At 47.5% G+C, this 57,671-nt stretch carries 45 protein-coding genes and 1 pseudogene (2 of these 46 running past the window's edge); 30 read left to right on the top strand and 16 right to left on the bottom strand.

All coding sequences use genetic code 11. The features are described from left to right. The 8 genes from H3H32_RS12995 to H3H32_RS12960 form a co-directional block, all read left to right on the top strand. A protein-coding gene (locus H3H32_RS12995) for an RES family NAD+ phosphorylase (protein ID WP_182463112.1) crosses the window boundary here: on the top strand, positions 1–39 show its 3' end. The gene continues 417 nt to the left of window position 1, outside the view; 39 of the gene's 456 nt are visible here — the last part of the coding sequence; the start codon falls outside the window, past its left edge; it ends in the stop codon at positions 37–39. After that, a complete protein-coding gene (gene hisC / locus H3H32_RS12990; protein WP_182463111.1) occupies positions 39–1,172 on the top strand; it encodes a histidinol-phosphate transaminase in 1,134 nt (377 codons plus the stop codon). Before H3H32_RS12995 ends, hisC begins: the two co-directional genes overlap by 1 nt. Positions 1,173–1,254: 82 nt before the next feature. Continuing rightward, a complete protein-coding gene (locus tag H3H32_RS12985; protein ID WP_182463110.1) occupies positions 1,255–1,797 on the top strand; it encodes a hypothetical protein in 543 nt (180 codons plus the stop codon). Positions 1,798–1,931: 134 nt separating this feature from the next. After that, positions 1,932–5,261: a UvrD-helicase domain-containing protein gene (locus H3H32_RS12980; RefSeq protein WP_182463109.1), complete on the top strand. Its 3,330-nt coding sequence runs from the start codon at positions 1,932–1,934 to the stop codon at positions 5,259–5,261. Positions 5,262–5,336: 75 nt separating this feature from the next. Then, positions 5,337–6,158: a phosphatase PAP2 family protein gene (locus H3H32_RS12975; RefSeq protein WP_240543759.1), complete on the top strand. Its 822-nt coding sequence runs from the start codon at positions 5,337–5,339 to the stop codon at positions 6,156–6,158. Between the two features lie 15 nt (positions 6,159–6,173). Beyond that, on the top strand, positions 6,174–6,476 hold the full coding sequence (locus H3H32_RS12970; RefSeq protein WP_182463107.1) for a hypothetical protein: 303 nt from the start codon (positions 6,174–6,176) through the stop codon (positions 6,474–6,476). An 18-nt stretch (positions 6,477–6,494) separates the two neighbouring features. Beyond that, positions 6,495–7,454 carry a methylenetetrahydrofolate reductase [NAD(P)H] gene (gene metF, locus H3H32_RS12965; protein ID WP_182463106.1) on the top strand — a complete coding sequence of 320 codons (960 nt, stop codon included), beginning with the start codon at positions 6,495–6,497 and terminating at the stop codon, positions 7,452–7,454. Positions 7,455–7,788: 334 nt separating this feature from the next. Beyond that, positions 7,789–8,790, top strand: a complete 1,002-nt coding sequence (locus tag H3H32_RS12960) for an IS110 family RNA-guided transposase (RefSeq protein WP_182457633.1) — start codon at positions 7,789–7,791, stop codon at positions 8,788–8,790. A gap of 153 nt (positions 8,791–8,943) precedes the next feature. On the opposite strand, the gene H3H32_RS12955 is transcribed toward H3H32_RS12960, so the two are convergent. Further along, the gene (locus H3H32_RS12955; protein WP_182463105.1) at positions 8,944–9,570 is read right to left on the bottom strand and encodes a carbonic anhydrase; all 627 of its coding nucleotides are present in this window, start codon (positions 9,568–9,570) and stop codon (positions 8,944–8,946) included. Positions 9,571–9,823: 253 nt separating this feature from the next. Then, a complete protein-coding gene (gene rhaT, locus H3H32_RS12950) occupies positions 9,824–10,876 on the bottom strand; it encodes an L-rhamnose/proton symporter RhaT (protein WP_182463104.1) in 1,053 nt (350 codons plus the stop codon). Between the two features lie 354 nt (positions 10,877–11,230). Between rhaT and H3H32_RS12945 the strand changes: the two genes are divergently transcribed. The 8 genes and pseudogenes from H3H32_RS12945 to H3H32_RS12910 all read left to right on the top strand — a co-directional run bounded on the left by H3H32_RS12945 (position 11,231) and on the right by H3H32_RS12910 (position 21,779). Continuing rightward, positions 11,231–13,336, top strand: coding sequence for a bifunctional aldolase/short-chain dehydrogenase (locus H3H32_RS12945; RefSeq protein ID WP_182463103.1), 2,106 nt, complete (start codon positions 11,231–11,233; stop codon positions 13,334–13,336). Positions 13,337–13,453: 117 nt separating this feature from the next. Further along, a pseudogene (locus H3H32_RS12940) lies at positions 13,454–14,729 on the top strand (sugar isomerase). Between the two features lie 91 nt (positions 14,730–14,820). Next, complete coding sequence (locus H3H32_RS12935; protein WP_182463102.1) at positions 14,821–16,221, top strand: FGGY-family carbohydrate kinase; 1,401 nt, start codon at positions 14,821–14,823, stop codon at positions 16,219–16,221. A 106-nt stretch (positions 16,222–16,327) separates the two neighbouring features. Further along, the gene (locus tag H3H32_RS12930; RefSeq protein WP_182463101.1) at positions 16,328–17,464 is read left to right on the top strand and encodes a glycoside hydrolase family 88/105 protein; all 1,137 of its coding nucleotides are present in this window, start codon (positions 16,328–16,330) and stop codon (positions 17,462–17,464) included. 104 nt (positions 17,465–17,568) lie between these two features. After that, complete coding sequence (rhaM, locus tag H3H32_RS12925) at positions 17,569–17,883, top strand: L-rhamnose mutarotase (protein WP_182463100.1); 315 nt, start codon at positions 17,569–17,571, stop codon at positions 17,881–17,883. A 100-nt stretch (positions 17,884–17,983) separates the two neighbouring features. Continuing rightward, positions 17,984–18,529, top strand: a complete 546-nt coding sequence (locus H3H32_RS12920) for a (2Fe-2S)-binding protein (RefSeq protein ID WP_182463099.1) — start codon at positions 17,984–17,986, stop codon at positions 18,527–18,529. Beyond that, on the top strand, positions 18,526–19,536 hold the full coding sequence (locus H3H32_RS12915) for an FAD binding domain-containing protein (RefSeq protein WP_182463098.1): 1,011 nt from the start codon (positions 18,526–18,528) through the stop codon (positions 19,534–19,536). Before H3H32_RS12920 ends, H3H32_RS12915 begins: the two co-directional genes overlap by 4 nt. After that, positions 19,533–21,779: a xanthine dehydrogenase family protein molybdopterin-binding subunit gene (locus tag H3H32_RS12910; protein ID WP_182463097.1), complete on the top strand. Its 2,247-nt coding sequence runs from the start codon at positions 19,533–19,535 to the stop codon at positions 21,777–21,779. Before H3H32_RS12915 ends, H3H32_RS12910 begins: the two co-directional genes overlap by 4 nt. A 62-nt stretch (positions 21,780–21,841) precedes the next feature. Here the strand turns inward: H3H32_RS12910 and H3H32_RS12905 are convergent, their stop codons facing one another. Next, a complete protein-coding gene (locus H3H32_RS12905) occupies positions 21,842–23,434 on the bottom strand; it encodes a serine hydrolase domain-containing protein (RefSeq protein WP_182463096.1) in 1,593 nt (530 codons plus the stop codon). Between the two features lie 343 nt (positions 23,435–23,777). Here H3H32_RS12905 and H3H32_RS12900 point away from each other — a divergent pair, with 343 nt between their 5' ends. From H3H32_RS12900 to H3H32_RS12890, 3 genes are all read left to right on the top strand, one after another. Further along, positions 23,778–25,355 carry an amidase family protein gene (locus H3H32_RS12900; protein ID WP_182463095.1) on the top strand — a complete coding sequence of 526 codons (1,578 nt, stop codon included), beginning with the start codon at positions 23,778–23,780 and terminating at the stop codon, positions 25,353–25,355. 264 nt (positions 25,356–25,619) lie between these two features. After that, positions 25,620–27,374 carry a M14 family metallopeptidase gene (locus H3H32_RS12895; protein ID WP_182463094.1) on the top strand — a complete coding sequence of 585 codons (1,755 nt, stop codon included), beginning with the start codon at positions 25,620–25,622 and terminating at the stop codon, positions 27,372–27,374. Between the two features lie 156 nt (positions 27,375–27,530). Continuing rightward, positions 27,531–28,025 (top strand): YybH family protein, encoded by a 495-nt coding sequence (locus H3H32_RS12890; RefSeq protein WP_182463093.1) that lies wholly within the window; start codon positions 27,531–27,533, stop codon positions 28,023–28,025. Between the two features lie 62 nt (positions 28,026–28,087). On the opposite strand, the gene H3H32_RS12885 is transcribed toward H3H32_RS12890, so the two are convergent. Continuing rightward, the gene (locus tag H3H32_RS12885) at positions 28,088–29,113 is read right to left on the bottom strand and encodes a Gfo/Idh/MocA family protein (protein ID WP_182463092.1); all 1,026 of its coding nucleotides are present in this window, start codon (positions 29,111–29,113) and stop codon (positions 28,088–28,090) included. 72 nt (positions 29,114–29,185) lie between these two features. Between H3H32_RS12885 and H3H32_RS12880 the strand changes: the two genes are divergently transcribed. Beyond that, positions 29,186–30,301 (top strand): glycerate kinase, encoded by a 1,116-nt coding sequence (locus H3H32_RS12880; RefSeq protein WP_182463091.1) that lies wholly within the window; start codon positions 29,186–29,188, stop codon positions 30,299–30,301. Between the two features lie 7 nt (positions 30,302–30,308). Here the strand turns inward: H3H32_RS12880 and H3H32_RS12875 are convergent, their stop codons facing one another. Next, a complete protein-coding gene (locus H3H32_RS12875; protein WP_220472640.1) occupies positions 30,309–30,710 on the bottom strand; it encodes a hypothetical protein in 402 nt (133 codons plus the stop codon). 167 nt (positions 30,711–30,877) lie between these two features. Between H3H32_RS12875 and H3H32_RS12870 the strand changes: the two genes are divergently transcribed. Then, positions 30,878–31,138 carry a hypothetical protein gene (locus H3H32_RS12870; RefSeq protein WP_182463090.1) on the top strand — a complete coding sequence of 87 codons (261 nt, stop codon included), beginning with the start codon at positions 30,878–30,880 and terminating at the stop codon, positions 31,136–31,138. Between the two features lie 79 nt (positions 31,139–31,217). Here the strand turns inward: H3H32_RS12870 and H3H32_RS12865 are convergent, their stop codons facing one another. Beyond that, on the bottom strand, positions 31,218–32,219 hold the full coding sequence (locus H3H32_RS12865; protein ID WP_182457633.1) for an IS110 family RNA-guided transposase: 1,002 nt from the start codon (positions 32,217–32,219) through the stop codon (positions 31,218–31,220). A gap of 470 nt (positions 32,220–32,689) precedes the next feature. On the opposite strand from H3H32_RS12865, the gene H3H32_RS12860 reads away from it, so the two are divergent. From H3H32_RS12860 to H3H32_RS12850, 3 genes are all read left to right on the top strand, one after another. Then, entirely contained in the window at positions 32,690–32,875 is a 186-nt protein-coding gene (locus H3H32_RS12860; protein WP_182463089.1) for a hypothetical protein, read from the top strand. A 7-nt stretch (positions 32,876–32,882) separates the two neighbouring features. Beyond that, the gene (locus H3H32_RS12855; protein WP_182463088.1) at positions 32,883–33,716 is read left to right on the top strand and encodes an SPFH domain-containing protein; all 834 of its coding nucleotides are present in this window, start codon (positions 32,883–32,885) and stop codon (positions 33,714–33,716) included. A gap of 412 nt (positions 33,717–34,128) precedes the next feature. After that, positions 34,129–34,443 carry a hypothetical protein gene (locus tag H3H32_RS12850; protein WP_182463087.1) on the top strand — a complete coding sequence of 105 codons (315 nt, stop codon included), beginning with the start codon at positions 34,129–34,131 and terminating at the stop codon, positions 34,441–34,443. A 71-nt stretch (positions 34,444–34,514) separates the two neighbouring features. On the opposite strand, the gene H3H32_RS12845 is transcribed toward H3H32_RS12850, so the two are convergent. Then, entirely contained in the window at positions 34,515–35,198 is a 684-nt protein-coding gene (locus H3H32_RS12845; RefSeq protein WP_182463086.1) for a hypothetical protein, read from the bottom strand. Between the two features lie 44 nt (positions 35,199–35,242). Further along, the gene (locus H3H32_RS12840; RefSeq protein WP_182463085.1) at positions 35,243–36,487 is read right to left on the bottom strand and encodes a THUMP-like domain-containing protein; all 1,245 of its coding nucleotides are present in this window, start codon (positions 36,485–36,487) and stop codon (positions 35,243–35,245) included. 108 nt (positions 36,488–36,595) lie between these two features. Between H3H32_RS12840 and H3H32_RS12835 the strand changes: the two genes are divergently transcribed. From H3H32_RS12835 to H3H32_RS12825, 3 genes are all read left to right on the top strand, one after another. Then, the gene (locus H3H32_RS12835; RefSeq protein ID WP_182463084.1) at positions 36,596–38,227 is read left to right on the top strand and encodes a SulP family inorganic anion transporter; all 1,632 of its coding nucleotides are present in this window, start codon (positions 36,596–36,598) and stop codon (positions 38,225–38,227) included. 174 nt (positions 38,228–38,401) lie between these two features. After that, positions 38,402–39,757, top strand: a complete 1,356-nt coding sequence (locus H3H32_RS12830; protein WP_240543822.1) for a glycoside hydrolase family 30 protein — start codon at positions 38,402–38,404, stop codon at positions 39,755–39,757. A 28-nt stretch (positions 39,758–39,785) separates the two neighbouring features. Next, positions 39,786–40,781, top strand: a complete 996-nt coding sequence (locus H3H32_RS12825; protein ID WP_240543758.1) for a glycoside hydrolase family protein — start codon at positions 39,786–39,788, stop codon at positions 40,779–40,781. 13 nt (positions 40,782–40,794) lie between these two features. Here H3H32_RS12825 and H3H32_RS12820 read toward each other — a convergent pair whose 3' ends face one another. Then, on the bottom strand, positions 40,795–41,676 hold the full coding sequence (locus tag H3H32_RS12820; protein WP_182463082.1) for an oxygenase MpaB family protein: 882 nt from the start codon (positions 41,674–41,676) through the stop codon (positions 40,795–40,797). Positions 41,677–42,060: 384 nt separating this feature from the next. On the opposite strand from H3H32_RS12820, the gene H3H32_RS12815 reads away from it, so the two are divergent. Continuing rightward, entirely contained in the window at positions 42,061–44,013 is a 1,953-nt protein-coding gene (locus tag H3H32_RS12815) for a KUP/HAK/KT family potassium transporter (RefSeq protein ID WP_182463081.1), read from the top strand. 262 nt (positions 44,014–44,275) lie between these two features. Continuing rightward, positions 44,276–45,907, top strand: a complete 1,632-nt coding sequence (locus H3H32_RS12810) for a PQQ-dependent sugar dehydrogenase (RefSeq protein ID WP_182463080.1) — start codon at positions 44,276–44,278, stop codon at positions 45,905–45,907. Positions 45,908–46,028: 121 nt separating this feature from the next. Here H3H32_RS12810 and H3H32_RS12805 read toward each other — a convergent pair whose 3' ends face one another. The 7 genes from H3H32_RS12805 to H3H32_RS12775 form a co-directional block, all read right to left on the bottom strand. Then, positions 46,029–47,090, bottom strand: a complete 1,062-nt coding sequence (locus tag H3H32_RS12805; protein WP_182463079.1) for a DNA glycosylase AlkZ-like family protein — start codon at positions 47,088–47,090, stop codon at positions 46,029–46,031. Between the two features lie 89 nt (positions 47,091–47,179). Beyond that, on the bottom strand, positions 47,180–47,986 hold the full coding sequence (locus tag H3H32_RS12800) for a helix-turn-helix domain-containing protein (protein ID WP_182463078.1): 807 nt from the start codon (positions 47,984–47,986) through the stop codon (positions 47,180–47,182). 30 nt (positions 47,987–48,016) lie between these two features. Further along, positions 48,017–49,048: an SDR family NAD(P)-dependent oxidoreductase gene (locus H3H32_RS12795; protein WP_182463077.1), complete on the bottom strand. Its 1,032-nt coding sequence runs from the start codon at positions 49,046–49,048 to the stop codon at positions 48,017–48,019. A 146-nt stretch (positions 49,049–49,194) separates the two neighbouring features. Then, complete coding sequence (locus tag H3H32_RS12790; RefSeq protein WP_182463076.1) at positions 49,195–49,515, bottom strand: hypothetical protein; 321 nt, start codon at positions 49,513–49,515, stop codon at positions 49,195–49,197. Between the two features lie 218 nt (positions 49,516–49,733). Beyond that, the gene (locus H3H32_RS12785) at positions 49,734–50,882 is read right to left on the bottom strand and encodes an HU domain-containing protein (RefSeq protein ID WP_182463075.1); all 1,149 of its coding nucleotides are present in this window, start codon (positions 50,880–50,882) and stop codon (positions 49,734–49,736) included. Positions 50,883–50,902: 20 nt separating this feature from the next. After that, a complete protein-coding gene (locus H3H32_RS12780; RefSeq protein WP_182463074.1) occupies positions 50,903–52,591 on the bottom strand; it encodes a TonB-dependent receptor in 1,689 nt (562 codons plus the stop codon). A 128-nt stretch (positions 52,592–52,719) separates the two neighbouring features. Continuing rightward, positions 52,720–55,791 carry a tetratricopeptide repeat protein gene (locus H3H32_RS12775; protein WP_182463073.1) on the bottom strand — a complete coding sequence of 1,024 codons (3,072 nt, stop codon included), beginning with the start codon at positions 55,789–55,791 and terminating at the stop codon, positions 52,720–52,722. Positions 55,792–55,987: 196 nt separating this feature from the next. On the opposite strand from H3H32_RS12775, the gene H3H32_RS12770 reads away from it, so the two are divergent. Further along, on the top strand, positions 55,988–57,671 hold the 5' portion of the coding sequence (locus tag H3H32_RS12770) for a M61 family metallopeptidase (RefSeq protein WP_182463072.1). It continues 173 nt past the right edge of the window; only the first 1,684 of its 1,857 coding nucleotides appear in the window; the start codon lies at positions 55,988–55,990; its stop codon lies off the right edge, out of view.

Genomic DNA, 57,671 nt, shown 5'->3' with positions numbered 1-57,671 from the left:
ATTGAATTTGACCCACGATTTTTTCAGAAATTAAGCTAATGCAACCATTCAATCTCAATAATCTCCTTCGCCCCCACATTCTATCGTTGACACCCTATTCTTCGGCTCGTGACGAGTATACGGGTAAGGTGGGCGTGTTTCTGGATGCCAATGAAAATCCGATTGGGTCAACTACAGATACGGGCGATTACAACCGTTACCCTGACCCACACCAGTGGGCCATCAAGCAGAAACTGGCACCCATCAAAGGGGTTCGGCCTGAGCAGATTTTTCTGGGAAATGGTTCGGACGAACCCATTGACTTACTCGTTCGGGCTACCTGTGTGCCGGGCAAGGACAATTTGTTGATTATGCCGCCAACCTATGGCATGTATGAAGTGTCGGCGGCTGTGAATGATGTTGAGTTGGTCAAAGTGCCACTAACGCCCGATTTTCAGGTAGATACCGAGGCTGTGCTGGCTGCTATCACGCCCAACACAAAACTGATCTGGCTGTGCTCGCCCAATAATCCGTCGGGCAATCTGCTCCAGGCCGATGCCATTCGGACGATTCTCGAAGCTGCCGATCATTCGTTAGTGATTGTAGATGAAGCCTATATTGATTTTGCTGATACGCCTTCCTGGACGAGCGAGTTGGATAAGTACCCAAATCTGGTCGTATTACAAACCTTCTCGAAGGCGTGGGGATTGGCTGCGTTACGGTTAGGAATGTGTTTTGCGTCGGAAGAGCTTATTGGGATACTCAATAAAATCAAACCACCCTATAACATTTCGGCACCTACGCAGGTACTTGCTCTGGATGCGCTTTCGCACGAAGACGAGAAGAATGACATGGTTCGGCAAATTTTGACGGAACGGCAGTTTTTGGCCGATAATCTACGTTCTTTGCCATCTGTGCAGGTTATTCACCCCTCCGACGCTAATTTTTTACTCGTTCAATTTGCCGATGCCAAAGGGATGTTTGAGCACTTGATTGACCAGCAAGTGATTGTTCGGGACCGATCAAAAGTGAAACTATGTGGTGGTTGTTTACGTATTTCGGTGGGAATACGCGCTGAAAATGAACGACTGTTGGCCGTGATGAATACAATAGAAAACGCAACGGAAAGTATAGATTTACCCCTCGGAACGGGCGACGATGCCACAAAACCAGAGGCTGTTTCAAATGCCTGAGTTTTTGTGCTGGCATTTAGGGGAAAATGACCTGTTACGAGATACGAACCCTGTAGTCTAAGGGAGATTAATTACTTACTCTATGAAAAAATCGTTTTTAATAACCGTATTGGCCCTCGCTGGCTGGGTAGTATCGACAAACGATGCACAGGCGCAGTATAATAACTGGGCGATCGGCGCTCGTATTGGAGAGCCGTCAGGCGTGAATATTCGAAAATACTTCGGCACGAACCATGCCTTCGATCTAAACATCGGGACCTATGGCGGTATTTACGGCACCAAGCGGAGTTATCGTTCCGGTGATTATAAAAGCGTTGGTCTGGCTATCCAGGGCCACTACTTATGGCATACAGCCCTAACGAAAAGCGAAAGTGTACGGGCGTATTATGGATTTGGTGGACAACTCAACAATCGTCGCTATTATCCCGATTATTTGGCTGGGCAATCCGTTGACTACGTAAAAGGGAATCTTTCGCTTGGTGGTTCGGGTATTGCCGGACTAGAGTTTTTTCCGGTTGGCAAACCCTACTCGTTTTTCCTGGAAACCGGTGCTTACGTCGAGCTTTTCCAGGCCCCATTCTTCCTGAACTTAAATACAGGTGTGGGGCTACGGTATAATTTTTAAAAGAGGGAGAATGGAAGAAAGGGAGGAGAGGGAGGAAAGGGAAAAGAGGGAGGAAGAGGAATACAAGGACTCTATATTCTCCATTTCTTCCATTCTCCCTCTTTCCCCTTCCTCCCTCTCCTCCCTTTCCTTCCATGTTCAAAATCTACAGTTCTTCGGCGGGGTCGGGTAAGACGTATACGCTTACCAAAGAGTACCTGAAACTGGCACTTCGGCCAGCTGCGAAGGACGATTATTTCCGGCATATTCTGGCCGTAACGTTTACAAACGCTGCCGCTAACGAGATGAAGAACCGGATTCTCGAACGGCTCTCTGATATTGCCGGTACAAAAGAACTTCCCTTGCTGGATGAATTGGTCGTCGAACTCTACGGCACACCGCTAAACACCGATTCATTCGCCATTGCCAAGACTGAATTACGCAAAAAAGCCTCATCAGTTTTTAGAACAATTCTCCATCGCTACGCCGATTTCAGTGTCACAACGATTGACTCGTTTACGCAGCGTGTCGTGATGGCTTTTACCGATGAACTTGGGTTGCCCTATTCGTTTGAGGTAGAAATGGAAACCGACGAAGTCCTCGAGCTGGCCATAGATAACCTGATTGAAAAGGCGGGCACAGAGGAGATGGAGGAGATTACGGCAATTCTGAGCGAGTATTATACGAATACTGCTGCGGAAGGAAAAAGCTGGAACCAACTACCCGAACTGCTTAAGGAGTTTGGCCGAAATCTTACCTCCGATCAGTTCTACGATGCTGTAAATGCGGCTCAGGAGCTATCGCCAGGGGCACTGCGAACTATCCGGCTTCAATTGATGGAGCATAATCGGCAGGTTGAAACCTCAATTGTTGATCAGGGCCAACGAGCCTGGTCGTTGATCACCAGCAAAGGACTTAGTGAAGAGGATTTTAAAGGCAAGAAGAACAGCGTAGCCGCTTATTTTAAGACGATTGCCTTTTCTAATTTCGAGAAAGAACCAACTGCTACACACCGGAAGCAGATTGAAGGTGACTGGTATGTTCCCAAGTCTCCGCTTACCATAACAGGTCCTATAGACAGTATTAAAGAAGAACTGTGCAACTGTTTTGACCAGATTGAGGTCATCCGAAGCGAAAGTAGTCGGGAAGTAACGTTGTTCGATTGTTTGTTGCCGCATTTGCAGAAACTGGCGCTATTGAAGCAAATGCGCGTAGAATTCGATGATTTGCTTCAGAAAGATGGTCGGGTGCATATTTCAGAATTCAACAAGAAAATTCTGAGTATTGTAGCAACGGAGCCTGTGCCGTTTTTGTATGAACGACTGGGTACGAAGTACAACCACATCCTGATCGATGAATTTCAGGATACCTCGCGACTCCAGTTTGCCAACCTACTGCCACTCATTGAAAACTCCCTTGGGGCCGCTCATTTCAACCTGGCTGTAGGCGACGGCAAACAGGCAATTTACCGCTTCCGGGGGGGCGATATGGATCAGATTGTTGCCTTGCATCGGCAGGATCTGGAAAGTCTGAAAGTGGCGCACAATCCGGCGTCCTGGACCGCCGACCGCATCGGTATGCTCGACGGGCAGCTGGAACCCGAAATACTGGATACCAATTGGCGGAGCGCGGAGCCAATTGTCCGATTCAATAATGATTTTTTTGAGTTCGTGGCCCGTCAATTCGAGTATCAGCATCCGAAACTGACGGATGTGTTTGATGCCGAACGGCAGTTTCATCAGAAAGCGCAACCCAAAGCCAACAAGGCAGGGCATGTTCAGATTGATTTCGTTGATAAAGATGACGAACTCGGTAAAGACCTCACGACACAAATGCTCGAAACGACCATTGCGCATCTGGAAAAATCGTTGCTAGAAGGGTATCAGTATGGCGATATAGCGATTCTGTGTCGGAAGAAATCGCACGCCAGAATCCTGGCCAATGAATTGAACATACGCCAGATTCCATTGGTCTCGGCCGATTCGTTATCGTTGGAATTTTCAGATCCGGTAAAATGGTTGATTACGGTCATGCAGGTGTTGCAGCGTCCCGATCTGCGGATGCTTCGCTATGAATTGCTCTATCTATTTCATCGGGTTGTACAGGGTATTTTTCCTGATGATGCGTTGACCGAGAAACTTCGTAACGTGGCCGAAGACGACATTTCGGCAGTCTATGATTACCTGGCCGTAGAAGGCTATCCACTCGATCCGTATGTATTAGGACAACTAAATCCATACGAGTTAGCTGAGCGCCTGATCGCCCAGTTTGATCTATTCAATCAGGCGGAACACAATCCATTTTTGTTTCGATTCCTGGATGAAGTGCTGACGTTCAACCAGAAACGAAGCGGCCATCTGAGTGATTTTCTGGTGTATTGGGAAAGTGTTCGGCAGAAGATTTCGGTGGAGGGGAACGCCCGTAATGCGGTGAGTATTCAAACAATTCACAAGTCGAAGGGGCTGGAGTTTCCAGTGGTCATTATTCCGTTCGCCAACTGGCGGGTTGAGCCGATAAACGACAGTACGATCTGGCTCGATCTGGCCGAGATTCGTACCGATGCCCTGTCGCACGCAACCGAACTGGGGAAATTTGCCCGACTCACATCTGCTCCATCGAACACGACCAGCAAACTACGCAGTGCCCCTGCGTCGATAGCAGCTCAATATGAAGAGGAGTTGACGCGGACCTTTATCGAGAATATGAACCTGCTGTATGTCGCGTTTACCCGACCAACGGATCGGTTATATATCATTACCAAAGGAGGTGATTTTGAGAAGGTTGGCAATCAGAAAGACGTTAGCTATTGGCTGCATGCGTTCCTGCGCGATAGCGAAGTGGCCCGAAATTGCGGCTGTGCCTGGGAGAAAGGCCGATCGAGTTATGAAATAAGTCTGTGTTCGGATGCGGTACCGCATTATCGGCCAGAGGAAGAGATCGATGAGATTTATCTGGACACGATCGTCAGTGGCAATCGGGGGCAGGATATGCAACTTCGTCGGCTGGCCGATCGTATGTTTGACGTGGCCACCTTTGAGCGTACGCGCGAACGAGACCGTAAGTTGTGTGCAGCGTTGAGCCTGATAAAAGGCCCAGAGGTTATTGACACCGTCCTTCGTCAACTCGTTAGCGAAGGGCTTATCCGAAAAATCGAATGCGAAGTATTAAAATTAAGTTTGCTGGCGATTGTCTCTCACCCAGACCTGGCTGCCTTGTTCGATTCATCCCTTCGCGTTGATACCGATCGAACTATTCTGAGCAGCAAACGGATGCATGGTGCGCCCCATCGGGTGGTGCATTACCCGAATGGACAGGTCGTTTTAGTTCAATATGAATCAAGGCCAGTAGAAAAAGAAGATCAGAACGACAAACCAGTGACTACCTTACGCTATTTCGCAAATTTGTATCGGGAAATGGGGTATCCTGAAGTTGAGGCACGATTGGTGTACTTGTCTGATGAGCCAGAGGTGGTGCGGGTGGTTTGAAAATGTATGATGATTAATGAAAAATGTATAATGGGTAAGACAATAATAGATTCGCTTAAATTAAATAGACAAACATTGAGACTCATCGCATTACTCATCATCCATTGTTCATTAGTCATTAATTACTCCTTTGCGCAGTCGCCGTATGCATTAAAGACTGGCCGGGAAGTTACGTTATTGGGGGCCGGTGCAGTGGCTCTGGGGGCATCAGTCGCGCTCAGTCATACGATTGATCCGCTCACCCAGACTGAAATTAATGCCCTCAATCCCAACGATATTAATGCCTTTGATCGGAAGGCGGTTTATCGCTGGTCTACAACTGCCGACCGTTTGAGCGATGTTACGTTGGTAGGCAATGTGGCATTGGCAGGATTACTAACGGTTGGCACAAAGCCCATGCGGCAGGATATCAAAACAGTGGCTGTCATGTATCTGGAGACAATATTGCTGGCGAGTGGAATTGAACGGACGATAAAAGGCGTTACGCAGCGAACCCGGCCCTATGTCTATAATCCCGCAGCTCCTTTGGATGAAAAGCTGACGCGCGATGCTCGCGAGTCGTTTTTTTCGGGTCATGCAACCAATGCTTTTGCTACTGCCGTGTTTACCAGTGAGGTATTTCGCCATTATTTCCCGCATTCGAAGCTGAAGCCTGTTGTCTGGATTGGTTCACTCGGCTTGGCTTCTGCTACAGCGGTGTTACGATACGAGGGCGGCTTACATTATCCGACTGATCTACTGGCTGGCGCTGCGTTCGGATCGCTGGTAGGGTGGGGTATCCCAAAGCTCCACGAAGTAAAGGATAAAACAAAGCTTGGACGTCGGCTAGATATACAGCCCTGGAGCAATGGCCCTGCGAATGGAATTTACATGCGGCTTGCGATGTTTTCGCGGTAAAAATGTTAGCCTACTATGGGAGGTGTCTATTTCATATTAGGAGGGTTTATCTCTCTTTTAGGCATCCTGATCTGGCGCTTTGAATGGGTTGGCTTACTTTCCAATGTAGATCAAACCACTGTTATTAATAAAAAAGGACTGGCTAGATGGGCGGGGGGCTGCATCCTGGCTTTGTCAGGTGTTGCTTATAGTACGAGTGTTATCCTTCAATATGTTGTGACCGAACGAGGGGAGCTAATTGCCTGCATGGGCTTTATGATCACCTCACATCTTTTAATGGTCGTATATCTGAGTGGCTTACACCGGTATACAAAATAGATTTTCTAGCATTGACGAATGACTAAAATTACCGATCACATTAAGGCCGCGAACGGCAAACCCATTTTTTCGATTGAAGTAATTCCGCCTATCAAAGGAGATAACCTGAAAAATCTGCTCGACAACATTGAGCCATTGATGGAGTTCAAGCCGCCGTTTATCGACGTCACTTACCATCGCGAAGAATACATTGAGCGCCCGTTACCTGATGGGACTATTCAGAAAATTGTGACCCGGAAACGGCCCGGAACAGTAGGGATTTGTTCCGCCATTATGCATCGGTTTGGAGTCGATCCGGTTCCTCACGTGCTCTGTGGGGGATTCACACGGGAAGAAACAGAAGATTTCCTGATCGATCTACATTATCTGGGCATTGATAACGCGTTAGTTCTTCGGGGCGATCCTGCCAAGCCGTTCAGCACCTTCAAGGCGAAAGAGAACGGTTATTCCTATGCGAGTGAATTAGTGGAGCAGGTTGCCAATATGAATCGGGGAATTTATCTGCACGAAGAAGATACACCGCTGGCTCCCAGTAACTTCTGTATTGGCGTGGCGGCCTATCCCGAAAAACATTTTGAAGCCATCGATCACGACATTGATTTTCATTACCTCAGACAGAAAGTCGAGAAGGGAGCCGATTACATTGTAACTCAAATGTTTTTCGATAATCAAAAATACCTGGCCTTTGTAAATCGCTGTCGGCAGGAAGGTATTACAGTGCCCATTATTCCGGGGCTGAAACCGCTCAGTACGCGTAAGCAACTTCAGATATTACCAAAGCTCTTTCATCTAGAACTACCCGAAGATTTGGTTAAGGCAGTTGAAGCCTGTGAAAACGACCAGCAGGCCCGGCAGGTAGGGGTGGAGTGGTGTATTCAACAATGCCGTGAACTGACAGCCGCTGGGGCACCTGTCTTGCACTTTTACACGATGGGTAAGGCGGATAACGTAATGAAAATTGCCCGAGAGGTATTCTAATAAATAACGTGAATAATGGATAGAATCTAAAATTATCAACTGATTTTCAATTATTTATAATATCATTTTTTGTCATCCCGACGCCAGGAGGGATCTTCGGCAACTGGTTATTTACCGAAGATCCCTCCTGACGTCGGGATTGTAAGTTTGCTCTGAACAAATAATCTTTGGTTCTCCAGGTCATACCTACGTCGGGATGGTCTAAAAGACCGGTTGTCATGATCGGTAGCCTGGAGAGCCAATCTCATGGAACCCGGACAGTTCAGTGGGCATATAGCCCGTTTCACAATGATGTCGAGAGCATGAGTAGTATCCCGCTTTTTTCGTTTTTAGCATGAACCAACCAGCTATCTATTACGGGGTTGATGTCAGTAAAGAGACCTTACACATCAGCTACCAAATCGGAATCGATGCCAATGGGCAACCCCAATGGGCCTATCAAACCCTGCCCAACCAAGCGGACTCCATTGAGCAATGGGCTGCTGAACTGCCCGCCAATAGCCACCTCATTTTCGAGCATACAGGTACCTATTCGGCTCGATTAGCTTGGGTATTAGCCCTGCAAAATCGCCCCTTTAGCCTCCTTACGCCCAACCAAAGCAAAGGCTTTGCCGCCACTCTGAAGTCTATCAGCAAGACCGACCGGAGCGATGCGGCACTATTGGCGCGCTACGGACAAGTCTTTCAGCCCCAGCCTTCGCAACTGGCCGATGAGTCTCTACATCAGCTTCGCCAACAGCACAAACACCTCAACGACCTGCGAATCAGTCAGCAAGCGGTGGCTAATCAGCTTCATGCGCTGTCGTTCGACCCCCGGGCCAGTCAGAAAGTCAAGGCTAGCCTGCTGGTTCTCCAACAGAGCTACCTGACTCAGATTGCGCTCTTTGAAGAGGAACTGGATCAGCTGAGTCAACAGGAGTTGCAGGCCATTTCGGAGCGGATGCAGCGGGTCAAGGGGATTGGGCCGGCTTCCTCTCAAGCCTTGTGCACGGCCACCAATGGGCTGGCTGGATTCGAGTCAGCCAAAGCGGTAGCTAAGTTCGTGGGCATTGCCCCCAGTCAAACTCAATCGGGCAGTTCGGTTCGTCGGCGTGGTCGGATGGCCCGCACGGGTTTAGGGTATGTACGGGGCCTTTTATACATGGCAGCTCGTTCGGCCCGTAAATACAATTTGGGCTGTAAAGCGCTTTATGATCGGCTACGGGCCAAGGGTAAATGCCACAAAGTGGCGATGGTGGCGGTGATGAATAAGTTGTTGCATCAGGTGTTTGTGGTGGTGAAGAAGAATATTGAATTCGTCAATGGGTTCAGCCTATCCAAACAAAATTTGGCTTAAAACTTGTTTTTTGACACAGTTCATGACAAAAAACTAGTATAATTCTATTCGTAAATCCTCCATTAGTCATAGTAAATAATAAGGGGATAGTCACTCTGACTATCCCCTTATTATTTACTATGACTTTGTTTCTGCCTGTTTATCAAGCCTGTCTCAATCGAGACGATAAATTTCTTTGATGTTTTCTAACAGCTTTATAAAGTCAATTTGCAGGTCGATTAACTGACCTGAGTGTACATCAAAAACCCATCCATGAACAGTAAGACCTCGATCCAGTTGGGCTTTTTGCACCTCTGCCGTTTTTAGAACATTGATACATTGTTCTTCAACATTCAACTCCACTAATCGTTTATAGCGTTGTTCCTCGTCGGCAATAGCATTTAATTCATCCCTGTGCGTTCGATACACGTCACGGATATTTCTCAGCCATGGATTCAATATCCCCATATCGGCTGATTTCATAGCTGCCTGGACGCCACCACAATTGTAATGCCCACAAACTACTATGTGATTTACTTTAAGGTGTACTACGGCATAGTTAATAACAGACATTACACCCAGATCCGTATTGGGAACCATGTTCGCAATGTTTCTAAGTACAAACACTTCGCCGGGTGATACGCCCATCAGCTCTTCGGCTGTTACACGGCTATCTGAACAACCAATGTAGAGGATATCTGGAGTCTGTCCTTTGGAGAGATCACTGAAGTAACCTGGTTCTACGCTCAGCTTCTTTTGAACCCAACTTTGATTGTTTTTAAAGATTCGTGTAATATCCATTGTGTTTGCTTAGTGTTAGTTTTTACTCTATTAGGTAAATTAACCAACCGATTTTGCGATCGATAAATGTTGGCAATTTAATGACTTTTTAATCTTCTGCCTTTGTTTTCTAGCTTTTGGCCCGCAATATAGGCAAGGCGATAAACGAATAGAAGCCGGTCAACGCAAATTTACTCATTGCGTTGACCGGCTTCCTGTTTATTAAGTCGCTTTACACGGCCAGATATTTCCCTTTTATGCGTTCAGCCTCTGCTCAAAGGGAATTGCCGATTCCTACCAAGACGATTGCAATAAGAATAACAACAATACCGGTGACGAAGGTACGAAAGGTAGCAACCGACACCCCCGACCACTCCTTCAGATACAAGCCCCATATATTCGCGGTCAGAATGATAGTGGCCATGTGCGTAATCCAGGAACTGGCACCATTGCCCAGCTTGCTTTCACCCATTCCGTAGAAGAAAAACTGGAGAAACCACATAGTACCAGCAGTTGCCGAAAAAAGAACATTGGCCAGAATGGGTGTCCGGGTATCGGTATAATTGCCGAAGGTTTTATTCTTGGCATTTAAGTACATGCACCACAAAAAGTTGGTGGTCAGCCCGCCCCATAGTACCACCACGTAGGTTACGTTATTCTGAAACAGGGGATTGCAACCTTGCACAACAGCCTGATCGGCCAGGGGTTTGCCTGCTTCGATTCCATAGTTGAAGAAGGCACTTAGAATACCGGAGATTACGGCAATGATTAGCCCCTTTACAAGGCTGAACTCTTTGACAGACGCTTTCTTCTCGGCTTCCGAAAGTTCAGCTTCTTTCATCATGCCAGCCTTACCTGAGATGGCAATTCCGATGAGGCAAACCAGTACGCCCAGTAATACCAACTGCCCCCCGCTTGAGCCCAGCATATCAGTAAACGAGACTTTGCCTTTAACGGGGTTGAGATTATAATAGATAGAAGGTACCAGTGCCCCGAACGCCGAGCTGAATCCTAATACGACTGAATTACCGAGCGACATGCCCAGATAGCGAACGCCCAGACCATACGTCAGCCCACCGATGCCCCATAGCAAACCAAAGACGAACGTGAGCAGCTTAACATTCATATCAGCCGAGGCAATAATGGCTGGAAAATCGGGGATGGTTAAGTAGGCGGCTAAGGGAGGTACAATGAGCCAGGAAAAAATACCGCCAACAATCCAGTAGCTTTCCCAGGCCCAGCCTTTCACTTTATTAAAAGGCATGTAAAAACTGCCCGAAAAACCGCCACCAATCGTGTGGTAAATGATACCAATCAGAACTTGCATAAAAAATTAAGAACAATACTGGTTTAAAAACGTTGGCCACCGGTTAATGCGTGAAATAAAACACCCCAGATTACAGCCATGGTTATCTAATTATGAAATATAAATTCGATTGAGCAGGATAAGCAATAGTATACGGATATTGCTGTCATGATTTCCAACAAATTTATCCTCGTTTGTTACAGAAACTTACCTGTTCTCTCCTGTATATTCGCCCAATTGGAAGTGAAAAAACGGTTTACGTTTTCTCTCATTATAATGTGATTATAACAGGAGAGTACATGAAGCAGGAGAAAGTGAGGGTAACGTACTTTGTCTAAAACAAGATTACTGTCGGATATACTTATTTAACTATTTATGAATACAACGCAAGCGTTCAACTACGTTAGCTACCTCTGGGATGAGAAAAAGGCCGCAGAACTGGCTGGTGATGAAGTGGCTTTGTTTATTTACCGCTCTAACCTACTCGGGGCTGATCTGCGCCTGACCAATTATGCCGGTGGAAATACATCAGTTAAGTTAATGGAAACCAACCCACTGACCGGCGAACCCGTTGAAGTAATGTGGGTAAAAGGATCTGGTGGTGATATTGGTACCCTAACGAAGAAAGGCTGCGCTAACCTCTACGTAGAGCGCCTACATGCACTAAAAAGCCGGTATCGTGGTCTTGAATTTGAAGATGAAATGGTTGGCCTTTTCGACCATTGCCTCTTCGATCCTAAGTGCGCTGCGCCTTCTATCGATACGCCTTTACACGGCTTGCTGCCGTATAAACATATTGATCACCTACACCCCGATGCACTGATTGCTATTGCTGCCAGCCGCGACGGCGAAGCCATCATGCATCAGATCTGGGGCGATAAAATGGCCTGGATCCCCTGGCAACGTCCTGGTTTCGATCTTGGTCTGAAACTGGAAGAAGCCGTTCAGAAAAACCCTAACCTGCGTGGTATTATCCTGGGTGGTCACGGTTTGTTTACCTGGGGCGAAACCTCCTACGAGTCGTATATGAATACGCTCGAAGTTATCGAGCAGGCGTCCGAATTCCTGAATCAAAACTATGGCAAAAAACGCCCTGTATTCGGTGGTCAGGCACTGGAAAATACCGACGCCGATACCCGGAAAAAACAGGCCGCTTCATTGATGCCGGTTCTGCGGGGGTTGGCTTCAGGCCATCGCCAGATGATTGGCCATTTCACCGACGACGCGCGCGTACTTGAGTTCGTAAACTCGAACGACCTGCCTCGTTTGGCCCGCTTAGGAACAAGTTGCCCTGACCACTTCCTGCGCACCAAAATACGCCCGCTAGTATTAGACCCTGCTCAATTAGCTGGTGAGGGTAGCATTGCTTATCTGGAAAAGGCGTTTGAAGATTACCGCGCCGACTACACTGCGTACTACGAACGCTGCAAACATGACAATAGCCCGGCCATCCGTGACCCAAATCCAGTCGTGTTGTTATGGCCAGCTGTAGGTATGTTCACCTTTGCCAAAGACAAGCAAACGGCGCGGGTAGCGGCTGAGTTTTATACCAACGCCATCAATGTAATGAAAGGCGCCGAAGCGGTGTCAGATTATGTGGGATTGCCAGAACAGGAAGCGTTCGATATTGAATACTGGCTGCTCGAAGAAGCTAAACTTCAGCGGATGCCGAAGCCCAAGCCGTTGTCGGGTAAAATTGCCCTGATTACAGGAAGCGCAGGGGGGATCGGAAAAGCGATCGCCAAGAAATTCCTGGCCGAAGGAGCTGTTGTGGTCATCAATGATAACGATGCCGATCGACTGGCTGGCGCGAAAGATGAGTTTCAGCAGCAATACGGTAAAGATGCCTACGCGGCTGATCAACTGGACGTAACGAAAGCTGATACGATTGCGTCAACGTTCGAAACGGCTACGCTGGCCTTTGGTGGTGTCGATATCGTGGTTAACTGCGCTGGGTTAAGCATCTCCAAGCCTATTGAAGAACATACCGAGAAAGATTGGGATTTACTGTACGACGTATTGGTAAAAGGTCAGTTCCTGGTGACGCAGCAAGCCGTTGAGGTGATGCGGAAGCAGAAACTCGGTGGGGATGTTATTAACATCGTCAGCAAAAACGCCTTGGTGTCAGGCCCGAACAACGCGGGTTATGGATCGGCCAAAGCAGCACAACTACACCTGAGCCGTTTGAACGCAGCGGAGTTGGGTAAAGATCATATCCGGGTGAATGTCGTGAATCCAGACGCCGTCATTTCAGATTCGAAAATCTGGGCGGGTGCCTGGGCCGAAGGTCGCGCTAAAGCCTATGGCATCACCGTTCCCGAACTCCCGGCTTATTACGCGAAACGGACATTATTGAACGAAATCATCTTGCCTGAGGATATCGCCAATGCCTGCCTTGCCCTCACCAACGGCTTACTCGCTAAATCAACCGGCAACGTCCTGAACGTAGACGGCGGTGTCGCGATGGCGTTTGTGCGGTAGAATAGATATATGGTTTACGGTTTGAAGTTTACGGTTGGCTGACGCGCTAGTGTTTCTCGCATCAGCCAACCGTAAACCTCAAACCTCAAACCGTAAACCTCAAACCCAGACACCTTTATGCAACTCGAACCCGAACATATTGCAGATTATAACCAGACGCTGTTGGAAGGCCACCAACGGAAGCTGTCATACTGGACACAGGAAGTCGCTACGGCGGAACCGATCATCCAGAAACTGATTGATTTTCAGATTGCTATACCAAGCTGGGCGCTAGGTACAGGCGGTACTCGCTTTGGGCGTTTTCCGGGTGGGGGGAGAACCTCGTTCACTCGAAGAAAAAATTGCCGACGTGGGCCTGCTCCACGCATTGAATCGGGCCAGTGGGGCTATTTCGCTTCATATCCCCTGGGATATCCCAACCGATCCACAGGCGATCAAACAACTTGCTGCCAAACATGGTCTGCGCTTCGATGCTGTGAACTCGAATACCTTTCAGGACCAACCAGATCAGCCGTTGAGTTATAAATTCGGCTCACTGCAACATACCGATCCGGCCATTCGACAACAGGCTATCGATCATAATATCGAAGTGATTCGGCATGGGGTGGCACTGGGTTCAGATGCCTTGACGGTTTGGTTATCCGATGGCTCCTGCTTTCCTGGTCAGCTTAATTTCCGAAAAGCTTTCGACCGCACACTGTCGAGTCTTGAAGAAATCTATGCAGCACTCCCCGACGACTGGAAGTTGTTCGTTGAATACAAAGCCTTCGAGCCGAATTTCTATTCAATGACCGTGGGCGATTGGGGCAGTAGCTTTCTGTATGCCAACAAATTAGGGCCAAAAGCTTACACGCTCGTTGATCTCGGTCACCACCTTCCCAATGCCAATATCGAGCAGATTGTAGCGATCCTCTTGCATCAGGGCAAACTGGGGGGCTTCCATTTCAATGACTCTAAATACGGCGACGATGACCTGACGGCAGGCAGCGTTAAGCCTTATCAGTTGTTCCTGATCTTCACCGAATTAGTCGATGGTCTGGACGCTCGGGGAATGAATCACGCCAAAGATTTGGGTTGGATGATTGACGCGAGCCATAACGTGAAAGACCCGCTCGAAGATTTACTACAGTCCGTGGAGGCTATTCAACTCGCTTATGCACAGGCGCTTTTAGTTGATCGTGCTGCGCTTGAAGAAGCCCGCGAAGCCAACGACCCTGTTCGCGCTCAGGAAATCCTTCAGGATGCGTTCCGGACCGATGTTCGCCCACTGGTAGCCGAAGCTCGTCGCCGGGCCGGGGCCGCCTTGAATCCGCTGGGTTTATATCGCCAACTCAATGTTCGCCAGCAACTCATCGGCGAGCGGGGTGCCAAAACAGTAGCAACGGGACTATAAATAATTTTGAATGAGTGAATGATAGAATGAGTGAATAATTTTCTACTAGCCATTCACTCATTCTATCATTCACTCATTCTATCATTAAATTATGCCTACGCCTGTCATTGCCATTTTCGATATTGGTAAGACCAATAAAAAGTTGTTTCTCTTTGATGAACATTATCGAATCGTTCTGGAGAAATCGGAGCAGTTTGACGAGATTCAGGATGAAGATGGTGACTCATGCGACGACCTAAATCGGCTCACTAACTGGGTTACGACTTCACTTACTGAGGTGATGACCATGCCGGAATTTACGGTGAAGGCCGTAAACTTTTCGACATATGGAGCTAGTTTGGTTTATATCGATCAGACGGGCCAACCGCTTACGCCTTTATATAATTACCTGAAAGCTTACCCCAGCCAATTATTACAGCAACTTTTCGATGGGTACGGTGGCGAATCGACCTTAACCCGACAAACGGCGTCGCCTTCGCTGGGGAGCTTGAACTCTGGCCTTCAGTTATATAGGCTTAAATACGAACAGCCTGACTTGTATGCGAAACTGGCGTTTGCTTTGCATTTGCCTCAGTACGTTAGTCATCTCATTAGCGGCTGGCCAGTTTCTGACCTGACCAGTATTGGGTGCCATACCATGCTTTGGGATTTTGATCGGCAGGACTATCATAAATGGGTTATCGACGAACAACTGGAAACCCGTCTGGCCCCTATTGTTGCCTCTGATTCTGCTCGTTCGACTGCTTTCGGTGAGGATGTGCTTCAAGTAGGCGTTGGGTTGCACGATAGTTCGTCGGCGTTGATTCCGTATCTGGCGTCTTTTCAGGAACCCTTCGTTTTGATTTCGACCGGAACCTGGTGCGTGAGTATGAACCCGTTCAACAACCGACCACTGACACCGGAAGAATTGCAGTACGATTGTTTGAATTACATGCATTACAAAGGCCAGCCTGTAAAGTCGGCCCGGTTGTTTGCTGGCTATGAACATGAACAGCAGGTGAAGCGACTGGCAGAACATTTTCAGGTGCCCGTCGACCAGTATAAACAGGTTGCCTATAATCCGGAGACGATTGACCAGTTGCGGCAGCATGTAAGTCAGGTAACTACTGGCGAAGATGCAAAAGGAAATCAACTGTTATCGATGAAGGGGTCACTGTTTGGACAACGAAATCTGGATGATTTTGACACCTACAATGTGGCCTATCACCAGCTTATCCTCGATATTGTTTCGCAGCAGTTGATTTCGACAAACCTCGTTCTGGCTGGTTCACCCGTGAAGCGTATTTTTGTGGATGGTGGCTTCGGAAAAAATCCAATTTACATGAATCTGCTGGCTACGGCCTTTCCGGGTATTGAAATTTACGCGGCATCGGTGGCGCAGGCGTCGGCGTTAGGAGCCGCCCTGGCTATACACCAACACTGGAATCCGTATCCACTTCCTGGCGACTGTGTCGAGCTGAAGAAATACACCGCTCACGCTGTAGCGCATTAATTTGTACCCACGGGCTTTAGCCTGTGTTTTTAATGGATACACGGGCTGAAGCCCGTGGGTACAAATCAATCGCTTTAAAGCTTTCGGTAAATTATTTCGGCTCACCATGAATATCCCCACCTCTGTAATCAAAATCAGTCTTTTGTGCTTTGCGCTCGCGTTTACCGCGCAGGCACAGAAACTTCCGGATAGAAAAGAGATTATCGCCAAAATGACGTTGGCGAATGAGTATTTCATGAAAACCTGGCCCGACCCCGGCAAGGAAATCGTGACCAATAAAACACGGCCCAGCAACATCTGGACACGAGCCGTGTATTATGAGGGGTTGATGGCTTTATACGAACTCGACAAGAAAAAAGCCTATTACGACTACGCTGTTGACTGGGGCGAAAAACATCATTGGGGACTCCGAAGTGGCATTAATACACGCAACGCCGACGACCAATGTTGTGGCCAGACCTACATTGACCTATACCTGATTGACCGCAAACCTGAACGCCTACGCGACATCAAAGCATCGATCGATGCGATGGTGCAAAGCGATAAAATTGAGGATTGGAGCTGGGTCGATGCGTTGCAGATGGCTATGCCGGTGTTTGCGAAATTGGGCGTGTTAGAAAAAGACCAAGCCTACTTCGAGAAGATGTACGAGATATATAAGTACTCGAAAACCAGACACGGCGGCAACGGGCTTTATAATCCAAAAGACGGGTTGTGGTGGCGAGATAAAGATTTCGTGCCACCTTACAAAGAACCCAATGGAAAGGATTGTTACTGGTCGCGGGGAAATGGCTGGGTGGTGGCGGCTCTGGTTCGAGTCCTGGACATTATGCCCAAAAATGCACCACACCGGGAAGAGTATGAAAAGACATACCTGGAGATGATGAAGTCGTTACCCCCGATCCAACGTATGGATGGCTACTGGAATGTGAGTTTGCATGATCCAACGAATTTTGGTGGTAAAGAGCTTACCGGAACAGCACTTTTTGTGTACGGGATGGCCTGGGGTATCAATCAGGGTTTACTCGATAGTAAAACGTATCGACCCATCATTACCAAAGCCTGGAATGCAATGGCCACCGACTCTGTACATCCGAATGGATTTTTGGGTTATGTACAGGGAACGGGTAAGGAACCCAAAGACGGTCAGCCTGTTACCTACGACAGCAAGCCTGATTTTGAAGACTATGGCCTCGGTTGTTTCTTGTTGGCCGGAGTGGAGCTGTGTAAACTGAAACGATAAAATAGTTTTTGGTTTACAGTATTAGGTTTGTGGTAGGCTGACGCCTAAATGTGTACGCGTCAGCCTACCACAAACCTAATACTGTAAACCTAATACCTAAACAGATGGAAGAAGTCGCTTTTACTATGAAATTGAAGCCGGGCGTCGAGGCTGAATATCAACGCCGTCACGACGAAATCTGGCCGGAGTTGTCGGTAGCTTTGACCAATGCGGGCGTTCGGGATTATTCCATTTTCCTCGACCGATCTACCGGGACACTGTTTGCCGTTCAGAAACGATTGCCGAACCACACAACAGCGACTTTGCCAGGACTGCCCATCATGAAGAAATGGTGGGCTTATATGGCCGATTTAATGGATACCAATCCAGACAACTCGCCAGTAGCCGTAACGCTGGAACGGGTGTTCCATATGAAATAAAGTTGGTTGAACACTAACGGGCTTTGCCCGTTAGCATAGTTTTTAAAACAACAGGTAAGACTGACGGTTCCGGGAGTATAAACTACTCAACCGAACCGTTATGACTCTTTTGGCTGAATCTCCTCCTGAGGTCGGGCAGTATCCTTCGCTGCCATCTGCCCATACGATTACACTGACCGTTAATGGAACCCCAGTTCAGCTACAACTAGCTCCCTGGACTAGTTTGCTTGATGCATTGCGAGAGTATTTGCACCTGACTGGTACAAAAAAAGGGTGCGATCATGGGCAATGCGGAGCTTGTACAGTGTTGGTAAATGGCAAACGGATCAATTCCTGTCTGACACTAGCCATTATGCAGGATGGCAATCAAATCACGACTATTGAAGGATTAGCACAGAAAGATGTGTTGGGGCAGGAGGGGCTACATCCGCTTCAGAAAGCCTTCATCGAGCATGATGCTTTTCAGTGTGGCTACTGCACTCCCGGTCAAATTTGTTCGGCAGTAGGTATGTTGAACGAAGGCCATGCTAAAACAGCCGACGACATTCGCGAGTTGATGAGCGGCAACATTTGCCGTTGTGGAGCTTACACCAACATAGTCGATGCCATTCAATCGGTTATATCCTCTCAACCAGATACGCTATGACTTCCTTTGATTACATCCGGGCCGATGGCGTAGCCGATGCGGTTGACGGACGAGCTTCGGCACTCACGACCAAATTTATCGCAGGTGGCACTAATCTCATTGACCTGATGAAGGAAAATGTGGAACGCCCAACACGCCTAATTGATATAAATCGACTGCCATTAGCCACCATCACTGAGACTGAAGACGGTGGCTTACGGTTAGGCGCTTTAATGACTAATGCCGATACGGCCTATGACCCAAAGGTTTCTGAACGATACCCTTTATTAACCCAGGCAATTCTGGCAGGTGCATCGGCTCAATTGCGAAACATGGCAACGGATGGTGGTAACCTGATGCAACGCACCCGTTGCTACTATTTCTACGATGTAGCGACACCTTGCAATAAGCGTGAACCAGGTTCCGGCTGTTCGGCCCTTGTTGGATTCAATCGAATTCATGCCATTCTTGGAACCGAAGCGGTTGATCGATCGATCCATTGCATTGCTACGCATCCTTCAGATATGTGTGTGGCATTAGCGGCTTTGGGTGCAACTGTTCGGGTAACAGGCTTATATGGTGACCGCACGATTCCCTTTGCCGAATTTCATAGGCTGCCGGGCAATACTCCACATATTGATAATACGCTTCAGGATGACGAACTGATTACGGCCATTGACCTGCCTGCCAAAGGATTTTCAACGAATTACGCGTACATAAAACTTCGTGATCGAACTTCTTATGCATTTGCCCTGGTGTCGGTGGCAGCAGCCCTGGACATGGAAAATGGCCGAATTGCCGATGCCCGGATTGCGCTCGGGGGAGTATCGCACAAACCCTGGCGACGTCCTGAAATTGAAGCGATCTTAGCTGGCAGGGAACCATCAAAGGATAATTTTCAACTGGTTGCGGATGGCCTTCTGGAGGGGGCTCAGGGCTTTGGGCATAATACATTCAAAATTGAATTGGCTAAACGTGCCATCGTACGTGCATTATCACAAGCCGCTAAACTGAAACCAGCATCATGACTCAATACATTGGAAAACCTCTGAACCGAATTGACGGACTGGATAAAGTAACGGGCAATGCTAAATATGCCGCCGAATTTGATACACCAGATCTGCTCTATGGATATATCGTAAACAGTACGATTGCCAAAGGGAAAATTAAGCGGATCGACTCTAGCAAGGCACTAGCTCTCGATGGCGTTTTGCAGGTTTTTACCCACGAGAATCGTCCTAAGATCGCGTGGTTAGATATGAAGTACTCCGATCAGGATGCCCCACCCGGTTCTCCATTTCGACCTCTGCGTGATGCTAAAATTAAGTATAATACACAACCAATTGCCTTAGTCGTTGCCGAAACATTCGAGTTGGCTCGTTATGCGGCTTCGCTGATTCAGGTTGATTATGAGGAAGATGCGCACCAAACCGATCTGCAGGTCAATCGGCATAAAGCGCGGAAGCCGTCTCTCGGCATGGCTTCGTTGCTGAAGCCACCACCACCAAAACCGCGGGGCAACTTTGAGGAAGCTTTTAATGCAGCCCCGGTGCAGATGACAGGTGAATATGTCCATAGTATGGAGCATCATAATCCGATGGAGATGTTTGCCAGTACAGTGGTGTATGAAAAAGGCCGGAACAAATCTGGGGCTCGTTATACCATCTATGACAAGACGCAGGGCGTGACAAATAGTATTTTGTATGTCGCTCAGGTGTTTGATATTCCGTTCAAGAACTTACGGGTTCTGTCTCCCTATGTAGGGGGCGGATTTGGGTCTGGTCTACGCCCACAACACCAGTTGTTTCTGGCTGTGATGGCCGCTCGGGAGTTGAAACGCTCAGTGCGGGTCACGCTCACCCGGCAGCAGATGTTCACGTTTGGACACCGCCCAGCTACGGTGCAGACGATTGCCCTGGGCGCATCGACCGACGGGACAATGACAGCCATGTATCATGATACCGTTGGCGAAACGTCGCAATTTGAAGACTATACCGAGATTGTATCCAGTTGGGGCGGAATGCTCTACCCGGCAGAGAACGTAAAGTTTGACTACAAACTCGTACCGCTCGATGTAGCTACACCCCTTGATATGCGTGCACCGGGTGGTGTAACAGGCATCTCAGCACTCGAATGCGCTGTAGATGAATTAGCTTACAAACTAGGCATGGACCCCGTTGAGTTTCGACTCCGAAACTATACCGAGCGGGATATGAATGCCGATCTACCCTATTCCAGTAAAGAGCTTCGGGAATGTTTCCGGCAGGGGGCTGAACGATTTGGCTGGGTGAAACGGAATCCAGAGCCGCGTTCTATGCGAAATGGACATACCCTAATTGGTTGGGGTATGGCTACTGGAATCTGGGATGCCAACCAGATGCCTGCTCGGGCCGAGGCTGTGATGATGGTGAACGGAAAACTTCGCGTAAGTAGCGCCACGGCTGATATAGGTACGGGTACTTATACCATTATGACGCAGATTGCCGCCGATACCCTTGGTATGCCAATAGAGGATGTACTCTTTAAGCTTGGTGACAGTGATATGCCTGCTGCACCAATTGAGGGTGGTTCCTGGACGGCAGCCACGGTGGGAACGGCAGTGAAAACAGTTTGTGAGGATTTAGCCGAAAAACTCTTCAAACTGGCCAGAAAGATGCCAAACTCGCCTTTTGCTAAGGTTGATTTTAACGAAGTCGTTTTTGCGAATAAAAGCATTCAGTTGAAAAAAGATCCGTCCGTGTCGGTGTCGTTAGAGGCTGTTGTTGACTCCAACGGAGGAGCCGCTGTTCGGGAAACATCGTCGGGGCTACCCAAGATGCTGAAACAACGAAAGTACGCCCGCACGGCGCATTCGGCGGTATTTGCGGAAGTTGAGGTCGATGAAGACTTTGGTACAGTTCGGGTTACAAGGATAGTCAGTGCCATTGCGGGTGGCCGAATCCTAAATCCAAAAACCGCCCGGAGTCAGATTTTAGGCGGCATGGTGTGGGGAATTAGTAAAGCGCTTGAGGAAGAAACTATGATGGACCATAACCTCGGTCGTATTATGAATCATTCTCTGGCTGAATACCACGTAGCTGTCAACGCTGACGTTCACGACCTCGACGTAATCTTCGTGGAAGAACACGACGAAATCGTTAATCCGCTGGGTGTAAAAGGATTGGGTGAAATAGGATTAGTGGGTGTTCCGGCAGCCATTGCCAACGCCGTATTCCACGCAACGGGCAAGCGGGTTCGTGATTTGCCGATTACGCTGGACAAGTTGCTTTGATTAAGTACCCTCACCCCGGCCCTCCCCTGAAAACAGGGGAGGGCCGGGGGTGAGGGTAATCTTTACGCCACGGCTTTTCCTTCCAATACTGGGCGTTTGTCTTTTCCTTTAGTAAGGATACTTATGCTGTTTTGAAATTCCACCTGAACACCGTCGGCACCAAATCGGCAGGTTACGGTTTCGTAGTGAGCCGTTTCTATGAATCGCCAGGTCATGACAAATGTATTCTCGTCCTGCCAGCCACCACTACCGGCTACTTTTCGGTTCGGACCATTTGGTACAACCGTTGGCGTCAGGGATAGGGGTGCCACTGAGAACGTGGTTGTACTGTCTCGCCACCTACCAACACCGCACAATACCTGATGGTCACCTTCATTATCTTGAAGTTTGAATATACAGCCATCTTTACCGAAGGTCAGTGAAACATCTTTTACATGCAATGAATTGTCAGCAACGGCATACGTCTTGCCACTTATTTTGGCTTGTACCGACGAAGCGGTCTGCGAAACACTTGGCGTTAAGGTCAGCGTAGCCAATTTTTGGGTTAAAGCCGCCTGTTTCATTTTATCGGCCGATAAACCTGTTCCTCGAAGGGCGGGCAGAATGTGATTCCAGATCGCGTCGAGAATACCCTGCGTGTTCGCTGATTCAGCGGTGATAGCAACCAGCGCATCTTCCTTGGGAAGAACAACGCAGAACTGACCGAACGCGCCATCGGCCCGATAAGCGTCGTTACGACACCGCCAGAATTGATAACCGTAACCCTGAATCCAGTCGTTTACACTAGCATCGCCTTTGCCACCCTTCGAGTCGACTTCTTTCCTTGTGGCGTCATGAATCCACGCTTCAGAGATCAGGCGCTTACCATTCCAGACGCCCTTTTGTAAATAAAGCTGCCCGAATTTGGCAATATCTTCCGTCTTTATTCGCAGACCCCAGCCACCCGTATTGATGCCATTGGGGTCAACTTCCCAATCCATGCCTTCGATGCCCAGCGGCCCGAACAAACGAGGTTTTAAATAATCGAGCAGGGTTTGGTTCGTCAGCTTCTGGATAATGGCCGAAAGCATATAGGTAGCACCACTGTTGTACATATAAAATGTACCTGGTTCATGATCAACAGGTTGTGCCAGGAATGATTTGACCCAGTTGTTATCCGTACCACCCCGTAATGCCGGTGTTGTATCCTTATCATGCCCCGTCGACATGGTCAGCAAATCCTTCACGCGCATGGCAGCCAGATTCGCGCTGATAGTGGCCGGAACATCTTTGGGGAAAAATGAAACCACTTTATCCTCAACGGTTAACCGCTTTTCATCGACCGCCATCCCGATTGCCGATGAGGTAAAGCTCTTGCTCAGTGAGTAAAGCGTGTGAATGTATTGAGGTGCATACGGTGCCCACCAACCTTCGGCCACAACCTGGCCATGCCGAAGCACCATCATGCTGTGAATATTGAGCTTTTGGGATTCTACCGTGTTCAGAAAGTCAAGCAGACCTCCGGGTGCAACGCCCTGGGTTTCAGGTAAAGCACGGGGGAGTTTGCCCGTTTTAGTAGGTAGCGCCCAACTGGTATCGGGTAGAGTAGAAGCAATGGCCAGGCCAGCAGCACCGAAGCCAAGTTGCCGGAGAAAATCTCTGCGATTGAGGTTCATGGTTTTAAGGTATCAGGTTTAAGCGTTTCAACCGGGTCGCCGGTACGATTCAACGTTTCAGGGGGTAATGTCCAGCGATAGAGGCTGATCTGTTACAAAACTTGGCCTGAGATGTTGCACAAACCTATGCAAGTACGGGATTTGTTTGGGGAAGGTCAAACGACAAACGCACTTTAAATGATTAAACGTAATGGATTTAAAATTGCACTTTTTGGTGTACATGGCAATTCTTCTGGGTTTGGGTTTATTTTTATGATGAAAAATTGGTCAAATCGTTTTGTGCCAATAAATTATTCTGTCACTTCTCAATATAAAGTAACCAATCATTCGTACACAGCCTAAAATGAAGAACTCTGTACTTCCTCTTTTAATCTCTTTGCTGCTTTTGGTCAATGCAGTAAAGGCCCAGTCGTTCAAGCCAAAACAGTTGCGTGAGGCTACTGTCGACCAGCTTCATCAGGCCATGCAATCAGGTAAACTGACGGCTGAGCAACTGGTGCAACTTTATCTCGACCGAATTGAGGCTTACGACAAACAGGGACCTTTTCTGAATACCATCATCATGGGCAATCCGAAAGCCTTAACCGAAGCCCGTCGGCTTGATTCGCTTTATAAGGCGACCGGAAAGTTTGTTGGCCCACTGCATGGGATTCCGGTGATTGTGAAAGACAATTACAACACCTTCGACATGCCAACGACCAACGGAACGCTGGCGATGAAAAAATCTATTCCGCCTGCGGATGCCTTTGTCGTTCAGCGAATTCGGGCAGCCGGTGCCATTATTATTGCCAAGTCAAATCTGGCTGAATTTGCCACATCGGGCAACGTTTCAGTAAGCTCTATTTTACCCGGTTACTCCCGGAACCCCTATGATACAAAGCGGACAACCGCGGGGTCGAGTGGGGGAACAGCCGCTGCAGTGGCTGCTGATTTTGGAACCATTGGATTAGGGACTGATACGGGAAGTTCGATACGAGGACCATCGTCGCACCAGAGTCTGGTTGGTTTTCGACCTACACTAGGTCTGGTTAGTCGGAGTGGGATTGCTCCGCTGGCAATGACGAATGATACAGGTGGGCCAATCTGCCGAACAGTGGAAGATGCGGTTCGGGTATTAGATGTCATTGCGGGTTATGACAAGGCCGATTCGGTAACCCGGCGGAGCGAGGGTAAAATTCCGCAGTCGTATCGTCAATTTCTGGACAAAGATGGCCTAAAAGGGGCGCGTATTGGGGTATTTCGTCAATTATGTACGGCGAAAAATTCTGATCCTCAGGTATATGCCTTATTCAATAAAGCGCTGGATGAACTTCGGGCGGCTGGTGCCATAGTTGTCGATTCGGTTCGAGTGCCAGAGTTGGATACAATCAATAAATCGTTCGACACCATTCCGCAGCTACGGCGCGATTTCAATCTGTATCTGGCCAATCTGGGGCCTAATGCACCGCATAAATCGCTAACATCCATTATTAAGTCGCGACAATTTCATCCTAGTATCGAAAAAACGCTCCTTGATTCGGACAAGGATACTTTAGCGCCCGAAGCCCATAAAGGTTGGGGGAAAAACCTGGCACTTCGCGAACGGCTTCGGCAATTACTCCTTCGGGCAATGGATTCAACGGGAGTGGATGTGCTGGTGTACCCGTCATTTAGTTATCCGCCCCGGCTCATTGGCGATTTGAATACGCCGTCGGGCACAAACAACAATGCCCTCTCCCCGCCAACGGGTTTCCCGGCTTTTTCTGTACCGATGGGTTTTACGTACGATAACTTACCGGCCGGGCTGCAATTTTTCGGTCGACCGTTTAGCGAGCCAACGCTTGTCAAGCTGTGCTATGCCTACGAACAGGCTACTCATCACCGAATACCACCAGCCAGTACGCCTGTTTTACCAAAAAAGAAGCGTAAAGTCGCTATATGATATACGATAGCGCGAACGTCAACGTTCGTGCTGACTATTCTTCGGCCTCTGGCCGATTGACGATTACTAGATTTTAACCAGAGGTTGGAAAATTGGGGACCTCGTTACCATGTTTGGTTCGACCCCTTCAGGGTCGTATGTTTATAGAAAAAGGATGCCACTATAAACATACGACCCTGAAGGGGTCGAACTGAATTTATCAACCAGGTTCATTCATTTTCAAGAAACCACATTTGATCCTCTGCGATACAAAAAATACCTTTCATGAAACCAGCCTTTCCGTTCATCAACCAGCATTATCTGCGGCTTATCGTTATTACTTGTTTGCTGTTGCAACTGGCGTCGACACATCTGTTCGCGCAGTCAAAGCCATCAGACCTCACCCCTTATGAGCGCAATACAAACCAAACAGCAACCTATGCCCAGATTATAAGCTGGTACCAGCAGTTGGATAAACAGTATGATCAGGCGAAGCTCATAGAAGTTGGTAAAACCGATATTGGGAAACCGCTCCATGTGTTTCTGTTAGCTGCCGATAAACAATTTGCGTCGCGACCTGACCGTGTAACGCTGCTCATCAACAATGGGATTCATCCCGGCGAACCCGAAGGAATCGATGCCTGCATGATGATGGCACGGGATCTATTGAAAGCCAATAAACTGCCTAAGAATGTACTACTGGCTATTGTGCCCGTGTATAATATCGATGGGGCACTGAACCGGGGCCTTTCGCGGGTAAATCAGAATGGTCCGGAATCGTACGGATTTCGGGGAAATGCGCGTAATCTGAATCTAAATCGCGATTTTATCAAAGCCGAAGCTGAAAATACGAAAGCGTTTCAGGCGATGTACCAATCTTTGAAGCCACAGGTGTTTATTGATAATCATACCAGTGATGGCGCTGACTATCAGCATGTACTGACGTATTTTGCAACCCAGAAAGACAAGCTCCATCCAACTGTGTCGGGCTACATGCAGAAAACATTTCAGCCGGAACTGGATAAAGCCCTGACGGCTCAAGGTTTTCCGCCAGCACCTTATATTAACAGTTTTTCGGAGACGCCTGAAAGTGGCTTATTGGGTTATAACGACTCTCCGCGCTATTCGACAGGGTATGCCGCTTTATTCAATTGCTTTGGCTTTACACTGGAGACGCACATGTGGAAAGATTATCCGGCACGGGTTAAGGCATCTTACGCGTTCGACGAATCGGTACTACGATTATGTGAACGTGATGCGCAAACCATTCTGGCCAATCAGAAAAAGGCGAACGAGGTGGTTAGCCAACAAACGAACTTTCCTCTGAGTTATAAACTGGACCGGACTAAAACGGATTCGATTACATTTCTGGGCTATGCAGCTGCTTACAAACCTAGTGAGGTATCAGGGTTGAAACGACTCTACTACGACCGCTCCAAGCCGTTTACCAAGCGCATACCTTACTGGAATACATTCGCTGTTGATGCGCAGGTTGATAAACCTCGTGCTTATGTTATTCCGCAAGCCTGGAGTGAGGTTATTGGGTTGCTGAAACGGAATGGCGTGAAACTTCAAACGCTGCCGAAAGATACCTTGATGAGCGTTTCGGCCTATTACATCACCGATTTTAAAACGGGGCAGCGCCCTTACGAAGGGCATTACATCCATTCAGGGGTGAAAGTACGGTCGGAGACGCAACCGATTCAATTCTACAAAGGCGATTACCTCATTCAGGCGAATCAACCCACGAACCGATACATCGTTGAAACGCTTGAGCCACAGGGCGTCGATTCGTTTTTTGCCTGGAATTTCTTTGATAGTGTGCTCGACCAGAAAGAGTATTTTTCGGACTATATTTTCGAAGACACAGCCGCTGAAATCCTGAAGAAAGATCCGGCGTTGCGTAAAAAACTGGATGAGAAGCGGGCGTCTGATAAAGCGTTCGCCGAAAATGCCGACGCTCAGTTGGATTTCATTTATCGTCAGACACCCTATTACGAAAAAACGCATAATCGATATCCGGTGTATCGGTTGAATTAATTTTTTTCTGTGGTGTCGGCTTCTTAAAGCCGACATGCTAGGTTTCTCAAAACCTACTGTTCGCACCGATAGGTTTCTCAAAACCTATCGTGTCAGGTGTTAGCACCTGACATCACAGACAGGATAAAAAACCTGTCGAAAGAAAAATCTGTCATAATGAATCGCACGCAAATCACTTGCCTGTTAATCGGCCTTTTTCTGCTTTCATTTGGCTCGTTCGCGCAAACGAAGCCTGTTGAAAGTACTGATATCGTTGCTATTAAGTCGTTACGAACACAGTCAAACCAGGCTATTCAAGCCCGTGACCTGACGGCTTTTGGGCAAACGATGCTGCCGGATATTGAAGTGACACGGGGAAGTGGCTCGCATGTATCGGGCCGGGATTCGGTATTAGCGTCCGTATCGGTTCAGTTTAAAGATCCCAATTTTCTGGGTTACGTGCGTAATACGGATCAAATTCAGGTGAGTACAACGAGTCCATTGGCCGCCGAAAATGGCCATTGGACAGGGCGTTTTCAGCGGCCCGATGGTATTCAGACAATTACTGGTGTTTATCTGGCCATGTGGCGCAAAACGGAATCCGGCTGGAAAATCCGCTCTGAGCTATTTGTCAGTCTGGCTTGTACCGGAAGTGCGGCTTGTGGGAAGTAAACGAAACCTGGAGCGACAAAAAACGAAGTTTAACCACTGTTCTTTGTCGCTCCAGACTTAATCTAGGCAGTGGTAGCAGACTGATAAATGCGTTCGACGATTTCCTGCAAAATGGCTCCCTGTTCCGCCGTACAGACATTTGAGGGTTTACCCTGGCAGGCATCCAGAAAAGCCGCTGTATTTTTTAGCTGAATGTCAACTTCTTCCAGGTAAGGGAACTGAATGTCGGCAAGTTCGCCAGCTACTTCGGTATGTAGACTAAACGGGAACAGCTTAACTCCTCCCTTGCTGCCAAATAATTCCAGATTACGATCTTTATCGACCTGCGTATTCAACGCAAACGAAGCGGATAGCATAATTGACGCTTTATCTGGAAATGAGAGATACGCGGTAGCTGCATCTTCAACCTCAAAAGTCGCTGGATTCCATGCGCCTAGTAAACCTTTGCCACCCGCCTTACCAATAAAATCGTAGGTATTGCCCAATACCTGATCGGGTGTGGGGTAGCCGAGTGCGCACAGGGCTAAATCAAGAACGTGAACACCAATATCCATTAGAGCACCACCACCCTGCATGGCTTTATTGGTGAAATAACCCCAGCCCGGTATGCCCCGCCGACGCAGAAAGTGCGCCTTAATGTGGTAAATATCGCCAAGCAAACCATCGGCTTTGCAACGCATAAGCAGTGCCCATTCGCTGGTTTGTCGGAGTTGAAAATTATACGCCAGTATCCGGCCTTTTTGGGCTGCGAGATCGGCCATTTCGCGAGCGTTTTTGGCGTTCAACGCGGGTGGTTTCTCGCAGAAAACGTGGCAGTTATGGTTAAGAGCCTCCATCGTTTGCGGATAGTGGAGGTTGTTCGGTGTACAAATAACCACAACATCCGGTGCGCACTGACGATACAGTTCACTCGTGTCATCGAATGCATGAGGAATGCCGTGCTTGTCGGCCAGGGCACGGGCTTTCGTCAGGTCGCGACTACAAACAGCCACTAGTTCGACTTGCTCAAATAGCTGTTTGAGTGCGGGAATATGATTATTATCGGCAATATTGCCACCCCCAATGATGGCTGCTTTAAGTAGGGACATAGTTTTGAATAGCCAGTAAATCGAATTGGTGGCCAACTTACTCACTTAGCAAAGGATACACAATTATTAACAATGAAGATTTTATTGGCACCCGATAAGTTCAAAGGTTCATTGACTGCTTCTGAGGTTTGTGCGGCAATGACCGACGGCATTTTAAGGGCTAGTCCAACAGCCGAAGTTGTAGCTGTTCCGATGGCCGATGGCGGTGAAGGTACCTCCGACGTATTAACACAGGCTACTCAGGGCACCTGGCATACGGTTAAGGTTCAGGGACCATTGGGGCATCCGGTCGAAGCAGGGTATGGCATTTCGGGTGATGGCAAAACGGCTTTTATTGAAATGGCCCAGGCCTCGGGGTTACGGTTGCTTAAACTCGCGGAACTCGACCCATTTCAGGCCAATACGTTCGGAACTGGCGAGCTAATTGCACACGCTATTGAGCAGGGTATCGAGCACCTTGTTCTGGGCATTGGTGGTAGTGCAACCAATGATGCTGGAACAGGTATGGCTGCCGCACTGGGTTGGCAATTTCTTGATGCGTCCGGAGCGGTTTTACGGCCCTGTGGAGGCAATCTTGACCAAATTAAAACAATAATCCCACCCAAAACGGCCTGGGAAGGAACCGTAGAAGTCGCCTGCGATGTCACGAACCCGCTGGTGGGTCCACAAGGGGCAACTTATGTATACGGCCCGCAAAAAGGCGCGAAACCGGACGATCTGCCAGTTCTGGATGCAGGTATGAAGCATTGGGCTAAGGTCGTTGAGACAACGTTTGCTATGAATCTGTCAGCTATGCCCGGTGCTGGTGCAGCAGGAGGGCTAGGGGCTGGTGCTGTTTTGTTCCTGAAGGGGCAACTTACTGAAGGCGTTAACCTGCTCATGAAACACACCCAATTGGCCGACAAAATGGCGGGAGCAGATCTTGTATTTACAGGCGAAGGGCGAATTGATAATCAGACATTGCAGGGCAAACTTATTGCCGGCATTACCCGGTTGGCGAAAGCGAAAGGTATTCCGGTGGTGGCGCTTTGTGGGTCGTTAAAACTGGCGCCTGACGAGCTGGATACGCTAGGATTGGCCAGCGCCTTTTCTATCATGCCGGGACCGGCAAGTTTAGACGATGCGCTGGCCAATGCACCTGACTACTTAAAACGAACTGCGTTTCAGGTAATGCGGCTATTAGTTTAAGCTGGGCTTACTTCGTAACACGTTTGTATTTTTCAATAATGATGCGGTCAACACCGAGTTTCTCAACTTTTTCAATACCCTTTTGAATAAGGGTATCACCGCTAAATTTAACAACAAACTCAAATTTATTATTCTCCCAGGCCTTGTCGATAAAATAATCCAGATGCTCGGTATAGTTGCTATCGACTAAGGTGTAGGTGCCACCTCCGCCAGAGAAAGCATTTGACGAATCTTTCGGCGGGGCCACTGCATGATTTAAGAACGCAAAGTGAGTGTCATTGATGATTTTGATCATCTTGTGCGTCGAGTCAAACGTAGAGAACGTTGTATCCTTTTCTATGGTCGTTGCCGAGACTAATTCCCAGGTTCCAACGAGTGGGACAGACTCTTTTTTTTGAAGAACAGCCATACAGCAGTGTTATTGACGTAACTAAAACGAGTACACTTTTTAATTTCATAGTTGCTTAATTTCTGATAGGTAGCGATAGACAACTGTCGCAATAAGAGTATAAAGTTTACTTTAGGCTTTGCCTACTATACAGAGAGAAACTCAACATTTTAAGACTTTTGACATCTATGAAGCTTACCTGGACATTTTACCCAAAAGGTGAAACGGAGTCTGTTACGCTAACGGTTGTATATATACCCGAGCTAGATGCCGAAAAGCTTTCATCTGGCGGATTTCTTCACGAGAATACAAATACCGCTTATGTAGACTGGCAAACCTATAAGCGCTTCGACATGTCGGATGTGGACGGCCGGAAAGATGCATTTCGGCGGTTAACGACTATCGACAAAAACCGAACAGCCAGCGATAAATTGCCCTGGCTATTGTAAATGAAGAGAGAATATAGAAGGTTTTACCGTTTTAGTTTCTAGGTGTTTTTTTGTCATGAACTGTGTCAAAAAACAAGTTTTAAGCCAAATTTTGTTTGGATAGGCTGAACCCATTGACGAATTCAATATTCTTCTTCACCACCACAAACACCTGATGCAACAACTTATTCATCACCGCCACCATCGCCACTTTGTGGCATTTACCCTTGGCCCGTAGCCGATCATAAAGCGCTTTACAGCCCAAATTGTATTTACGGGCCGAACGAGCTGCCATGTATAAAAGGCCCCGTACATACCCTAAACCCGTGCGGGCCATCCGACCACGCCGACGAACCGAACTGCCCGATTGAGTTTGACTGGGGGCAATGCCCACGAACTTAGCTACCGCTTTGGCTGACTCGAATCCAGCCAGCCCATTGGTGGCCGTGCACAAGGCTTGAGAGGAAGCCGGCCCAATCCCCTTGACCCGCTGCATCCGCTCCGAAATGGCCTGCAACTCCTGTTGACTCAGCTGATCCAGTTCCTCTTCAAAGAGCGCAATCTGAGTCAGGTAGCTCTGTTGGAGAACCAGCAGGCTAGCCTTGACTTTCTGACTGGCCCGGGGGTCGAACGACAGCGCATGAAGCTGATTAGCCACCGCTTGCTGACTGATTCGCAGGTCGTTGAGGTGTTTGTGCTGTTGGCGAAGCTGATGTAGAGACTCATCGGCCAGTTGCGAAGGCTGGGGCTGAAAGACTTGTCCGTAGCGCGCCAATAGTGCCGCATCGCTCCGGTCGGTCTTGCTGATAGACTTCAGAGTGGCGGCAAAGCCTTTGCTTTGGTTGGGCGTAAGGAGGCTAAAGGGGCGATTTTGCAGGGCTAATACCCAAGCTAATCGAGCCGAATAGGTACCTGTATGCTCGAAAATGAGGTGGCTATTGGCGGGCAGTTCAGCAGCCCATTGCTCAATGGAGTCCGCTTGGTTGGGCAGGGTTTGATAGGCCCATTGGGGTTGCCCATTGGCATCGATTCCGATTTGGTAGCTGATGTGTAAGGTCTCTTTACTGACATCAACCCCGTAATAGATAGCTGGTTGGTTCATGCTAAAAACGAAAAAAGCGGGATACTACTCATGCTCTCGACATCATTGTGAAACGGGCTATATGCCCACTGAACTGTCCGGGTTCCATGAGATTGGCTCTCCAGGCTACCGATCATGACAACCGGTCTTTTAGACCATCCCGACGTAGGTATGACCTGGAGAACCAAAGATTATTTGTTCAGAGCAAACTTACAATCCCGACGTCAGGAGGGATCTCAAACTTCCGTGTCAGTCAAGCTTGAGATCCCTCCTAAAGTCGGGATGACAAAAAAACGCCGAGGGTTATAACGCTGTGTTTGCGGATCGATATGGGCCCAAATGGTATTGTCGGTAATGTCAATCAGGAAGTTAGCCAAACTTCATACAGACAAAAGGCACTAAAAACACGTGTTTTAGCCATTCAAACAAAATAATCGATCCTCGATTTTCGCGCCCATTACCTTAGCGAGCAGAAATAAACTCCTAAACTAATGAGCACACAACGAATCTTTTTAATGCTGACCTGGGCAGTCTGTTTTTTTCTGTCTGCTGATGTAGGCTTCAATTTCCTCAACCAGAAAGACACTTTTCAGAATATTCTCGGGCTATTCTTTCTGACCGGATTACTCGTCATTTCGTTTAAAACCAAAGCCTTCACTAAGAACCCTTTTAACTAAAAATCACATGAGTAAGCTACGTATTGCCATTTGGAGTGTTGGACTCCTGTTGGGATTTATTTTATTAACCAAAAGCTGCACCACTGTCGATGCATCACACGAAGGAATTAAAGTCAGTAAAATTGGCTCCGATCGAGGAGCCAATGATATCGAAAACGTGACGGGCTGGATATTTTATAATCCGCTTACGTCGTTCATCGAGCAATATCCAACCTTCACCCAGACCAAAGATTTTGAGCCATTTACCGTCAGCGCGAAAGGAGGGACGCTTTTTAAAATTGACCCCACACTGAACTATCATTTAGTAAAAGGGCAGGGGGCGAATGTGTATCGCAAATACCGGAAAGAGCTTCCCGAAATTGAGGATAATATTTTACGTACAATCGTTTATAACTCCTATCGCGATGTGGCCAACACGTTTACACCCGATTCGCTTGTCAATAACCGCGTTGGTTTTGAAGAGTTGGTCGAATCGAAATTGCGTAAGGCGCTAACAGATGATGGGTTTGCCTTCGAAAACATAACCTCGAATCTTACTCCGCCCGAATCGTTACAGGCGATGATTGATGCCAAGAACACGGCTGTACAAAACGCATTGCGATTGAACAATCAGGTGGCAGCCGAAAAAGCGAGTGCCGAAATTGCGGTCACAAAAGCCAGCGGTCTTGCCAGAGCTAAAATTATTGAGGCAGAGGCCGAAGCCAGAGCTAATGAGTTGAAACAGAAAACATTGACGCCTTTGTTGATTCAGCAACAGTGGATTGCAAAATGGAATGGTAGCCTGCCAACTACGCAATTGGGTACAAGTAGTTCGACGATGATCCAACTACCCATTAAATAGTCAAATTTTTTTTGCTGACTTGCGATGATTCTACCTTCTGATTGTACAGTGATTAGGCAATCTCGGTTAGAGTATAAATACTTATAGCTGTAAGAGAAACCTATTTTTCAGATCGCCGTACAATTAATTAAGTTACCAATTTTTGGATTGATATAACTAAATTTGCGACAGTTTACGTATATCACATATATGTCGTAAGCACTTATGGGTTAGATTAAACGTTGGTGCCACTGGTGCCAACGTTTTTTTGTGTCCAGATGACGTTTTTCAAGTCTAAAAAATACTTCCCAACCTAACCCATAGGTCTAGAAGTATCATGAAGATTGGAAACAGCTTCGTCTTAGTTGGCGAGGCTGTTTTTCTTGTAAGCATTGGTTGACCATGCTATTATCGAAATTGGTAGATTGCAGCCATGAATCGAATTGTAGAACTTCAGAATCAACTCCCTCGTCATGGCATAGAATTTCTGTCTGAAACAGACTGTAATCGTATCCTGACGGATTACGCAACCCTCTGTGATACCTATGTTGCCTGTCCTTACAAGCCTGATGTATTACTGACAGAAGCACGGGGTCGGGCAGGAAAATCCAATGTGCATATCGTAGGGGTTGGGGCCGTATCGTACGGAGATACCCCGTTTGAAGCGAAATTAACCGCCGTCACTGCTTTTTTAGATCGAGGGTATTTTAAGCTTGATAGCGATCTTCGCGTAATCCGGCTTCTGTGAACAAAAAGCCGCAACAATTGTCGCGGCTTTTCGTAATCTTCTTTATCGTTGCTAATTACAGAGACAGGCTCTTAATTACTTTTCTTCGCCTTCACGGCTTCAACATTCTTTTTACGGCTGTCCAGCTCGGTAAGTGCAGCGGCCTGATCAGATTTATTGGTTTCGATATCTTTATTGAGTTGGTCCAATTCTTTGGCGTTATCGTCAATTCGCTTCAGGAGTTTCTCTTTTTCTTTGGCATTTTGCTCAATTGCGCGTTGCAGTTGTTCGCCTTTCTTGACCATTTTCTGATGAGTACTTTGGGCATCAGCAAAGCCACCTTCAGCCGTTTTCACTTCCTGACCATACAAAGAGCTGTCTGCAAAGCTTTTTAACAGCGCTTCAGCTGCTGAATAACCCGTGCTGCCGGGCGTAACGAAGTTGCCATTTCCGAGATCGAAAGCTACAAAAACGGTAGCCGATGTGCGCGACGATTTTACGGTACTCACCAGGTTGATCGGTTCCGATGAAATTGCCGAAATGTCGGCGTTCGGAATGCGATAAGTTCCGCGTGAGGAGCTAAGCCGACCATACTTCTGAAGTTGGGCCTCCCAGTCTTTTTCAATTTGTTTGCCGTCTCCCTGAAGCGTTAAATACAGGCCCGAAACTTTGACTTTGTCGATTGTACTTTCGCTGGCATAAACGGTTTGCGCATTGGCTGAGATCGAAAATGAAACCATTCCGATGATCAGAATAAAACGTGCTAGGGTAGTCATGATGTAGTTAATTTGCCCGGCTCATTAACCGGAATAGAGTGAATTTATTGAAACTGATTTTGATCAATTTTTTGAGTTACTAACAATCGTTTATCGCCATTCAGCAGTGTCGTTGCCAAAATATAAACAGAACCTCCGTCTCGCAATGACAATTTTTTTCGCAATTCGGCCACTGTTTGCGGGAAGTTGCGCACAGTCAGGTTCGCTTTTAGATCAGGTACGGCAAGTTTCAAGGCTTTGCCATCGGGTTTAATGATGGTCTGAATCTCAAATACTCGACCCGGGAAATCGCCTTTTAGTTCGTCGCTTGTGTATAAATGGCTATTAGGTGCTAGCTTGGTCAGGCCAAATCGAGTGGCCATCAGCCGAAATGCGCCCGCCTTTAACACCGCAGCATTTGGCTCATAAACATAACGCTGCGGGTTCCCTAGTTTAACATCGGCTGTACGTTCCCCCTGCCATTGGAAGTTAAACCGAATAGCTGCCTGATGAGTAAGGTTAACAGTGTTAAATATAATGTTATCTTTTGCAATGGTCTGATTACTAAGGGTGAATAAAATTTCCTTTACTTCGCCTTGAACAGCCACAATGTGTACAGATTCTACGGTTCCAGACAATTGTCTGACGGTCGCATCAATGTCAAGTAACGGGGAAGCTTTTATTAAAATTTTTCGGGTCTTACTGAACAACCCTGAAACCAGATCGGGTTGGGTAATATCGGGCTCACAGTTTTCCAGCTTGACAACACGCCCTCCCAGTTCATCACGCCGATGCGGGTCAAGGTAAATCCAGTCGGCAGGCTGTTTCGCCAGCGAGCTTAGGCTGGTAAAGTTGGTTTCGTTTTGGTCGATAATGGCTAGCCCATCTCCAACCTCGACAGTTACGTTCGAAATTCCTAATAAGGGCAAATTGTGCGCGGCTAATTCGGCCAGATCGGGTCGATGCTCCACATATACTACCTGCGCTACCTGTTGCGCAAATGCCCAGGTATCTACCCCCATACCACCCGTAAGATCGAGCAGTAAGTCCCCCTGAACTAAGGAGGCTTTATAGATGGCAGTCGACTCTGAAGACGCCTGTTCTACTGATAGAGCAGGCGGAAAAATCAGTTGATCGTTTACATACCAGCTAGGTAGTTTTTCCCGCGCTTTTTGGCGGGCTGAAATTTGAGAAGCCAGCTTTTTTAAATCCAGTCCAGCCGGATTGGGACGCAGTAATAATGCCCGAACATCATCAGTAAGATGGGCCTGGATGAACGTCTGTTCGGTGTGGGAAAGATGAGTATGCAAAATAATTTAACCGAATTTTAATCAATTTTTAATTATTCTTTAATTTAACACAACGATGAACGTTATTGCGCGTTACGAACCCGAATCTAAGCCCGAAAAACCACTTTTATGAAACTAGTTAGTCCGTTTCAAACCCTTATTCACTATAAATCCGACTACTTCCGGCGGGATGTTCCTGCCAGTTTATCTGTTTTTTTAGTGGCCTTACCCCTTTGTCTGGGTATTGCCCTGGCATCGGGAGCTCCTTTATTTTCGGGCCTGGTATCTGGAATGATTGGTGGTATTATAATTGGGTTGTTTTCGGGTTCCGAAGTAAGCGTTAGTGGTCCAGCGGCTGGTTTGGCTGTCATTGTCGCCGATTCAATTGCAAAAATAGGTTCATACGAGGCATTTCTGGTAGCGGTGGTGCTGGCAGGTCTGATGCAATTGGTGTTGGGCCTGATCAAAGCAGGTCGTTTTAGCAGCTTTTTCCCCGATAGTGTTATTAAAGGGATGCTCGTTGCTATCGGTATTGTAATTATTCTGAAGCAGATTCCCCATGCACTTGGTCGGGATAATGACTACGAAGGCGAATTTGAATTCCAGCAGTTGGCCGATGGAGAAAATACAATTTCAGAAATATACAGGGCGATTGAAACCGCCAGTCCCGGAGCTGTAGTCATTAGTTTAGTTTCACTCACTTTTTTAATTAGCTGGGATCGGCTGGCTGGGCGTAGTAAACGGACGATCTTTAAAAGCTTTCCGGTGGCCCTGGTTGTTGTTTGTGGTGGAGTTGCTTTAAATGAATTTTTTCGGGTGGCGGTACCGGCCTGGTATCTGGGCGATACCGCTCATCAGCACATGGTGCAGATTCCAACAATTGCAGCTGGAAAAAGTCTGTTTTCCATATTTTATTTCCCCGACATACGTATTCTGGGCAATCCGCAGGTGTACGGTATTGCAGCCACAATTGCGCTGGTTGCCAGCCTGGAAACGCTATTGAATCTAGAAGCCTCTGATCGGCTTGATTCCGCGAAACGCATATCGTCTACCAATCAGGAGTTAATTGCGCAGGGTATTGGCAATATGTTGTCGGGGGTGATTGGTGGATTGCCCGTAACATCGGTAGTTGTCCGAACATCGGCCAACATTTACGGAGGAGCCAGAACCCGCGTGTCGACAATCCTGCATGGTCTTTTTCTGATGCTGGCCGTGTTTCTGGGCGGGGCATTGCTTAATCTGATACCGCTGTCCTGTCTGGCAACGGTCTTGATTATGGTTGGTTATAAGTTGGCAAAGCCCTCAATCTTCAAAAGCACATTTCGGGATGGCTGGAGTCAGTTTGTGCCGTTTATCGTAACGGTTATTGGTATTGTCTTCACCGATCTGCTGATTGGTATCGCCCTGGGCTCGGTGGTTGGAATTATTTTTGTTCTGTATACCAATTTCCAATCGACCTTTCAATTGGTCCGCGTGGGTAATAAAGTGACGATTGCGTTTGAAAAGGATCTTTACTTTCTGAGTAAACCACAATTGAAGGAAGCCTTAAACTCGCTCAAATCGGGTGACGAGGTTCTCATTGATGGCACCAAAGCTCCCTTCATCGATCACGATATTTTTAATATGCTCCACGATTATCGGGAAACCGCGAAAATGCAGGGAATTCAGTACGAGCTAAAGAATGTCCACCTGAATCGGCGAGTCCTGAAACCGCGACGGACTCTTTTGGTGAACAAGCCAGTTTCGGAAGCAAATCAGTAGCTTTTGCTAAAAAGTGGTTTACATTCGCAAGGAGTCTCAAGGATTATGTGAGCTCTAAAAATGCGTATGTACAAGATACTGTCAATTAGTTTTTTGATAAGCTCGCTCGCGGCCTTTGCGACTGTTAGTTTCGGACAGACTGGCTCAAAACAAGCAAACACCAGCCGGGCTGGTATCGGCCTAAAGTCGTCCGTTCACTCTAATTCGGGTGGTGTTGAGTTTTGGCTGACGGACCCTAGTCGATCAATTCTGTTTGCAAAACAACCTTCACTAGCCTTCAAAAGTGAGCAAAAGGATGTCCCGGCAATTCATGTTGATCCGGCGCAGACGTACCAAACTATTGATGGCTTTGGCTATACGTTAACAGGAGGAAGTGCCATGCTACTCAGCCGAATGGAAGCTACGGCGCGGGCTAAACTGTTGAAAGAGCTTTTTTCCACCGAGGGTAAGGGGATAGGTGTGAGTTACCTGCGCGTGAGTATTGGGGCATCTGACCTCGATGAGCAGGTATTTTCGTACGATGATCTGCCCGCTGGTGAAACCGATCCGACAGTAGCCAAATTCAGCCTAGCCCCCGATCAGCAGTATTTAATTCCGATCCTCAAAGAGATTCTGGCGATAAACCCGACGATCAAAATTATGGGTTCGCCCTGGTCGCCACCGGCCTGGATGAAATCGAATGGAGAGACGAAGGGGGGAAGTCTGAAAATGGAATTTTATGATGCGTACGCCCGCTATTTTGTGAAATACATTCAGGGCATGACAAAAGCCGGGATTCATATTGATGCCGTTACAATTCAGAATGAGCCCTTGCATCCGGGGAATAACCCCAGTTTGCTGATGCTTCCCGCCGAGCAGGCTTTGTTCATCAAAAAAAGCCTGGGGCCAGCTTTTAAAGCCGCTAAGCTCAAAACGAAACTAATTATCTACGATCATAATGCTGACCGACCAGATTATCCAATAACGGTCCTGAATGACCCCGACGCCCGAAAGTTCATCGACGGATCGGCTTTTCATTTGTATGGAGGATCAATCAGCGCCCTATCGGACGTGCACAAGGCGTATCCTGATAAAAATCTGTATTTCACGGAACAATGGATAGGAGCACCTGGTAACCTCAAAGGCGATTTAGCCTGGCATGTGCGCGAACTTATCATTGGGGCCACCCGCAACTGGAGCCGAACGGTATTGCAATGGAACCTGGCTGCCGATCCGAAACAAAACCCACACACGCCAGGCGGTTGTGATCAATGTTTAGGGGCGCTAACGATCAATGGGAACACGGTTAAACGAAATCCGGCCTACTATAATGTAGCTGTGGCTTCCAAATTTGTACGGCCCGGATCAGTGCGTATTGCGTCTGATGAAGTGAAGAACTTACCCAATGTTGCATTTAAAACACCCGATGGCCACACCGTATTAATTGTTCTGAACGATAGCCCATCCAGGCAGACATTCAGTATTGATAGTGCCGGTAATCAGACCACCGCTACGCTTTCGGGCGGGGCTGTAGGTACATATATCTGGTAATTCCTCCCTTTAACAACCATAAACTGTTATGATTGACCTGCTAAAATCCATGAAATCAATGGACTTAACGTCTGGCTTTTCACGCCTGATTCGAAACGCTGGACTTCCTGTTCTCTTCGTGGTCAGTACTGTGTCGGGCGGATGGGTTTTACTGGATAAATCATCGTTGCTAACCGTTGCGGAACCTGAATTCCCTAAAGAGCTTACCACGTTTACCCCTTATTCGGGCAACCCTGTATTTAGCGGAACAGGGGCGGATACCTGGGATCAGAAAATCCGGGAAAGAGGGTATATCCTGCACGAAGATGGGCAGTACTATATGTGGTACACTGGTTACCGGGAAGGGAAAAATCAAACTCGCTTTCTGGGTTATGCCACCTCGAAAGATGGACTGACCTGGACCCGCTATCCGGGCAATCCTATTCATCAGGCAGACTGGGTCGAGGATATGTCCGTGATCAAATCGGATGGTACGTATTATATGTTTGCCGAGGGCAAGGATGATGTCGCGCATATATTAACCTCTAAAGATGGGATTAACTGGCAGGAGCAAGGGCCGATCGATATCCGGTATACCAATCATCAACCCATTAGCAAAGGGCCCTATGGAACCCCAGCGATCTGGAAAGAGAAGAATGTCTGGTATCTTTTTTACGAACGTAATGATCGGGCGGTCTGGCTGGCAACGTCGAACGATCTGAAGGTCTGGACGAATGTGCAGGATGAACCCGTTCTGGAAAAAGGGCCAGCAGAGTATGACTTACACGCTGTTGCTATGAATCAGGTGATTCGGTACAAAGGGCTGTATTACGCCTATTACCACGCGTCGGCCTTTGCCGACTGGCATGAGTGGTCAACCAATGTAGCCGTGTCGAAAGACCTTATACACTGGACAAAATACGCTGGAAATCCCATTATGAAAGGCAATACATCCAGTGGCATTGTGGTCAATGACGGGAAGCAATTCCGACTCTACACAATGCACCCAGCTGTGAATGTCTTTTTGCCAGTAAGTCGGAAATAAGTCGAACAGATCGCTACCGTAAACTATCCGGCCCAACGGCTTCAATATCGGGTGGGCCATCGGGGTAGTAGCGGAAAGTCGTTTTCTCAATTAAATACGGGTAGGGCTTGAACGTAATCCAGCGTAAGGGCCATTTGCGTAACCACAACGCACCCGTTGTTAGGCCGATAAACCAACCGGGTGGACGCTGATAACCAAAAGCCATTCGTAATTTAGTATTGATGAGGGCCGAGAAAGTGGGTTGAACAAGCGGACGCAGAAAGCGGGGAAACCAGCCCTGAACAATCCGTACTGTCGCATCGGCAATTTTACGGTTGCTGTCTGTATAGCGAAAATAACTATCCTCGTAGGCATCGGTAAAGGCGCGTAACTCGGCCAGATTATCGGGTAGATCGCGTAAGTTCATGCGTATGCCTACTTCCCGAAAAAAGTAAAATAAGGCCTGTTCTTCTGATGCGGTCAGTTTTCGCCAGCCGTAGCGATTTGTCCAATCGATCGGGTAAAAAACAAACGTGGCCAGTACAAACACAAAATCGGCATTGTCGATCTGATAGTGTCCGTGAATCTTATTCATGTGGGCAATGGCCCGTTGCCCTTTCTCACTATCGTATCCCGATTCCATAAATTCCGAAATCAGACGACTGGTGTCGTCGTACCGCTTTTGACCGTGACGTTCAAATTCGCCAGTTCGAGCCAATAAACCCGATACTCTTGGACTGGCGTAGGTATGGAACAACGCTAACTCAAGCGCGCGGGTTATATCGAAGGGGAATTCGTAGGCTGTCAGCAAATGCACCATGCGCTGGTGATCGCGGATAGGATCGAGGGAGTTTAGTTCGCGCTGGACAGCCGGATTACGAAACAGACCAAGCCGTTTTCTGTAGGTCGCAGTCATGGGTGAATTGAATTAGCAAGCCGTTGCAGGCCTTTACAAGTATAGCGAAAATACGAGAAACTCATCCGATGAGGAGGCCGTTTTAACGTAGCTTGATGTGTAGAAGAATGCCTAATTCATTTCCAAATCCTAGACTATACCTTTTCATTTTGAAAATGAACCTTACCAAAATGGAAAACTGCCCGTTTCTTCTGATCTGCATGCTTTTTTAATTTGTATTTTAATTTACTCATTATTAGTAATTTGTAAGTGAATAGTAGGGCTACTGCTTAATTTGGCACAAGTTTGGCTGCTTAAATTGATCCGACGGCCAGAAGACCGTACCGCATCCTGTCTATACAACCTGAGCAGGGTTTCCGGTACGTAACCACCAGGCCTATTTTTATGAGTGATAAACGGAATATTGACACAGTTACGGCGGCTGGCTTGCTGGTTGCCATGGGTATTATTTACGGAGATATCGGTACGTCTCCACTTTATACACTACGTGCCATCATTGGGCCATCTGCCCCGATCAAAGCAGAGGTTGTACTTGGGGCGCTTTCCTGTGTTTTCTGGACACTCACGTTACAAACAACGGTCAAATATGTTGTACTGATTCTCCGCGCCGACAACCGGGGGGAGGGCGGTATTTTTGCGTTGTATGCGCTTATTCGCCGGCATGCCCGCTGGTTAACGTTGCCGGCCATCATTGGTGGCTCTGCACTATTGGCCGATGGGATTATTACCCCCCCGATTTCAGTCTCCTCGGCGGTTGAGGGCTTGCGGCTACTGTATCCTACCATTACCGACACGATGATTATTCAGATTGTCATCGTCATTTTAACCATTCTATTTCTGATTCAGGCCTTCGGCACGAGTGTAGTGGGGACTGCTTTTGGGCCTATTATGCTGGTCTGGTTTATCATGCTAGGTACGTTAGGCGCCTTGCAGATTATGCAGGCCCCCGGTGTTCTGGCAGCCCTTAATCCGTACTATGCTTGGTGGTTATTATCAGAGTACCCCGGTGGATTCTGGCTATTAGGTTCTGTATTTCTATGCACAACTGGAGCCGAAGCGTTATATTCTGACATGGGTCACTGCGGGCGGGCCAATATTCGAGTTAGCTGGATATTTGTGAAAACTGCTTTGATCCTGAATTACTTAGGTCAGGGTGCCTGGTTGCTGAGTGTAAGAGGCCAGGCGCTAAACGAACGTATTCCATTCTATGAATTAATGCCCCCCTGGTTTCTTACACTGGGCATTATTATCGCTACGGCAGCCACCGTCATTGCGAGCCAGGCGCTGATTAGTGGTTCGTTTACCCTGATTAGTGAAGCCATTCGGCTTAACTTCTGGCCCAAGGTTCAGCTGCGCTATCCTAGTGCCCAGAAGGGGCAATTGTATGTTCCCAGTGTCAACCTGTTGCTCTGGGCAGGGTGTGTTGGCGTGGTGCTTTATTTCCAAAAATCGTCTAATATGGAGGCTGCTTATGGGCTGGCAATTACGCTGACCATGCTGATGACAACCCTCCTGATGTCCTATTATCTTTATACCCACAGGTATCAGGCCTGGTGGGTCGTTTTGTTTCTGACGGTCTATCTGGGTCTCGAAGGTAGTTTCTTGGTGGCCAACCTTATTAAATTCCCGCATGGTGGTTGGGTTTCGGTGTTAATTGGAGCTGCCATTGCCTCGGTAATGTATATCTGGCTGCAAGCCTTCCAGATTAAGTTACGCCTGACCGAGTACGTTCGCATTGATCATTATATCAATGCACTCAAAGAGCTTAGTCGGGATATCAGTATTCCCAAATACGCGACTCACTTGGTGTTTATGAGTAACGCGGGCCGTCAGTCGGAAATTGAGTCGAAAATCATTTATTCTATTTTCCAAAAGCGCCCCAAACGGGCGGATATTTATTGGTTCGTGCACGTCGATATAACGGATGATCCTTATACGATGGAGTATAAAGTAAACACCATTGCACCCGACGATGCCTATAAAGTGACGTTTAAGCTGGGTTTTCGGGTTGAGCAGCGGATCAATTTATTCTTCCGAAAGGTGATTGAAGATATGGTTCGGAATAAAGAAGTGGATATTACGAGTCGCTATGAATCACTCAGTAGACAGAATGTGATTGGCGATTTTCGCTTTGTAGTTCTGGAGAAATTTCTGTCCTTCGAGAATGAACTGCCCTTCCGCGAGCGGTTAATCATGAATATCTATTTTACCATTAAAGGGTACACAACATCGGAAGACCGTTGGTTCGGCCTGGACAGTAGCTCTATCAAAATTGAAAAAGTACCCCTGGTGATTCGTCCTGTCGATAACGTTCAGTTGAAGCGCATTGCTTCCTAACGATATAGGAAAAATAAAGTAATTGCCGTAATGGCTGTCAACTAAAGATCATTATAGCATCTTACTGAACTGTACATAGTCCTGCTAGTCAGGACTATTTTTTTGCTATTTCGTTTAGGGTTTCAATCCGAAAATACGAGCGTTGCAAAGTGGCCTTAAGCTGGAATTTATGTACGAAAAATCATATTTGTAAACATTAAAGTGATGGTTAAGGTTGACTCGTATAAGACAATAATTATATGTCACTTTATACCAGCGTTTTATGATAACTATCTACAAATCAGTTGCGAACTGTATTGATCGCTACCTGCCAAAGTCGATCGATACTGAGGCACATCAGTTGCTCTTTATCATAGCTCTATTATTTGTTACTGGAACGGCACAAGGTCAAACATACCCCACCAGTTTTAGCCAGGTTCAAATTGCGAGTGGCTTGAATGGGGGTACTGCTATGGCAGTGGCGCCCGATGGACGAATCTTTGTAGCAGAACAGACGGGTGCGTTGCGAGTTGTGAAAAATGGCGCGATGCTGTCTACACCGTTTATATCACTGACTGTCGATTCTAATGGTGAGCGAGGTCTTATTGGTATAGCCCTGGACCCGGCTTTTGCCACCAACCATTACATTTATCTATATCATACTGTCCCGGGTACTACTGCCCACAATCGGATCAGCCGGTATACTGCCAATGGAGATGTTGTTTTATCGGGAAGTGAAGTGGTAATTCTGGATTTAGACCCGCTAAGTACTGCTACAAATCATAATGGTGGGGGCATGATTTTTGGGAAAGATGGCAAGCTTTACGTAGGCGTTGGTGAAAATGCGAATCGGGTGAATGCCCAAAATCTGAACAACTATCTAGGCAAAGTGCTTCGCATCAACCCTGATGGTAGCGCCCCAGCCGACAATCCATTTCCAACAGGGTCAGCATCAGCCCAACGCATATGGGCGTATGGTCTGCGTAATCCGTATACGCTTGCGGTTCAACCGGGAACGGGCCGGATATTTGTTGATGATGTAGGGGAGGGCTCGTGGGAGGAAATTAATGATGCAACTACCGGCGGGCAGAACTTTGGCTGGCCGGATGCAGAAGGGATGACTTGTACGGGCCCATCCTGCGCAACGAATACCTCGTACAGCTACCCAGTTTATACCTATGCGCATGGCACAGGAGATGGCCTTGGATGCTCTATCACGGGCGGAACCTTTTTCAACCCTACAACGACTAACTACCCAGCCAGCTACATAGGCCGATATTTCTTTCCTGATTATTGTGGTGACTGGGTCAACAATATTAACTTAACGGCAAACCCCGCGACCCGATCGTCCTTTGCTACTGGAGTGTCGGGTGGGCCAGTAGGCTTGGCTACAGGCAATGATGGTAACCTCTATCTGTTAAGCCGGGGTGGACTTTATAAACTAATCTTCGCCGTTCCCGATTTGTCACCTTCACTTTCACTCCCCCAGGCTAATTTTGGTACATCGGGCACCGCCACCGTGGGAAATTTTGCGATGAGTATTTCCGAAGTCAGTGGTTATTCTACAACGGCAGGTAGTGTGATTGTTACCGCCACGGCTCCTGCAGGCTATACACTTGCTTTCCCCGCTACCATTAGTACTATTAATGTGACAGGTGGCACTGCAGTAGCAGTTAGTAATAATAACTGGACAGTGACGGGTACCGTGGATAATAGACAGATTTCCTTAAAGATGAAGACTGGCCAGTCTATTGGAGCAAATAGTACGATTAATCTAGGCTTCACTATCACCCGTACTACGGCAAATTCCGGAAGTACAGCCAGCATCACGGTCAACGTGACAAACGATGGCACAAATAGCTATGATAGTAATACGACAAACAACGGCTATGCCCGGATCATTTCAGGATTGTAGCTGAAAAGGGCCTGATAAACAGGTATTTATTAGGGTAGATTCTGTATTCATCAATGGGTTCTGCGGTGTCGGAAATGATCAACCGACACCACAGAACCCATTATTGCTGGGGGAATAAATTCTAGTCGCGCTTTTGCAGAAACAGGCGAAGTCGCTCTACTTCTATATCAAATTCGGTAAAAAAGTCATCATCAAGCGATACGTCTTTTTTTAAGCCGGGTTCTACCACCAGATTACCTTCTGATTGAGAAACTGTTACCCATCCAACCATGTCGTCTCGCCAAAGGATGGGTAACGCATAATAGCCTAACTCGCGTTTGGCGGGTGGAGTATAGGCTTCAAAACGATAGGCCCATCCCCACAAATGTTCGAAACGCTGGCGATCCCAAACCAAAGGGTCAAACGGAGCTAGAAAACGAACGGTTTCGTTCATCGGGTTATTGGCTGATGTCAACGTGGGCCAAATATATCGAATACCATCAACCACTTCTTGTGTTAAATCACCCGTATTAACCAGCTGCTTAATAATGGATTTCTGCACATTGAGCGCGGGGGCAGCATGGGCCAGATGCCATAGAGCCGCCCGTAAATTGCGATCGGTGATTGGATTTAAAATATTCGTAATCAGTAATACTAGCTGGCGCAAACGTTCCGCTGATTCTATCGAGGGATACTTCTGGCTGGCAAGTTCATAGAGTTTAACGCCATTTTCTCGACGGGCTACCCGCAAAAATCCTCGATAATGGAGCGCCTGAAGCGATCGTGTTGTTCCAGCTGAAAACCCACCCCAATCATTACGTTCGCGGGTGCGCCCCAGATACGCTTCTACCTGACGAGGGTGACTATGCGGGTTGTTTGAAACAAAATCAAGCACGCGTTTATCGGCCATACTTAATTCAATTTCGGGGCGTGGGTGCACGAGTTGCCAGGTAGATTTAGGCATAAAGCCATAGGCATACAGAAAATCTTCTTCCAGATCGAGGGCAGGATAATCGCGCTCAAGGTCGCCAACTCGATAATCCTGAACCCGATGGCGGAGAATAAGATCCTGAGCCCGCGCTGGTGCCCGAATCGGATCGGCCTGCACAAAGCCAAGCTGATTCATGGCTTCCAGTAAGCTGGCGGCTGGAAAAAGAGAACCCGCGATAGCTTGTTGTCGTAGGGTATGGAGAGCATGTTTCACGTTGTAATTTACGGGAATCTGTTATGTACAAACCTATAAGGTTTCAAAAACCTTATAGGTTTGTAATCATTTCTAGCAGACCCGATCTACTAATCGGCTAGTTCGGTGGGCGAATAACCAAACCGTTTTTTAAACGCGTGGCCGAAATGAGAGAGATTTTCAAAACCAACTTCTAAATAAACATCGGAAGGTCTTCGTCTTTTTTCTCTAATCTGATAATGAGCAAGTTCCAGCCGTTTGTTTGTCAGCCATTTCTGAGGAGTTGTCTGGAAAGTTCGTTTAAAGTCACGTTTAAAAGTCGTCAGACTACGACCCGTCAGGTAGCCGAACTTATCGATTGACATGTTGAACATGTAATGCTGCTCCATAAAATCGGTTAGCCCAATCTTGCCCGGTTCATCGAAATTGGCCAGTATGTGATCAATATCGGCATCAATCGTTCGAAGAATGGTAATGGCTTCGTCGATTTTTAGTGCAGCAATGACATCGGGCAACGTTTCGTTCAGATCAAAATAGGGAACTAAGGAGGCCAGACAACTTTGTAGAAGTGGGTGTTGATTAAAGCTTTGAAATTTAGGCGTTTGGATACGCTTCACGTCAACCTTATTTCTGGAATAAAAATCGGTTAGGCGTTTGGGCGTCAGATGCATGACGGCCGACTGGTGCGGGAGGCCGTCTTTGGGGTAATTGATAACGGTCACGAGCTGATTCCTGGGAAATAATAAGGTATCACCCGCCCCGAACAAATAAGTAGTATCGCCCTGAACGATCTTCGTTTCTCCCGAAATAAACCACACCAATAAATGATGTTCAAACAGAACATCAGCCTTATAGAATTTATCGTCAAAGCGCGACAGCTTCAAGTCGGGATGTATGTATTGTGCCTGGTAGCCCATACGTGAAATTTCAACTAACTATAACTGACGCTATTCTGCGGCAAATATCACACCGGTCAACTGCTCACTCAATGTCCATAATCGCTTCGCATTTTCCGCATCGACCGAGTAGGGCTGTACTCCCCGGAGAGTTAAGGGCTCATCATATCGATGCTCAATAGTTCCTAAATCTAATTCAGCAACATCGGCATTTTCGCAATAGACACCGCCAATATCTGTTAGTTGCGGGTTGGTAGCACACCAGACGGTTGTGGAAGCCCCTTGTGGTATGGTTTTTAGTTTCCGGGCAACCTCCGGGAATAAATTCCCCTCTGCATCATGCGTACCCATTCGTTTAAATAAATCCATCGGGGCAACTCGTCCGAGATCAGTTCCATTGACTGAGCCGGGGTGAAGTGAATAAGCACGCACGCCTACGTTTTTGCCTCGATGGTCCAATTCTACCGCAAACAGGTTATTCGCTGTTTTGGACTGCCCATAACCCACCAGCGTTTCATAATCATGGTGTTCAAAGTTCGGGTCCTCAAAATTGAACGGAGCTATTTGGTGACCGAACGAAGATACATTGACAACTCTAGCGCCAGCGGCCTTTTTTAGGGCTGGCCAAAGTCGGGCTGTGAGCTGAAAATGCCCAAGGTGATTGGTGGCTAACTGCGATTCGTACCCCCGCGCATCTCGTTGTAGGGGCACCCACATAATCCCCGCATTGTTGACCAGAATATGAAGCGGTTTATCAGTTGTGAGGAATTTTTGGGCAAAAGCGTCAATCGAAGCAGGGTTCATTAAATCCATCTCTTCAATCACGACCTGCGGAATGCCCTGCAGGTTTTTGGTTGCTTTAGCTAGATCACGGGCCGGAACGATAACATGGGCGCCTGCTTCGATAAATGTCTTTACAGTTTCGACCCCAATACCAGCATACCCGCCGGTTACGATGATTGTCTTCCCGCTAAGGTCGATTCCATTGATGACATCGGAAGTGGTTGAAGTAGCGCTAAAACCTGAGTTAATTGGCTTTTGGAGGGCGCCATTGTAATTGTCTACGTTTGCTAATTGTTCCATTGGTTGATTGTTAACTTGTTGGAACAAAGGTAGACTGGGCGGATTTTGAGGATTTTGTTTTAAAGGCCGAATTTATTGGTTTTAAGGACCACTCATAATGACTCGCTCGTCTCCATGTTCGGGTTAACTCAACCTAGCCCATCTTTTTATTCGTCGCCCGAGAGCAAGCCCGCTACGCCGAAAAGCACAGTCCCAATAATTTTCGGCCCAAATTTCTTACCCGCAAATCGGCCAAATTCACTCATCCACTTGGTCGTTTCCAGGGCTTTGGTACCAATTTCCCGTAACGCTTCTGGCGCTTCTTTACCAGCAACCCTTTTTTTGAAATAGAAAACAGGGGCACTAAGGCCCGCTACTGATGCACCTACCAGAGCGCCCGTTACCGCACCGATCGTTCCAGAAACCTCTTTACTCGATTCCTCTAATTTCTTCCATTTCTCTTCGAAATTGTAGTCGGTTGTATCCATGGCTTATGTCTGCTTGGGGCGAATGAAGGAAAGTAAGACTAAAGATAATTATTGACAGGATTCATTCAATGGGGTTGTTTGACCGCGACCTTATTGCGAGGGGTCTTGTTGATACGTTATTGCGGTGATGACTATAGGCCAATCCTGAAGATCAGAGTTATATAACAAAAAAGACAACCCATTTGAGTTGTCTTTTTTGCTATGTATAAATGCTGTTTCTAATTCTTTAAAATCCAGGATTCAGCTTGAGTCAGTTCATTGATAGCTGCCATCTTGGCAACGGCTTCATCCCGAACGGCAGAACCTACTGCTGCTACTTTATATAACTCTTTCTCATCCTGAGCTGGCATGATAACAAAGGCATCTTCATAACCTGCTTTGCGTAATTGGCGACGTAGTTTCAACGCATTGTGTTTGCTTAAAAACACGCCGGCGATTACCGTAAAATGTGGTCCTGTTCGAGCAGGCTTACTGACAACCTCAGCAACTTTTTCAACAGTTTTTGCTTTTGCAGCGGTTGAGGCTTCAACTTTCGCTTTAACGTCGGTAGGTACAACAGTCGCTACAGCTACAGTAGGGGCAGGAGCCACAGGTTTTACTGGGGTAACGGCTGCTGGTTTTACCTCTGTAACTGGCGTAGAAGTGACTTTGGGAAGAACAGCAGCTTTTACGGGTTCTTTTGCGTCCGCAGGACCCTTGAAGAAATTAGCCGAAACCCGGAACAGATTGGCCGGATCGAGGCTACTCTGAAAGGGCTGATCTGGCTGCATCACGGAAAAATAGCTAATAAACCCTAGTGAGCCAACCAGCAAGGCAATAGCCGCTACGCGCCAGTAAGGACGAGCTGGACGATAAGGAGTTAGCGATACTTCTTCTTCCTGAGAAAGAACCGGACCCAGGGCTGTTACAGGTACGGCTTCAAGCGCTGGTTCAAGTTGAGGTTTACGATTAACCGCTTGTACCGATAGGGCACTCATACCATACGCTTCACCAAAAAAGTTGTGCCGAAGGCTTGGTAAAAACTGTAGGCGACTTTCATCATTATGGGTAAACGTGCCAATACCTTCTAGTTCAAATCGTCCTGTTTTTTCTACTTGTTGTCGTAACTCAGCTACAAATGAACTCACGTACCGTTGCGCACCTTCGCGAGTGACAGGCTCATGGAGCATAATATAGTTGGTCAGAATACCATCGTCGAAACGAAGTGCTTCGTTGAACGCAACGCGTTTGCGAGGGGGCAGATACTGACCAGAAGTTTCCGTGAAACTTGCTGATTGGTAGTGCGTTAGAAAGGCCCCTAGCTCAGATACGACTACGCAATCGTACTGATACAGCAACTTTTTAATATAATCGTTTACGGATGCCATAGCGTGCGTCGGTGGAGCGGTTAGAACGAATAACTGATTCCTCCGAGAAAGTTAAGACCTTGTGTTTGATAATACAAATAACGCTGGTAATTCTGGCTAAAGATATTATTTAACGCAACAAATGCCGATACCTGTTTTCCAAGGAAATAGTCAATTTTCAGGTTAGCATCGTAAATGGGTTTCAGCGTGTACGTGATGCCGGAAGTAAAGTTCTTGTTTTGAATGCCTTCATAAAAATACAGGTCGGCAGTTACAAATAGTTTTTTATTCAGAATGTATGAGTTGGTCCAGGTGGCCGATGTACGTGGACGACCCCAGGCTGCTTCGAGCCGATCAAGCCCGTAATTGAAAAAGTCTGCTTTAAGGGTCGAACGGAATTTGTCTTTCTGGGCATATGCCAATTGTCCCGAGACTGTCAACACATTCGTGATGCCGCCATCATAGAGAACAAAGAATTTTGTTGAGTCGGGCGTGCTATTGTTGAAGGTTGAGAAGTTTCGGTAGCGAGCGTAGGAAACTTTGCCCTCGTAAGAAAAACCTCCGCCTAAAGCTCCTTTCGTACCGCCGTAAATATCAATGGACTTAACAGTGTTAGCCAATAAAACTTGTGGGGCAAGCCACTTATTCTCACCGAGTAACGAGCGGAGGGTATTTCGGTTAATATCGCCGTCGACACCGGCAAAAATATGGATGTTACCCACCGGAGCTACATCTACATCAATGACTGGAAACGCTCGCGTGTCGTTGATACCCTGTCGCTGATCGGTTTGGTTCACGGCATTGATACCCGCCGTTACCGTGAATAAAGACGTTGCGTATTTAAAGGTTGGCTTTACCCGAAACAGATTCCGGTTATCAAGTATTGAGCCGTCTGTTCGTTGAGTGACATAAGCATCGGCCGCTATAAGTGCATATACATTATCGGTAATACCGAGCGACGCATTGAAGTTGGTTCCCCAATCCGTTTCAGACGCATTGAACCGGTCGCTCAGCGAGGTGATGCCTGTGCGTAACGAATAGTCAATGGTATTATCTGAATTCGCGTTTTCAATGCCAATTTTGAAGTTGATTGTATTGAGCCGTTGTTTGATCAGATCAGGACTGAACGTGGGTTGTGCCGCATATTCGCGACTATACCCGTAAAAATTATAGGCATTCCGGTCATAACCTAGGTCGGCCTGGAGTTTGAATGCATCGGTTAGGTATTTTCCTGTTACCCGAACACGAGTATCGCTTTGGGCTGAATTCTTGCCATCCACGGGGCCAAGGCCAGACGATAAATGTCGAACAGATCCCTCCAAGGCAAGATTCGAAAGCGCATTAATACCTACAAAACCTTCCCCTAAAAATGAACTGTAATTTCCAGCTCCTAGCTTAACGTAATTGCTGTAGGCTGGCGTTTCATCGGCCTGGCCAAGGGCAGGATTCAGCACACCTGGCGTAATTTTAGGGTCGCCGATGGTTAGTTTTCGGTCTTCAAACTCATAAGTTAGTTTCCGTTGTTCAGCCGATGGCTTTACGGATGGAATCTTATTGAAAATTCGGTTAGCAGGAGGCAGTTCAATCTTCCGGCTTTTTTCGACCGTAATTTCCTGATTATCTACTTCGCCTTCTTTCACAGGACGCGTTGGCTTCGGCTGTTGTGCATACAGCGTTGCCGACAGAGAAAGGAGAGAGAGGGTGAGTAAGGGGCGGGTTGAATGAATCATACGTTTGATGTATGATATATGATGTATGATGTGTGATATAGGATGTGGGATGTAGGAGATACGAAAGCAAAGAGCAATTTGTACGTCATACACTATACATCATACATCATACATTATACATCATACATCTAATTTTTAGATTCCAGCGTAGCGAGCTTTTGTTTGGCTTCGGCAACGATGGTTTCGTCAGATGAGTTTTCGATGATGGAATTCAGAACGGCTTTGGCCTGGGCGGGCTCGTCGAGGGCAACGTTGTTATCAGCTACCAGAATGAACGCTTTGCCTTTCCAGTATTCGAAATCGCTGAACTGCTCGTTGAATTTTAACAGCAGAGCTACCGACTCCTTGTACTTTTTCTGCTTGTAAAGAATCTCGCCGAGGTGATATTGGGCTTCGGCTCCGTTTACATCTTTAGCAAGTGCGATGGTTTTTTCAAAATCAGCCTGAGCCGTTTTGTAATCCCCTTTACCTTGTGCCACTTTACCCAGCATCAGTTGTGCCCGGTTCTGGGCTCCCGATACGACATTTCCTGCCGTTAAAACGTCACGCGCAACAGCAGCGGCTGAGTCAGGTTTCGGATACGCGAAATAGGTGTCCATCAAGCCAAGCTGAGCCGCTACCTGTTCGGCTTTACCATTGGCTTTGCTCATGATAATCTGATAATTCCGGATGGCACGTGGGTAATTTTTCTGCTTCGCTTCTAACTCAGCCGCACGGGTAGCCGCCCGAACCAGGTAATCTGATTTGTTATCGGCCACCACTAAATTGTAATACCGCAGCGCGCTGGAAGGATCATTCGTTTGTCGATACGATTCCGCCAGATAATAGCGGGCTTCATTTGTGCTAGGGCTATTGGGGTATTCCTGCATAAACGACAGTAGCGACTGAATGGCCTGAGAATACTTTTCGTTGGCATAAATATTCTTGGCGTTTTCGAATTGAACCCGCTCCACATCGGTACTAGCCGGATTGGTTTTCTTATACTGCCCCAGTACCTGAGAAAACTCTTCGGGCCGACCAGCATCATTAAGCGTATTCTGAATACCGAGTAACGCACTTTGAGCCTGCTCCGAATTGCCGTAATTATCTAAAATGCGTTTGTAATCGGCAACGGCAGGGTCATATTGTTGAATGTTCCCATAAGCAATGGCCCGCTTTAACAGAGCCGCTGGAACGAGTGTGCTGTTAGGCTTGTCCTGAATTAACTTCGTATAACCTTGAATTGCAGTCTGATAAGCACCTTTCTCGAAATCGACATTCGCTTTTTGTAAGAGCGCTTCATCGACAAAACGAGAGTTCGGGAACTGGCGTTGTACCTGATCGAATTGGGCTTTGGCTTCAGAATCACGGCCAACATAGCTTAAGATCATGGCTTTCTGATAAGCAGCATAATCTTTATCGGCAGCATTTTGCGCAATAGCCTGATCATAATAACGCATAGCGTTTTCGTATTGCTTCGACGAAAAATAAGTGTCGGCTAACCGAATGGTCGCATCCTGAAGCTGAGCCCGATCATCGGATGCGCCACCACGACTGACGAAATCGCGGAAGTAGGGGAGTGCACGCGCGTAATCTTTCTTGTTGTAATACGCATAGCCGAGCGCATACAAACTCTTGGTCGCGTACTCACCTGAGCCTGATTTCGAGATGCTGGCATAAAGCGGGATGGCGGTATCGTATTGCTTTCCTGCCGAATACGATTCGGCTTTCCAGAATTGCGCGGCTTGTTGCAGATTATTGTCAACCGGGAATTTCAGCGATTTATCCAGATTGGCTACCGCCTGAGGATAGCGTTCTGCGTTGAAATCATTGACGCCCTGATTGTACGTTAAGCGTTGGTAGGTCGCATTGATTTTAGACGTCCGGCGTTTCAGCCCTTCAATGTAAGCAATGGCAGCCGGGTAGTTATTAGAGGCATAATAGGCTTCCCCAACCAATTCGTTGGCTTCATTTTCAAACTTACTATCAGGATATTGCTTCAGAAAGGCCGTCAATTCTTTTACCGCGTCGGCGCCGTTGTTTTGATCCAGTTGGAGTTTTGCGTGCGTGAATTTCGCTTCTTCCTGAATTTCACGATTAAACGATAATCGTCCGGCCTGATCGAAGGCGGTCAGCGCATAGGTTGGGTTTTGTGTCTGTAAGTAGCTGACCCCTAATGTATATGCTGCATATTGAGCAGTGGTATCTTTCCCGCCTGCGAGTGGTTTAAGCTGGGTAATCGCATCATTATACGCACCGGTACGGAACAGCGATTGACCATAACGGAACTTCACGGCACTAGGTGCTTTGGCCCCTGCGGCATTAATGTATTGTTTGTAATACGGAATGGCTCGGGCAAACTGGTTTTGCTGGTAAAAAACTTCGGCTGTAAATAAGGCTACTTCGTTCAGGCTACCTCCATTATTCCGGCGGAGTAGCGGTTCGGTGTAGGCCAATAAGTCATCAAATCGCTGTTGTTTATAGAGCGCCTGAGCAATCCAGTTCGGTACCTGGTTCTGATAGGTTGGGTTGGTTTCAATCCGCTTGAAATCGGCAACGGCTTCGTTATAATTCCGGTTGCGGAAGTTGATTACCCCGGCATAATACGAAGCCGCAGGAGCGTCGGTAGAGGTAGGGTCTAGTTTGACCTCGTTTAAAAGCGGCAACGCATGCTGTAAATCCTGCGTACTGTAATAGGAGAGAGCCAACTGGTATTTATAGGTCGTTTGCTGAGCGCTATTTCCCCCCTGATCAACAGCTTTTTCCAGGAAACCAATAGCTTTCGTATAATCCTGACGATTATAGTAATACGTACCTAAATCACCGTACAATTGTCCCGCTTTGGGGTGCTGGCTGTGGTTTTTAACAAACCGATCAACAAGCAACTCGGCGCCTGGCTCGTCGATGTAGAGGCTGGTTAGGGCGATGTAATATTCGGCTTCAACCGCATTTTGGTCGCCCGTATTGAGTAACGTTTGCGAGCCATCACCCCGGCGCGGTTCGAGGTATTGGCGGAATTCGTAGCGGGAAGCGGCATAGTTAGCTCTTTCGAAAAGTTCAAGCCCGTTTCGATAATGGTAGTCGGGTTCGGCGTTGCTTTGTGTTCGTTGAGCTAAGGTCGATACTGAAGTAAATAGCCCAATAGTCAGAAAAAATAGCAACCGAAACGAAGTCTGGCAGTGCGATTGGTGTTGACCTGATTGGGTGGTTGAATAGGGCATAAATAAAATAAAAGTTTCAGGTTTCAGGTTTATCATTTCAAGTTTGCCGTTGATGAAGACCGCTTTGACGGTTCGGTTGAAACCTGAAACTTTGAACCCGAAACTACCATATGAGAAGATTGCGTCGTAGTTTCGCTGGTAATTGACAAATATCAGGTCAATTCTGGACAAAAAACGAAGGTATTCCTGTTTCCGTATGAAAAAAAACGCCCGGCTTCTGTATTTACTTACTGTCTGGACATTTTTTACTCCATTTTCATCAACTGCGACCGTCTTTCCTGCCGATGACGAAACGCTCCCGGCGGCATCACCCAGCGTGACCTATGTGCTTTCGATGCCCGAACCTCAGACGCATTATTTCGAGGTAGAAATGCAGCTCAAAAATATAGCTGCTTCAACAAATGCCAAGAAAAATGGGTACATCGATATCAAAATGCCCGTCTGGACACCGGGATCTTACCTGATTCGGGAATATGCCAAGAACGTAGATGGGTTTACGGCTTCTGTAGGGGATAAGAAGATTTCAAGTGAAAAGATTCGCAAAAACGCCTGGCGAGTATACACGAACGAAGATAATCTGACGATTCGGTATAAAGTATATGCCAACGAACTCACCGTCCGGACGAGTTTCGTAGACATTGATCATGGCTATGTGACGCCCGCTGGTGTATTTATGTACCACGACGCTCTAAAGAACATTCCGTTGCGAGTGGTTGTGCAGCCTTACAAAACCTGGAAAAGTGTGGCTACCGCTCTGGAACCCGTAGCTGGTCAGGATTTTACCTACGAAGCTGCCGATTTTGACTTGCTGGTTGATTCACCCATCGAGATCGGCAACCACAAAACATTCAGCTTCACCGCGTCGGATATACCACATACCGTGTCTATGTTTGGCGACGTTGACTACAACGAAAAGCGCCTGGCTGAAGATTACAAGCGGGTTTGTGAGGCTGCCGCCACCGTAGTGGGCGAGCATCCGTGCAAACATTACACCTTTATTGTTCACCATATTCCGCCGGGTGGAGGAGGCCTGGAACACCTCAACTCGACTACGCTCGAAACCACGCGGAATGCCTATGCTACTGAGGCCAATTATAAACGATTCCTGTCGCTGGTAGCGCATGAGTATTTTCACCTCTGGAATGTGAAGCGTATCCGGCCCGTAGCGTTGGGACCGTTCGATTATGAGAATGAGAACTACACGCACATGCTTTGGTTATCAGAAGGCTGTACGTCGTTCTATCAGGAGTATATTTTGCGTCGGGCGGGTTTTCATACACCAGATGCCTATTTGACCCTCGTCGCCAGTGGCATTACCGAGATTGAAAATCAGCCTGGTACGCGCATACAATCGGCGGCTGAGTCAAGCTGGGACGCCTGGATTAAGGGCTACCGGCCTAATGAAAACTCGGCCAACACCCAAATATCGTATTATAGCAAAGGGAGTGTTTTAGGCACGCTGCTGAATTTGGCCATACTGGCGGGCAGCAGTGGTCAGCGCAACATGGATGATTTGATGCGGCTCCTGTATAACGAATATTACAAAAAACAGAAGCGGGGGTTCACTGACAACGAATTCCGGCAGGCTGCTGAACAAGTGGCGGGGCGGAAGCTCGATGATTTCTTTAACATCGGGGTAAACACGGCTGAGCCCATTAACTACGATGCTTATTTTGCGCCCGTTGGGATGCAGTTAGTGAATCTGGCCAGTAAAGTTCAAGACGGTTTTCTGGGCGCTGCCACGACGATTGCCAATGGAAAATCAACCATTTCAAGCGTCCGTCGCGGATCAGCAGCGTACAACGATGGCCTAAACGTGGGCGATGAAATTATTTCGGTCGATAAAGTTCGGGTGGGTGATGATCTGCTTCGAGTCATTA

The organism is Spirosoma foliorum (assembly GCF_014117325.1).
GTDB classification, from domain to species: Bacteria; Bacteroidota; Bacteroidia; order Cytophagales; family Spirosomataceae; genus Spirosoma; species Spirosoma foliorum.
The sequence above is the reverse complement of the archived record's forward strand: the minus strand, read 5'-3'. Positions and strand labels throughout refer to the sequence as shown.

What these genes read in the sequence shown, in the direction of transcription:
- hisC (WP_182463111.1), top strand. Translation starts at nt 39, where the DNA reads ATGCAACCATTCAATCTCAATAATCTCCTTCGCCCCCACATTCTATCG.
- H3H32_RS12985 (WP_182463110.1), top strand. Translation starts at nt 1,255, where the DNA reads ATGAAAAAATCGTTTTTAATAACCGTATTGGCCCTCGCTGGCTGGGTA.
- H3H32_RS12980 (WP_182463109.1), top strand. Translation starts at nt 1,932, where the DNA reads ATGTTCAAAATCTACAGTTCTTCGGCGGGGTCGGGTAAGACGTATACG.
- H3H32_RS12970 (WP_182463107.1), top strand. Translation starts at nt 6,174, where the DNA reads ATGGGAGGTGTCTATTTCATATTAGGAGGGTTTATCTCTCTTTTAGGC.
- metF (WP_182463106.1), top strand. Translation starts at nt 6,495, where the DNA reads ATGACTAAAATTACCGATCACATTAAGGCCGCGAACGGCAAACCCATT.
- H3H32_RS12960 (WP_182457633.1), top strand. Translation starts at nt 7,789, where the DNA reads ATGAACCAACCAGCTATCTATTACGGGGTTGATGTCAGTAAAGAGACC.
- H3H32_RS12955 (WP_182463105.1), bottom strand. Translation starts at nt 9,570, where the DNA reads ATGGATATTACACGAATCTTTAAAAACAATCAAAGTTGGGTTCAAAAG.
- rhaT (WP_182463104.1), bottom strand. Translation starts at nt 10,876, where the DNA reads ATGCAAGTTCTGATTGGTATCATTTACCACACGATTGGTGGCGGTTTT.
- H3H32_RS12945 (WP_182463103.1), top strand. Translation starts at nt 11,231, where the DNA reads ATGAATACAACGCAAGCGTTCAACTACGTTAGCTACCTCTGGGATGAG.
- H3H32_RS12935 (WP_182463102.1), top strand. Translation starts at nt 14,821, where the DNA reads ATGCCTACGCCTGTCATTGCCATTTTCGATATTGGTAAGACCAATAAA.
- H3H32_RS12930 (WP_182463101.1), top strand. Translation starts at nt 16,328, where the DNA reads ATGAATATCCCCACCTCTGTAATCAAAATCAGTCTTTTGTGCTTTGCG.
- rhaM (WP_182463100.1), top strand. Translation starts at nt 17,569, where the DNA reads ATGGAAGAAGTCGCTTTTACTATGAAATTGAAGCCGGGCGTCGAGGCT.
- H3H32_RS12920 (WP_182463099.1), top strand. Translation starts at nt 17,984, where the DNA reads ATGACTCTTTTGGCTGAATCTCCTCCTGAGGTCGGGCAGTATCCTTCG.
- H3H32_RS12915 (WP_182463098.1), top strand. Translation starts at nt 18,526, where the DNA reads ATGACTTCCTTTGATTACATCCGGGCCGATGGCGTAGCCGATGCGGTT.
- H3H32_RS12910 (WP_182463097.1), top strand. Translation starts at nt 19,533, where the DNA reads ATGACTCAATACATTGGAAAACCTCTGAACCGAATTGACGGACTGGAT.
- H3H32_RS12905 (WP_182463096.1), bottom strand. Translation starts at nt 23,434, where the DNA reads ATGAACCTCAATCGCAGAGATTTTCTCCGGCAACTTGGCTTCGGTGCT.
- H3H32_RS12900 (WP_182463095.1), top strand. Translation starts at nt 23,778, where the DNA reads ATGAAGAACTCTGTACTTCCTCTTTTAATCTCTTTGCTGCTTTTGGTC.
- H3H32_RS12895 (WP_182463094.1), top strand. Translation starts at nt 25,620, where the DNA reads ATGAAACCAGCCTTTCCGTTCATCAACCAGCATTATCTGCGGCTTATC.
- H3H32_RS12890 (WP_182463093.1), top strand. Translation starts at nt 27,531, where the DNA reads ATGAATCGCACGCAAATCACTTGCCTGTTAATCGGCCTTTTTCTGCTT.
- H3H32_RS12885 (WP_182463092.1), bottom strand. Translation starts at nt 29,113, where the DNA reads ATGTCCCTACTTAAAGCAGCCATCATTGGGGGTGGCAATATTGCCGAT.
- H3H32_RS12880 (WP_182463091.1), top strand. Translation starts at nt 29,186, where the DNA reads ATGAAGATTTTATTGGCACCCGATAAGTTCAAAGGTTCATTGACTGCT.
- H3H32_RS12875 (WP_220472640.1), bottom strand. Translation starts at nt 30,710, where the DNA reads ATGGCTGTTCTTCAAAAAAAAGAGTCTGTCCCACTCGTTGGAACCTGG.
- H3H32_RS12870 (WP_182463090.1), top strand. Translation starts at nt 30,878, where the DNA reads ATGAAGCTTACCTGGACATTTTACCCAAAAGGTGAAACGGAGTCTGTT.
- H3H32_RS12865 (WP_182457633.1), bottom strand. Translation starts at nt 32,219, where the DNA reads ATGAACCAACCAGCTATCTATTACGGGGTTGATGTCAGTAAAGAGACC.
- H3H32_RS12860 (WP_182463089.1), top strand. Translation starts at nt 32,690, where the DNA reads ATGAGCACACAACGAATCTTTTTAATGCTGACCTGGGCAGTCTGTTTT.
- H3H32_RS12855 (WP_182463088.1), top strand. Translation starts at nt 32,883, where the DNA reads ATGAGTAAGCTACGTATTGCCATTTGGAGTGTTGGACTCCTGTTGGGA.
- H3H32_RS12850 (WP_182463087.1), top strand. Translation starts at nt 34,129, where the DNA reads ATGAATCGAATTGTAGAACTTCAGAATCAACTCCCTCGTCATGGCATA.
- H3H32_RS12845 (WP_182463086.1), bottom strand. Translation starts at nt 35,198, where the DNA reads ATGACTACCCTAGCACGTTTTATTCTGATCATCGGAATGGTTTCATTT.
- H3H32_RS12835 (WP_182463084.1), top strand. Translation starts at nt 36,596, where the DNA reads ATGAAACTAGTTAGTCCGTTTCAAACCCTTATTCACTATAAATCCGAC.
- H3H32_RS12825 (WP_240543758.1), top strand. Translation starts at nt 39,786, where the DNA reads ATGATTGACCTGCTAAAATCCATGAAATCAATGGACTTAACGTCTGGC.
- H3H32_RS12820 (WP_182463082.1), bottom strand. Translation starts at nt 41,676, where the DNA reads ATGACTGCGACCTACAGAAAACGGCTTGGTCTGTTTCGTAATCCGGCT.
- H3H32_RS12815 (WP_182463081.1), top strand. Translation starts at nt 42,061, where the DNA reads ATGAGTGATAAACGGAATATTGACACAGTTACGGCGGCTGGCTTGCTG.
- H3H32_RS12810 (WP_182463080.1), top strand. Translation starts at nt 44,276, where the DNA reads ATGATAACTATCTACAAATCAGTTGCGAACTGTATTGATCGCTACCTG.
- H3H32_RS12800 (WP_182463078.1), bottom strand. Translation starts at nt 47,986, where the DNA reads ATGGGCTACCAGGCACAATACATACATCCCGACTTGAAGCTGTCGCGC.
- H3H32_RS12795 (WP_182463077.1), bottom strand. Translation starts at nt 49,048, where the DNA reads ATGGAACAATTAGCAAACGTAGACAATTACAATGGCGCCCTCCAAAAG.
- H3H32_RS12790 (WP_182463076.1), bottom strand. Translation starts at nt 49,515, where the DNA reads ATGGATACAACCGACTACAATTTCGAAGAGAAATGGAAGAAATTAGAG.
- H3H32_RS12785 (WP_182463075.1), bottom strand. Translation starts at nt 50,882, where the DNA reads ATGGCATCCGTAAACGATTATATTAAAAAGTTGCTGTATCAGTACGAT.
- H3H32_RS12780 (WP_182463074.1), bottom strand. Translation starts at nt 52,591, where the DNA reads ATGATTCATTCAACCCGCCCCTTACTCACCCTCTCTCTCCTTTCTCTG.
- H3H32_RS12775 (WP_182463073.1), bottom strand. Translation starts at nt 55,791, where the DNA reads ATGCCCTATTCAACCACCCAATCAGGTCAACACCAATCGCACTGCCAG.